54 protein-coding genes (2 of these 54 cut by a window edge) are annotated in these 55,610 nt (G+C 68.2%); 31 read left to right on the forward strand and 23 right to left on the reverse strand.

The genetic code is table 11. The annotated features are described in order from the left end of the window. Both Q9R13_RS16135 and Q9R13_RS16140 read left to right on the forward strand, forming a co-directional pair. Positions 1-1,092, forward strand: partial view of a glycosyltransferase gene (locus tag Q9R13_RS16135; protein ID WP_310962195.1) — the 3' portion only. Its footprint begins 6 nt before the window's first position; the window shows 1,092 of its 1,098 coding nt (coding positions 7-1,098); the start codon falls outside the window, past its left edge; its stop codon occupies positions 1,090-1,092. Continuing rightward, the gene (locus tag Q9R13_RS16140; protein WP_310962196.1) at positions 1,089-1,985 is read left to right on the forward strand and encodes an FkbM family methyltransferase; all 897 of its coding nucleotides are present in this window, start codon (positions 1,089-1,091) and stop codon (positions 1,983-1,985) included. Before Q9R13_RS16135 ends, Q9R13_RS16140 begins: the two co-directional genes overlap by 4 nt. A gap of 5 nt (positions 1,986-1,990) precedes the next feature. Here Q9R13_RS16140 and Q9R13_RS16145 read toward each other — a convergent pair whose 3' ends face one another. Together Q9R13_RS16145 and gmd are read right to left on the reverse strand one after the other, a co-directional pair. Further along, positions 1,991-2,986, reverse strand: coding sequence for a GDP-mannose 4,6-dehydratase (locus Q9R13_RS16145; RefSeq protein WP_310962197.1), 996 nt, complete (start codon positions 2,984-2,986; stop codon positions 1,991-1,993). After that, positions 2,983-3,984 carry a GDP-mannose 4,6-dehydratase gene (gene gmd, locus Q9R13_RS16150; RefSeq protein WP_310962198.1) on the reverse strand — a complete coding sequence of 334 codons (1,002 nt, stop codon included), beginning with the start codon at positions 3,982-3,984 and terminating at the stop codon, positions 2,983-2,985. The genes Q9R13_RS16145 and gmd overlap by 4 nt, the downstream gene beginning before the upstream one ends. Before the next feature lie 168 nt (positions 3,985-4,152). On the opposite strand from gmd, the gene Q9R13_RS16155 reads away from it, so the two are divergent. The 3 genes from Q9R13_RS16155 to Q9R13_RS16165 are packed head-to-tail and all read left to right on the forward strand — an operon-like array spanning position 4,153 to position 7,417. Further along, on the forward strand, positions 4,153-5,130 hold the full coding sequence (locus Q9R13_RS16155; protein WP_310962199.1) for an NAD-dependent epimerase/dehydratase family protein: 978 nt from the start codon (positions 4,153-4,155) through the stop codon (positions 5,128-5,130). A gap of 11 nt (positions 5,131-5,141) precedes the next feature. Beyond that, positions 5,142-6,341 carry a glycosyltransferase family 4 protein gene (locus Q9R13_RS16160; RefSeq protein ID WP_310962200.1) on the forward strand — a complete coding sequence of 400 codons (1,200 nt, stop codon included), beginning with the start codon at positions 5,142-5,144 and terminating at the stop codon, positions 6,339-6,341. Continuing rightward, positions 6,338-7,417, forward strand: coding sequence for a sulfotransferase family protein (locus Q9R13_RS16165; RefSeq protein WP_310962201.1), 1,080 nt, complete (start codon positions 6,338-6,340; stop codon positions 7,415-7,417). Before Q9R13_RS16160 ends, Q9R13_RS16165 begins: the two co-directional genes overlap by 4 nt. 5 nt (positions 7,418-7,422) lie before the next feature. Here Q9R13_RS16165 and Q9R13_RS16170 read toward each other — a convergent pair whose 3' ends face one another. Both Q9R13_RS16170 and Q9R13_RS16175 read right to left on the reverse strand, forming a co-directional pair. Beyond that, entirely contained in the window at positions 7,423-8,454 is a 1,032-nt protein-coding gene (locus Q9R13_RS16170; RefSeq protein WP_310962202.1) for a putative sugar O-methyltransferase, read from the reverse strand. A gap of 63 nt (positions 8,455-8,517) precedes the next feature. Beyond that, positions 8,518-9,084 (reverse strand): hypothetical protein, encoded by a 567-nt coding sequence (locus tag Q9R13_RS16175; RefSeq protein ID WP_310962203.1) that lies wholly within the window; start codon positions 9,082-9,084, stop codon positions 8,518-8,520. 369 nt (positions 9,085-9,453) lie between these two features. On the opposite strand from Q9R13_RS16175, the gene Q9R13_RS16180 reads away from it, so the two are divergent. From Q9R13_RS16180 to Q9R13_RS16205, 6 genes are all read left to right on the forward strand, one after another. Then, entirely contained in the window at positions 9,454-9,942 is a 489-nt protein-coding gene (locus Q9R13_RS16180; protein ID WP_310962204.1) for a DUF4395 domain-containing protein, read from the forward strand. Continuing rightward, the gene (locus tag Q9R13_RS16185) at positions 9,939-10,787 is read left to right on the forward strand and encodes a sulfurtransferase (protein WP_310962205.1); all 849 of its coding nucleotides are present in this window, start codon (positions 9,939-9,941) and stop codon (positions 10,785-10,787) included. Before Q9R13_RS16180 ends, Q9R13_RS16185 begins: the two co-directional genes overlap by 4 nt. Next, positions 10,787-11,098 carry a DUF1416 domain-containing protein gene (locus Q9R13_RS16190; protein WP_310962206.1) on the forward strand — a complete coding sequence of 104 codons (312 nt, stop codon included), beginning with the start codon at positions 10,787-10,789 and terminating at the stop codon, positions 11,096-11,098. The genes Q9R13_RS16185 and Q9R13_RS16190 overlap by 1 nt, the downstream gene beginning before the upstream one ends. 72 nt (positions 11,099-11,170) lie before the next feature. Next, entirely contained in the window at positions 11,171-12,043 is an 873-nt protein-coding gene (locus Q9R13_RS16195; protein WP_310962207.1) for an NADase-type glycan-binding domain-containing protein, read from the forward strand. 21 nt (positions 12,044-12,064) lie between these two features. After that, the gene (locus tag Q9R13_RS16200; RefSeq protein WP_310962208.1) at positions 12,065-13,003 is read left to right on the forward strand and encodes a UDP-glucuronic acid decarboxylase family protein; all 939 of its coding nucleotides are present in this window, start codon (positions 12,065-12,067) and stop codon (positions 13,001-13,003) included. A gap of 47 nt (positions 13,004-13,050) precedes the next feature. Continuing rightward, positions 13,051-14,031, forward strand: a complete 981-nt coding sequence (locus Q9R13_RS16205) for a hypothetical protein (RefSeq protein WP_310962209.1) — start codon at positions 13,051-13,053, stop codon at positions 14,029-14,031. A 14-nt stretch (positions 14,032-14,045) separates the two neighbouring features. Here the strand turns inward: Q9R13_RS16205 and Q9R13_RS16210 are convergent, their stop codons facing one another. The 6 genes from Q9R13_RS16210 to dtd form a co-directional block, all read right to left on the reverse strand. Next, the gene (locus Q9R13_RS16210) at positions 14,046-15,248 is read right to left on the reverse strand and encodes a glycosyltransferase family 61 protein (protein ID WP_310962210.1); all 1,203 of its coding nucleotides are present in this window, start codon (positions 15,246-15,248) and stop codon (positions 14,046-14,048) included. Between the two features lie 4 nt (positions 15,249-15,252). Continuing rightward, positions 15,253-16,059, reverse strand: a complete 807-nt coding sequence (locus Q9R13_RS16215) for an FkbM family methyltransferase (protein WP_310962211.1) — start codon at positions 16,057-16,059, stop codon at positions 15,253-15,255. After that, the gene (locus Q9R13_RS16220) at positions 16,035-17,381 is read right to left on the reverse strand and encodes an O-antigen ligase family protein (RefSeq protein ID WP_310962212.1); all 1,347 of its coding nucleotides are present in this window, start codon (positions 17,379-17,381) and stop codon (positions 16,035-16,037) included. Before Q9R13_RS16220 ends, Q9R13_RS16215 begins: the two co-directional genes overlap by 25 nt. A gap of 4 nt (positions 17,382-17,385) precedes the next feature. Continuing rightward, on the reverse strand, positions 17,386-18,738 hold the full coding sequence (locus Q9R13_RS16225; protein WP_310962213.1) for a UDP-glucose dehydrogenase family protein: 1,353 nt from the start codon (positions 18,736-18,738) through the stop codon (positions 17,386-17,388). A 2-nt stretch (positions 18,739-18,740) separates the two neighbouring features. Further along, entirely contained in the window at positions 18,741-20,144 is a 1,404-nt protein-coding gene (locus tag Q9R13_RS16230) for a tyrosine-protein kinase domain-containing protein (RefSeq protein WP_310962214.1), read from the reverse strand. 63 nt (positions 20,145-20,207) lie between these two features. Continuing rightward, entirely contained in the window at positions 20,208-20,672 is a 465-nt protein-coding gene (gene dtd, locus Q9R13_RS16235; RefSeq protein ID WP_310962215.1) for a D-aminoacyl-tRNA deacylase, read from the reverse strand. A gap of 19 nt (positions 20,673-20,691) precedes the next feature. Between dtd and Q9R13_RS16240 the strand changes: the two genes are divergently transcribed. After that, positions 20,692-21,513 carry a beta-keto acid cleavage family enzyme gene (locus Q9R13_RS16240; RefSeq protein ID WP_310962216.1) on the forward strand — a complete coding sequence of 274 codons (822 nt, stop codon included), beginning with the start codon at positions 20,692-20,694 and terminating at the stop codon, positions 21,511-21,513. Between the two features lie 61 nt (positions 21,514-21,574). Continuing rightward, the gene (locus tag Q9R13_RS16245; RefSeq protein WP_310962217.1) at positions 21,575-22,429 is read left to right on the forward strand and encodes an FkbM family methyltransferase; all 855 of its coding nucleotides are present in this window, start codon (positions 21,575-21,577) and stop codon (positions 22,427-22,429) included. Between the two features lie 9 nt (positions 22,430-22,438). Here Q9R13_RS16245 and Q9R13_RS16250 read toward each other — a convergent pair whose 3' ends face one another. Further along, on the reverse strand, positions 22,439-22,798 hold the full coding sequence (locus tag Q9R13_RS16250; RefSeq protein WP_310962218.1) for a DsrE family protein: 360 nt from the start codon (positions 22,796-22,798) through the stop codon (positions 22,439-22,441). A gap of 23 nt (positions 22,799-22,821) precedes the next feature. Here Q9R13_RS16250 and Q9R13_RS16255 point away from each other — a divergent pair, with 23 nt between their 5' ends. The 3 genes from Q9R13_RS16255 (at position 22,822) to Q9R13_RS16265 (ending at position 24,029) form a co-directional block, all read left to right on the forward strand. After that, positions 22,822-22,947, forward strand: a complete 126-nt coding sequence (locus tag Q9R13_RS16255; protein WP_310962219.1) for a hypothetical protein — start codon at positions 22,822-22,824, stop codon at positions 22,945-22,947. 3 nt (positions 22,948-22,950) lie between these two features. Beyond that, positions 22,951-23,451 (forward strand): heme-binding beta-barrel domain-containing protein, encoded by a 501-nt coding sequence (locus Q9R13_RS16260; RefSeq protein WP_310962220.1) that lies wholly within the window; start codon positions 22,951-22,953, stop codon positions 23,449-23,451. A gap of 185 nt (positions 23,452-23,636) precedes the next feature. Then, complete coding sequence (locus tag Q9R13_RS16265) at positions 23,637-24,029, forward strand: transcriptional repressor (protein WP_310965107.1); 393 nt, start codon at positions 23,637-23,639, stop codon at positions 24,027-24,029. Positions 24,030-24,106: 77 nt separating this feature from the next. Here the strand turns inward: Q9R13_RS16265 and Q9R13_RS16270 are convergent, their stop codons facing one another. Next, positions 24,107-25,054 carry a type IV toxin-antitoxin system AbiEi family antitoxin domain-containing protein gene (locus tag Q9R13_RS16270; RefSeq protein WP_310962221.1) on the reverse strand — a complete coding sequence of 316 codons (948 nt, stop codon included), beginning with the start codon at positions 25,052-25,054 and terminating at the stop codon, positions 24,107-24,109. 541 nt (positions 25,055-25,595) lie between these two features. Between Q9R13_RS16270 and Q9R13_RS16275 the strand changes: the two genes are divergently transcribed. From Q9R13_RS16275 to Q9R13_RS16285, 3 genes are all read left to right on the forward strand, one after another. Next, positions 25,596-25,898, forward strand: a complete 303-nt coding sequence (locus tag Q9R13_RS16275; RefSeq protein WP_310962222.1) for a hypothetical protein — start codon at positions 25,596-25,598, stop codon at positions 25,896-25,898. A 270-nt stretch (positions 25,899-26,168) separates the two neighbouring features. Continuing rightward, a complete protein-coding gene (gene ygfZ, locus Q9R13_RS16280; RefSeq protein ID WP_310962223.1) occupies positions 26,169-27,167 on the forward strand; it encodes a CAF17-like 4Fe-4S cluster assembly/insertion protein YgfZ in 999 nt (332 codons plus the stop codon). Between the two features lie 26 nt (positions 27,168-27,193). Continuing rightward, a complete protein-coding gene (locus Q9R13_RS16285) occupies positions 27,194-27,568 on the forward strand; it encodes a phosphomannose isomerase type II C-terminal cupin domain (RefSeq protein WP_310962224.1) in 375 nt (124 codons plus the stop codon). 64 nt (positions 27,569-27,632) lie between these two features. Here Q9R13_RS16285 and Q9R13_RS16290 read toward each other — a convergent pair whose 3' ends face one another. Further along, entirely contained in the window at positions 27,633-29,108 is a 1,476-nt protein-coding gene (locus tag Q9R13_RS16290) for a tyrosine-protein kinase domain-containing protein (protein WP_310962225.1), read from the reverse strand. Positions 29,109-29,320: 212 nt separating this feature from the next. Between Q9R13_RS16290 and Q9R13_RS16295 the strand changes: the two genes are divergently transcribed. Both Q9R13_RS16295 and Q9R13_RS16300 read left to right on the forward strand, forming a co-directional pair. Next, positions 29,321-29,770, forward strand: coding sequence for a hypothetical protein (locus tag Q9R13_RS16295; protein ID WP_310962226.1), 450 nt, complete (start codon positions 29,321-29,323; stop codon positions 29,768-29,770). A gap of 44 nt (positions 29,771-29,814) precedes the next feature. Beyond that, positions 29,815-31,566 carry a DUF4012 domain-containing protein gene (locus Q9R13_RS16300; protein ID WP_310962227.1) on the forward strand — a complete coding sequence of 584 codons (1,752 nt, stop codon included), beginning with the start codon at positions 29,815-29,817 and terminating at the stop codon, positions 31,564-31,566. Positions 31,567-31,583: 17 nt separating this feature from the next. Here Q9R13_RS16300 and Q9R13_RS16305 read toward each other — a convergent pair whose 3' ends face one another. The 3 genes from Q9R13_RS16305 to Q9R13_RS16315 form a co-directional block, all read right to left on the reverse strand. Beyond that, on the reverse strand, positions 31,584-33,605 hold the full coding sequence (locus tag Q9R13_RS16305) for a polysaccharide biosynthesis tyrosine autokinase (RefSeq protein ID WP_310962228.1): 2,022 nt from the start codon (positions 33,603-33,605) through the stop codon (positions 31,584-31,586). A 94-nt stretch (positions 33,606-33,699) separates the two neighbouring features. Beyond that, complete coding sequence (locus tag Q9R13_RS16310) at positions 33,700-35,493, reverse strand: DUF4012 domain-containing protein (RefSeq protein WP_310962229.1); 1,794 nt, start codon at positions 35,491-35,493, stop codon at positions 33,700-33,702. Between the two features lie 12 nt (positions 35,494-35,505). Beyond that, complete coding sequence (locus Q9R13_RS16315) at positions 35,506-36,054, reverse strand: LPXTG cell wall anchor domain-containing protein (protein WP_310962230.1); 549 nt, start codon at positions 36,052-36,054, stop codon at positions 35,506-35,508. 286 nt (positions 36,055-36,340) lie between these two features. Between Q9R13_RS16315 and Q9R13_RS16320 the strand changes: the two genes are divergently transcribed. From Q9R13_RS16320 to Q9R13_RS16340, 6 genes are all read left to right on the forward strand, one after another. Then, positions 36,341-37,846 (forward strand): sugar transferase, encoded by a 1,506-nt coding sequence (locus tag Q9R13_RS16320; protein ID WP_310962231.1) that lies wholly within the window; start codon positions 36,341-36,343, stop codon positions 37,844-37,846. A gap of 73 nt (positions 37,847-37,919) precedes the next feature. Next, the gene (locus tag Q9R13_RS16325) at positions 37,920-38,837 is read left to right on the forward strand and encodes a glycosyltransferase family 2 protein (RefSeq protein ID WP_310962232.1); all 918 of its coding nucleotides are present in this window, start codon (positions 37,920-37,922) and stop codon (positions 38,835-38,837) included. Continuing rightward, on the forward strand, positions 38,830-39,729 hold the full coding sequence (locus tag Q9R13_RS20305; RefSeq protein ID WP_397218403.1) for a sulfotransferase domain-containing protein: 900 nt from the start codon (positions 38,830-38,832) through the stop codon (positions 39,727-39,729). The genes Q9R13_RS16325 and Q9R13_RS20305 overlap by 8 nt, the downstream gene beginning before the upstream one ends. Positions 39,730-39,860: 131 nt before the next feature. Then, entirely contained in the window at positions 39,861-41,078 is a 1,218-nt protein-coding gene (locus tag Q9R13_RS16330) for a hypothetical protein (protein WP_310962233.1), read from the forward strand. Between the two features lie 68 nt (positions 41,079-41,146). Next, positions 41,147-41,755 carry a CatB-related O-acetyltransferase gene (locus tag Q9R13_RS20360; protein WP_310962234.1) on the forward strand — a complete coding sequence of 203 codons (609 nt, stop codon included), beginning with the start codon at positions 41,147-41,149 and terminating at the stop codon, positions 41,753-41,755. Positions 41,756-41,967: 212 nt separating this feature from the next. Continuing rightward, positions 41,968-43,071, forward strand: a complete 1,104-nt coding sequence (locus tag Q9R13_RS16340; protein ID WP_310962235.1) for a lipopolysaccharide biosynthesis protein — start codon at positions 41,968-41,970, stop codon at positions 43,069-43,071. A 505-nt stretch (positions 43,072-43,576) separates the two neighbouring features. Here Q9R13_RS16340 and Q9R13_RS16345 read toward each other — a convergent pair. The 4 genes from Q9R13_RS16345 to rfbB form a co-directional block, all read right to left on the reverse strand. Beyond that, complete coding sequence (locus tag Q9R13_RS16345) at positions 43,577-44,842, reverse strand: sulfate adenylyltransferase subunit 1 (protein WP_310962236.1); 1,266 nt, start codon at positions 44,840-44,842, stop codon at positions 43,577-43,579. Then, complete coding sequence (cysD, locus tag Q9R13_RS16350) at positions 44,842-45,756, reverse strand: sulfate adenylyltransferase subunit CysD (protein WP_310962237.1); 915 nt, start codon at positions 45,754-45,756, stop codon at positions 44,842-44,844. Before cysD ends, Q9R13_RS16345 begins: the two co-directional genes overlap by 1 nt. Before the next feature lie 86 nt (positions 45,757-45,842). After that, the gene (locus tag Q9R13_RS16355; protein ID WP_310962238.1) at positions 45,843-47,300 is read right to left on the reverse strand and encodes a bifunctional dTDP-4-dehydrorhamnose 3,5-epimerase family protein/NAD(P)-dependent oxidoreductase; all 1,458 of its coding nucleotides are present in this window, start codon (positions 47,298-47,300) and stop codon (positions 45,843-45,845) included. A gap of 10 nt (positions 47,301-47,310) precedes the next feature. Further along, the gene (rfbB, locus tag Q9R13_RS16360) at positions 47,311-48,309 is read right to left on the reverse strand and encodes a dTDP-glucose 4,6-dehydratase (RefSeq protein WP_310962239.1); all 999 of its coding nucleotides are present in this window, start codon (positions 48,307-48,309) and stop codon (positions 47,311-47,313) included. Positions 48,310-48,377: 68 nt separating this feature from the next. Between rfbB and rfbA the strand changes: the two genes are divergently transcribed. From rfbA to Q9R13_RS16380, 4 genes are all read left to right on the forward strand, one after another. Further along, positions 48,378-49,241 (forward strand): glucose-1-phosphate thymidylyltransferase RfbA, encoded by an 864-nt coding sequence (gene rfbA, locus Q9R13_RS16365; RefSeq protein WP_310962240.1) that lies wholly within the window; start codon positions 48,378-48,380, stop codon positions 49,239-49,241. A gap of 318 nt (positions 49,242-49,559) precedes the next feature. Next, positions 49,560-50,567, forward strand: coding sequence for a UDP-glucose 4-epimerase GalE (gene galE / locus Q9R13_RS16370; protein WP_310962241.1), 1,008 nt, complete (start codon positions 49,560-49,562; stop codon positions 50,565-50,567). A 280-nt stretch (positions 50,568-50,847) separates the two neighbouring features. Continuing rightward, positions 50,848-51,843, forward strand: coding sequence for an endonuclease domain-containing protein (locus Q9R13_RS16375; protein WP_310962242.1), 996 nt, complete (start codon positions 50,848-50,850; stop codon positions 51,841-51,843). 175 nt (positions 51,844-52,018) lie between these two features. After that, entirely contained in the window at positions 52,019-52,708 is a 690-nt protein-coding gene (locus Q9R13_RS16380; protein WP_310962243.1) for a dihydrofolate reductase family protein, read from the forward strand. A gap of 70 nt (positions 52,709-52,778) precedes the next feature. Here Q9R13_RS16380 and Q9R13_RS16385 read toward each other — a convergent pair whose 3' ends face one another. The 3 genes in view from Q9R13_RS16385 to cysC are tightly spaced (each overlapping or abutting the next) and all read right to left on the reverse strand, a layout consistent with a single transcriptional unit that may run on beyond the window. Then, complete coding sequence (locus Q9R13_RS16385; RefSeq protein WP_310962244.1) at positions 52,779-53,447, reverse strand: histidine phosphatase family protein; 669 nt, start codon at positions 53,445-53,447, stop codon at positions 52,779-52,781. Continuing rightward, a complete protein-coding gene (locus Q9R13_RS16390; protein ID WP_310962245.1) occupies positions 53,444-54,448 on the reverse strand; it encodes a sulfite exporter TauE/SafE family protein in 1,005 nt (334 codons plus the stop codon). Before Q9R13_RS16390 ends, Q9R13_RS16385 begins: the two co-directional genes overlap by 4 nt. Further along, positions 54,448-55,610: the 3' portion of an adenylyl-sulfate kinase gene (gene cysC, locus Q9R13_RS16395; RefSeq protein ID WP_310962246.1), read on the reverse strand. 19 nt of this gene lie beyond the right edge of the window; the window shows 1,163 of its 1,182 coding nt (coding positions 20-1,182); its start codon lies off the right edge, out of view; it ends in the stop codon at positions 54,448-54,450. Before cysC ends, Q9R13_RS16390 begins: the two co-directional genes overlap by 1 nt.

The following is a 55,610-nucleotide window of genomic DNA, read 5'->3' on the forward strand; positions in this document are numbered from 1 at the left end:
ATCGTGGTCGACGCCTTCGCGGTCCGCTCGGGCAGCGCCGCCATCACCTTGGAGAACCTCCTGGCAGGGTGGTCCGAGCTCGGTGCGGGCGACCAGATCACCGTCGTCGCCGGCGAGGAACCGAGCTTCCGGCTGCCGGCCGGGGCGCGTGTCGAGGTGGTGCCCCCGCCGTTGGGCGGCGCCGTCGGCACGCTGTGGGCTCGGAGCCTGGGTGTACGCCGGGCCGCGCGGCGCCTCGGGGCGGACGGGGTCGTGTCGGGCGTGACGGCCAGCGGGTTGCTCGGTACGCCGTGTCCACGCGGCGTGATCCTCTACGACCTGCGCCACGAGCTGCGTCCCCACCAGTTCGGGCTTGGCCGGAGGCTGGCCAGACGGGCGGCGTACGCGTGGAGCTTCCGGTCCGCCGGTGCGGTCTACTGCATCTCGCGTCGCACGCTCGGCGACCTCGTCGATCGGCACCCCGCGGCTCGGGCACGCGCAGTGGAGGCCCGCTACGGTGCCGACCACGTGGATCGCTGGCCGCCGGCCGCACCGTCCGAGGGGGCTGCGCCCTACGCGCTCGCCTTCGGCCAGTTCGCGAACAAGAACGTCGATGCCGTGCTCGACGCCTGGGCAGAGTTCTGTTGCACCGAGGCCACTTGGCGGCTGCGTCTGGTGGGCATGGGCCGTGCCGACCGCCAGGCCGCCACAGAACGGGTAGCCCGGCTCGGCATCGAAGATCGGGTCGAGCTGATGTCGTGGCTGGACGACGAGCAGTTCGTGGCCTGCTTCGCAGGCGCAGGCCTCGTGGTCTTCCCCTCCGACTTCGAGGGGTTCGGGCTGCCCGCAGTGGAGGCGCTCAGGCTGCGCATCCCCCTCGTCGTCTCCGACGATCCCGCCCTCGCCGAGGTGACGGGCGGCCACGCGGAGACGGCTCGCCGCATCACGCCGCCGGATCTCGCTGAATCGATGCGCCGTGCGATAAAGCGCACGCCGGCGGAGCTTGACGCCGGCCGTGCCTACACCGAGCAGTTCACCTGGCGCAGCATGGCCTCAGCGATCAGGAGTTCGCTGGTGTCGGCCGGCGCGGGCAGTGGAGCGCAAGGCCGATGAGCCGCAGTCTCGCCGACGTCGCGGGTCTGGTCCGCCGGCACGCCATCTGGATGGTCCGGGACCGATTCCCGCACCGCAAGGTGACCCGCGAGGTGCACGGGGTGCGGATGGTGCTTCCCTGGTCACACCGGCTGCCGGATTACAGCGGACCCGGCTCGGTCTACGGCCAGAACCTCGTCGAGCTCGCCGCCGCCCTCGGTGGGGGTGAAGCACCTCTCACGGTCCTCGACGTGGGCGCGAACGTCGGTGACTCGGCCCTGCAGGTACTCCATGCCGTCGACGCCCGGATCCTCTGCGTCGAGGGCGATCCGGACTACCTGGAATTCCTGCACCTCAACACCGACGCGGATCCACGGGTCAGCATCGTGGAGGCCCTGCTGGCGACCGACGACCGTGGCGGCTCGCTCTCGGCGGTCCGAGGAGGAGGCACCACCCGCTTCGAGGCGAGCGCCGGCGGGGACGGTTTCACCACGGTGACCGTCGACCGACTGCGGGCCGAGCACCCGGATTTCCAACGGCTCCGACTAGCCAAGTCTGATACCGACGGCTACGACGTGGCGCTGGTTCCGCTGATCGCCGAGGCCTGGCGGGAGCAGCCCCCGGTGCTGTTCTTCGAGTACGACCACCAGCTCTCTCGGCTGGCCGGGCACGATCCGCTGGCGGTGTGGGACAAGCTGGCCACATTGGGCTATCTGGACGTTGCTGTCTGGGACGGCGGGGGCCGTGCCCTCGGCCGGACAACGATCGATGCGGCACCCGCGCAGGCCGGGTCGCTCGAAGGACGGGGCGGTGGCCGGGCCCGCAAGTACTGGGATGTCGCGGTGGCCCACGCCGATGATGCGCAGGGCCGTGAGGTGCTCCGACAGCTGGTTCCCGGGAGCCTGGCGCTGTAGTCCATTCAGCGCAGGAGGTATGCCGGGTCGTCCTCGACTCCGCGGCGCAGCCGCTCCTGGTCGACGTGCACCATCTGCGCGACGAGCTCCACGAAGCTGGTGGTGGCGGTCCATCCGATCGCCTGGCGAGCCGGCTCCGGATCCGCGACGATCAGTGCTGCGTCGCGGGGCCGCATCAGCGACTCGTCGTGCTGAACGTGGGCCCAGGGCTCCTCGACCCCAGCGGCGTCGAAGGCCACGTCGACGAGTTCGGTTACCGAGTGCGCGACCCCGGTGCCGATGGGCAGGTCGATGGGAGCGTCGGTCCGCAGCATCGCGCGCATCGCCACCACGTAGTCGCGTGCATGTCCCCAGTCGCGCCTCACCGCAAGGTTGCCCAGGGTGAGCGGATCGGGCCTGCCGGCAGCGATCCGTGCTGCCGCCCGTGTGACCTTGCGGGTGAGGAAGCGTCCGTCGCGCAGCGGACTCTCATGGTTGTGCAGCGTCGCAAAGCAGGCGTGCAGGTCGTGCCGCTCCCGATACTCGACGACAGAGACCTCGGCCAGCGCCTTCGCTTGAGCGTACGGGCTCTCCGAGGCGGAGCCGTGAACTTCCGCGGACGAGGCCTGGAAGAAGCGGATGTCGGCGCCGGTGCGGTCCCGCAGCGCGAGCACGTCGTCGAGGAGACCTGCTACGGCGGTGGCGTTGACATCCAGGGTGAGCGCCGGCTCGGCCCAGCTCAGTGCCACCGAGCTGAGCGCGGCGAGGTTGTAGACCTCGTCGGGCCGGTGCGCCTCGAGGAGTCGGCGCATGCCGGTCCGGTCGCGGACGTCGCAGGAGACCACCGCGACACGGGGGAGGTACGCCGTCACTCGGCGGCCCGCTGGTCCTCGAATTGCTGGTGACGACGCGGTGCCCACGACCGTGCAGCCCTCATCCTGCAGCAGCCGGGTGAGATAGATGCCGTCCTGCCCGGTGATGCCCGTGATCAGTGCGGTGCGGTGGCTCCCGGGCGATCTCACAGGGGCAGGTTCGGCGAGACGCCCCGGTCGCGGACCAGCCGGCCGACCGCCTCCAGGTCGGCGTCCACCATCAACCGCGCCAGCTCGTCGGTGGTGGTGCGCGCAGTCCAACCGAGACGTTCGTGAGCTCGGGACGGATCTCCGATCAGCGCGTCCACCTCGGTGGGTCGCTCGTACTGCTTGTCGTGGCGGACGTGATCCTCCCAGTTCAGACCGGCATGGGCGAAGGCTGTTTCGCAGAACTGTCGGATGGTCGTGCCCGTCCCGGTTGCGAGCACGAAGTCCTCGGGCTCGTCACGCTGCAGCATCTGCCACATCCCCTCGACGTACTCCTTGGCGTAACCCCAGTCGCGGACCGCCGCGAGATTGCCGAGGTGGAGGTGATCGGTGACCCCGTGCTTGATCGCGGCCACTCCGAGACTGATCTTGCGGGTCACGAAGCTCTCGCCGCGTCGTGGCGACTCGTGGTTGAAGAGGATCCCAGAGACGGCGAACAGGTCGTAGGCCTCCCGGTAGTTGACGGTGACCCAGTGCGAGTAGAGCTTCGCGGCGCCGTACGGCGAGCGGGGGCGGAACGCCGAGATCTCGGACTGGGGTGGTGGGGTCGACCCGAACATCTCCGAGGTCGACGCCTGGTAGAAGCGGCAGCCCAAGCCCGAGGCCCGGATCGCCTCGAGCAGCCGGAGGGTGCCGACCGCATCGGCTGATGCGGTGTACTCCGGCATCTCGAAGGAGACCTTCACGTGGCTCTGCGCTCCGAGGTTGTAGACCTCGTGCGGTGCGATGCTGTGGATCAGGTTGACCAAGCTGACGCCGTCGGTGAGGTCGCCGTAGTGCAGGTGCAACCGGTCCTCGGCGTGCAGGTGGTCGATCCGGCTACGGTTCAGGGTCGAGGCTCGACGGACCAGGCCGTGGACCTCGTAGCCCTTGCCCAGCAGCAGCTCGGCCAGGTAGGAACCGTCCTGGCCGGTGATGCCGGTGATGAAGGCGCGTCTCATGGCGCCGGAGCGTAGCTCACGGGTGGCGAGACCGAGCGGGGCGGAATCGAGCTGAAATGTCCGATACTGGCGCGTAACTAAATTCGGGCCGATGTCGTTTGTGGGGAAGGCAGCAAGGAAATGTCGGCGCGGGGGACGATCGCGGGCGGGTTTAGGGGAAGATGAGTCATGGGCAGCGTTGACGTCCTCGTCGCCGGAGGCGGCGGGTTCATCGGGGGGCATCTGGTCGGCGACCTGCTTGGGCAGGGGCTGAGCGTGCGTTCGGTGGACGTGAAGCCGACCTCGGAGTGGTATCAGGTTCATGCGGGCGCGGAGAACGTGGTCGCGGATCTGTCGCTGCTGGACAACGCGGTGGCCCAGACCGATGGTGCGCGGCAGGTCTACATGTTGGCTGCCGACATGGGTGGCATGGGCTTCATCGAGAACAACAAGGCGCTGTGCATGTTGACGGTGCTGACCAGCACCCACATGCTGCAGGCCGCGCGGTTGGCCGGTGTGGAGCGGTACTTCTACTCGTCCTCGGCGTGCGTGTACGCCGCGGACAAGCAGACCGACACCGACATCACCGCGCTGAAGGAGGCCGACGCGTACCCGGCGATGCCGGAGGATGGGTACGGCTGGGAGAAGCTGTTCACCGAGCGGATGTGTCGGCACTTCGAGGAGGACTTCGGGCTGACCACCCGGGTGGCGCGCTACCACAACGTCTACGGGCCGCACGGCACCTGGGAGGGCGGTCGGGAGAAGGCGCCGGCTGCGGTGTGCCGCAAGATCGCGACTGCGGAGATCACCGGTGAGCACCACCTCGACATCTGGGGCGATGGCGAGCAGACCCGCAGCTTCATGTACATCGACGACTGCCTGAAGGGATCGCAGATGATCCTCCATGGCGAGAGCAGTGCTCCGGTCAATCTCGGCTCTGATGAGTTGGTTTCGATCAACCAGCTCTACTCCATCGTCGAGGAGATCGCCGGGATCAAGTGCACCCGCAGCTACCAGTTGGATGCGCCCCAGGGGGTGCGGGGCCGCAACAGCGACAACACCCAGATCCTGGAGACCTACGGCTGGGCTCCGCCGATCACCTTGGCCGACGGCCTGGCCAAGACCTACGCCTGGGTCTACGACCAGGTGAAGCGATCACTCGGCTGAGGTGCGGCGTCATGAAGGTGTTGGTCCACGACTTCTCGGGGCACCCGTTCCAGGCCCAGCTGAGCCGGGAGCTGGCCCGTCGCGGGCACGACGTCGTGCACTCCTACTGCGCTGCCTACGTCGGAGGCAAGGGCAAGCTCGAGGCGCGGCCTGACGAGCGGGTTGTCTTCGAGCCCATCTCGGTCGGGCGCAGGATCCGCAAGACGAGCTTCGCGCGACGCCTCGTCACCGAGATCCAGATCGGGTTCGATCTGGCCCGGCAGGCCCGGCGTGTGAAGCCGGACGTGGTGATGGTGTCGACGACGCCGGTGCCCAGCATGGTGGTGCTGGCCGCAGTGCTGTGGCTCCGCCGCACCCCCTGGGTGTTGTGGCACCAGGACATCCAGGCAGTCGCGATCAAGAGCTTCGCCGGGGCGGCCCTGTCCCGCATGTTCCTCGTGGCCGGCCAGCTGATCGGGTACGGCGAGCGCTGGGGGTCCCGTCGCGCGGCAGCGATCGTGGTGATCGTCGAGTCGTTCCTCGAGGTTCATCGAGCGTGGGGCACTGCCGAGAAGGCTACGGTGATTCCCAACTGGGCGCCGCTCGACGAGATCTACCCTGTCGAGCGCAAGAACGACTGGGCGGTCGAGCACGGGCTCGACGAGACGAAGACGTTGACCTACTCAGGCACGCTGGGGCTGAAGCACAACCCGGCGTTGTTGGTGCAGTTGGCCCGACACGTGATCGACCAGGGCACGCCGGTCCGCCTGGTCGTGGTCAACGAAGGCCCTGCCGTCGAGGTCGTGCGGGCCGAGGCTGACCGACTCGACGTGCCATTGACCCTGCTGCCGTTCCAGCCGTACGGACGGTTGCCGGAAGTACTCGGCAGCGGTGACGTGCTCGTGGTGCTGCTGGAGCGCACCGCCGGTGAGTTCTCGGTGCCCTCAAAGACACTGTCCTACCTCTGCGCCGGCCGTCCGGTGCTGGGTCTGATGCCCCCGGAGAACCTCGCCTCGGTCCTCGTTGACCGCGCCGGCGGATGCGTGCTGCCACCGGCTGAGGAGTCGCTGCCCGCAGCGGCCCGCTGGGTCACGGCGGTGCTCGCAGACGACCAGGAGCGGGCGCTGCTCGGTGAGCAGGCGCGCCAGCTCGCCGAGCAGGAGTTCCGGCTGGCGTCCTGCGCCGACCGGTTCGAGAGCATTCTCCGCGAAGCAGCCTCGGGCGGCGCGTGACCACCCTCTCCGGCGGCGCCGGCGCGTCGACGACCGGCGACCTGGTCACCCTGCAGTGCGACGTCTGCTGTCCGCCGCGGTTGGCCACCTCCACGCTGGCCGGTCACCATGAGTCCGGGTGGACCCTGCGCGCCGACGGCTCCGCCCTCGATGTCTGCCCGATGTGCGTGCGCAGGCTGGCGCCGCAGAAGTGGACGCCGCGAGCCTCCCAGCCGAAGCTGGCACACGATGCTGGCGGCGCAAGGCCCAACTTCTTTGTCATCGGAGCCGCGAAGGCCGCCACCACGACGCTGCACGGGCTGGTCGGCCGACACCCCGACGTCGCCATGGCGACCGGCAAGGAGCTGTTGTTCTTCCAGGATCCCGACCGGGCGAGTTGGCGCGGGCACTACCGCGCCATGTTCGACCCCACGGCGCTGGTGCGGGGGGAGTCCTCGACGGCGTACACGCGGGCGCCGTTCGTGCCGGATGTGGCGGCGAACATCGCTGAGAGCGTCCCCGAAGCGCGTCTTGTCTACCTGGTCCGCGACCCGATCGACCGCGCGGTCTCCTCCTACGTCGAGGAGCGGATGCACTCCAACGACCTCCGCGGATTCGACGAGGCTTTCGCCGACGTCGACCCCGCCCACAACCCCTACGTCGCAGGCAGTTGCTACGCGCACCAGCTGGCTGCCTACCTCGAGCACTTCTCCCGAGATCAGATGCTGGTCCTCGACATGGCCGAGCTGGCGACCAGGCCCGAGCAGACCCTGCGGCGCGTGTGGGCGTTCGCCGGAGTCGACCCCGATGTCGAGGTGGTCGGTCTCGACGAGCGGCTCAACACGCGCGAGGAGAAGCGGGAGTACTCCGCCGCGGGCACGACGCTGCGGCGTTCGCCGCTCGTCCGGCTTCTGTACGCGCTCCCCGACGGGCCCCGCGAGCGACTTCTTGCACCGGTGCGGCGGCGGTTGTCGCAGCCGATCCCGCGTCCGGAGGTCCTCCCGGAGTTGCGAGCCCGGCTCGAGGCGGTCTTCGCGCCCGATGTCGCCGAGCTGCGCCGGATCAGCGACCTGGAGCTGGCTGGCTGGAGCGTGTGAATCGTTCAGCCGCGCTGGAACAAGAAGAAGTGGTGGTCGGTTCCGATCAGCCGTCGCAGCTCCGGTTCCTCGTGGACCGGCCGGAAGTCGACGAGCTGGTAGCCCGCGGCCTCGATGCTCGGCCGGAAGTCGCGGCGCACGCCGTCGGCCTCGGTGGTGAGCAGCTCCGTCGGGTGGTTCGGCACCACCAGCAGCCACTCCACGGACTTCTTGGCGACCAGCTCGAGCCACCACTCAACTGCCTCGAGCGGGCACTCGGTGAAGCTGTGCACGTTCACGGCGATGTCGTAGCTGTCGTGCATGTCCTCGAGTCGGTCGAGCCGCACTGCACGCGCGTCGTGCAGATCCCGGAACCGTAGGTAGTAGTCGGAGAGGAACGTCGAGTGCGGCACGCCGTCCATGCAGTCGTAGGTGACCGTTCCCGGGAACGCCTCCGCCATCCGATGCGCGAGCCGGCCGTAGCCCGCGCCGATGTCGAGGACCGAGAAGTGACCGCGCTCGGACAGCCCGAGCCGACTGTCGAGATAGTTGATCTCGTCGATGCTGTCGAGAAGGTCGCGGCTGACCCGCTGGCCGCCCAGGTCGAAGGTCCACACCCCGAAGAGCCCGTCCTCCGTGAGGCGGTCGAGCAGGCCGAGGTGGTCGGCGCGACGGGTCTGCAGCAGGTTGATGTACATCCGCGCCTCGGTGCCGCCGCGCAAGGCGCGGTACTGCCAGACGTAGGCGTTGTCGCCGCGGAACCAGGGCAGCGAGACCTGGTCGTCGACGAAGGAGTCCTCCCACAGCGTAGGCGCTGCTGCCGCCGCCTCGAGACCGGCGTACGCCGAGCGCAGCTCCCGGAGCAGTGGGTTGTCGGGGCGGAGGTATTCCGCGGCTCCCGGGGGCAACGGGACGGTGTCGTCGTAGCTGGTCAGTGTGTGCCGGCGACTCTCCTCGTCGAGGCGCTGGACATCCCAGCCGTGCTCGTTGAGGAACCGGCGCGCCCGCATCGCCTGCTGGTGAGCGAGGTTGCGCGCACGGGTCATCCGGTGGGACATCGGGACTCTCCTCCGTCGGAGTTTGTCGAGCAGAGTGCGCCGCAGCGAAAGCGCTGAGACGGGCTAAGCCTCGCAGACCACCATCCGGTAGGCACCGTGGACGGTGCGACGCACCGCCGTCTTGCCGTCCACGGTGATCGTGCAGGTGACCGAGCCTCCCTTGGGGGCGACCACGCCGCCGACGATCACGTGCACCCCGGGAGCCTGGATGCGGGCGCTCTTGACATACGGGTCGGGCGGGAACTGCTTGGCGTATCTGGTGCCGTTGAGATCCTTGTAGCCCACCCAGCCCAGTGACCCGTTCCCGGACACGGTGCTGAGGTAGGTGTGCATGCCCGGCCCGTACTGGAACGACGTGCCCTGCGGGGCCGCTGCCTCCAGTGCCTTCAAGGTGGCGGCCCTTCCGGTGGCCACCGCTGAGTCCGCCGTCGCGGGGTCGCCACTGCGGTGGTGACGGCGGTGGTGCCGAGTGTGATGAGGCGTGCTGGCGGACTGTGTGCTGGTGGACGGATCGGTCTGCGGCTGGTCGGCCCGGTGGTGCAGCCGGACCACCACGAAGGCGATCAGGACCGCGGCCGCGCACAGTCCGATGATCCACCTACGCAGCTTTCGTCGTGTCGATCGGCGCATGCTCCGCCCTATCCTCGCTACCCCGGCGCGGCGGATTGCCGCTCGAACCCCATAACGACCCAGGCTGCCGGCCCGTTACGACTGGGAGGATGGATCGAGTGATCTCGTATTATGGACACGCGGACCACATGGCGAGATAGGGAGTGGGTATGCGGCCGCTCTCGACCTACTCTTGCTCCATGTCCTCGACCATGCTGACCAAGCGCCGCGCAGTGGACCACTGCCGCGTGCGCTCGGCGCTGTGTCGAATGTCCTGACCGGACGCCAGGAGCCGCACTGCGCGGCACCCGTTACGCACGTGTGTTGAACGCGGTGCGCACTGGCGTCCGACGCCGATGCCCGATCCGTTTTCCGACGTCAGGACAACCCGTGAGCCGATTCGACGCGCCTGCACCACTCGATGCCCGAGGGCCGCAGTTCAACGCGACGCTGACCAGCGCGGTGCTGGCAGTGGCGCTGCTGACGGCGACCACGCCGGTCGGGGTGGTGCTGCTTGCCATCCAGGCCGCACTGTTCGCCACCGGGGTCGTCCTCGGCGTCCAGCGGACCCCGGCGGCGTACCTGTTCCGCACGATCGTGCGGCCGCGCCTGGGACCACCGACCCGCTTGGAGGACCCGCGCCCGCCGCGGTTCGCCCAGGGCATCGGCTTGGTGTTCGCACTCGTCGGGCTGGTCGGATTTCTCGCCGGACCGACGTGGCTCGGGTACGCCGCCACTGGGATGGCACTCGTCGCCGCCGTGCTCAACGCCAGCGTCCAGGTCTGCCTGGGCTGCAAGGTCTACGGCGTATGCCACCTGCCCCAGAACAACTACGACAACAAACAGACCCTCAACAACAAGAAGGAAGCACTCGTATGAGCCGCGAAAACTCTCTGGTCACCGCCGAGTGGGTGCAGGAGCACCTCTCCGACCCGAAGGTGGTGCTCGTCGAGGTCGACGAGGACACGACCGCCTACGACAAGGGCCACATCCAGGGCGCCATCAAGCTCGACTGGACCACCGACCTGCAGGACCAGGTCCGTCGTGACTTCGTCAACCGCGAGCAGTTCTCGGCGCTGCTCTCCGAGCGCGGCGTCAGCAACGACGACACCGTGGTGCTGTACGGCGGCAACAACAACTGGTTCGCCGCCTACGCCTACTGGTACTTCAAGCTCTACGGTCACGACGACGTGAAGCTGCTCGACGGCGGCCGCAAGAAGTGGGAGCTCGACAGCCGTGAGCTGACCGACGAGGTGCCCACTCGCGAGAAGACCAGCTACACCGCCAAGGAGCAGGACCGCTCGATCCGGGCGTTCCGCGACGAGGTCGTCGACGCGATCGGCACCAAGAACCTGGTCGACGTGCGCAGCCCTGACGAGTACGCCGGCCGGCTGCTCGCCCCGGCCCACCTGCCCCAGGAGCAGGCCCAGCGCGGTGGCCACATCCCGACCGCGGCCAACGTGCCGTGGAGCAAGGCCGCCAACGACGACGGCACCTTCCGCTCCGATGACGAGCTGAAGCAGATCTACACCGAGGCCGGTGTGGACTGGGACAAGGACACCATCGCCTACTGCCGGATCGGCGAGCGCTCCAGCCACACCTGGTTCGTGCTCAAGGAGATCCTCGGCGGCGAGAACGTCAAGAACTACGACGGCTCGTGGACCGAGTGGGGTTCGCTGGTCGGCGTGCCGGTCGTTCTGGGTGACGAGGCTGGTGAGGCCTGATGTGCGGCGCGACTGAGGGCGGGCTGTCGCTGGACGGCGTCAACGTCGCCAAGGAGGCCATCATCCAGGGGCAGGTGACCCGCGCCGGTCAGCCCGAGGGCTCGGCGTACGTCCGGCTGCTGGACCGCACCGGCGAGTTCACCGCCGAGGTGCCGACCTCGGCGACTGGTCACTTCCGGTTCTTCGCCGGCCCCGGTGACTGGACGCTGCGCACCCTGGCTCCCAAGGCCGAGCCGGTGGACCGCACGGTGACTGCGGCGACCGGCGTGGTTGCCGAGGTGGCCGTCGCGATCGGATCGAAGCGGACCTGAGTTCCGCCCCGTGGCGCCCCGGTGCCACGGGGCGGGGTCGTCTCCCGGCCGATCTGGGTAGGCTCGCTGATCATGTCCGGAACAGGTGACCCGGGCGCACCGCCTCCGGAGGTGCCCGAGGAGTTCGCAGACGCCTACCGTGCTGCGTACGAGCAGGCGATGGGCCCGGAGCGCACGCCACCGGCGGGCAGCCACCGCGCCGACGTCGAGGACGTTCCCGCGCCGGCTATGCGGGTCCGCGCGGACGTGTTGCGAGAGCGGTTCCTGGCGCTGCGCGAGCATCGCTGGCTCCGTCCGCTGCTGGCGGTCCTGGTCGCCGTGCTGCTGGTGCTGGTCGCGTACGTCGTCGGCCGGGCGCTGTCCGGCGGCCACTCCGCCGCCGGTCCCACCGGCAAGCAGGGCCACTCGAAGACCCACACCAAGGGGCACACCTCCGGGGCGACGTCATCCACGTCGGCGAAGGCCTGGCACGGCGCCGTGCGCCCGGTCACAGCGAAGGCCGCTCAGGCCACCTGTACGGCGAAGCCCGGCGTCGACTCGGGTGGGCACCAGGTCCGCTACGCCGTCGCCAACGTCCTGGACAGTGACCCGGCGACGGCCTGGCGGTGCGACGGGCCGGCTACGGGCCAGGTGCTCACCTTCACCTTGCCGTCGCCGACGGCCGTCGGTGAGGTGGGCCTGATCCCCGGCTACGCCAAGACCGACCCGGTCAGCCACGCCGACCGCTACGCCCAGAACAATCGGATCACCGAGGTGCGTTGGACCATCGGCGACACCACTGTCGTGCAGAGGATGGCCGGTGGCGCCCATGACCGGTCCCTGCGCACCATCCGGGTGCCACGCACGAGCACCTCGTCGATCAGCCTTGAGATCCTGCGCGTGCACAAGGGTCCGCGGGACACCACCGCGATCAGCACCGTGCAGATCGCCGCCGCGGGCTCCTGAGGCGTCGGCTAGGGTCTGCCCGTGAGGATCGTGGTCACCGGCGGCGCCGGGTTCCTGGGCTCGCACCTGTGCACCCGGTTGGTCGACGTGGGTCACGAGGTGCTGGCGCTGGACAACTTCCTGACCGGTGTCCCCGGCAACGTCGAGCATCTCCGGGGCAAGGAGTCCTTCGGCCTGCTGGAGGTCGACGTCATCGACGGCATCGACGTTCCTGGGCCGGTGGACGTGGTGCTGCACTTCGCCTCGCCCGCCTCGCCCGTGGACTACCTCGAGCACCCGATCGAGACGATGAAGGTCGGCTCGCTCGGCACCCTGCACGCCCTCGACCTGGCGCGTGACCGTGACGCCAGGTTCGTGGTCGCGTCCACCTCGGAGACCTATGGCGACCCGCAGGTCCACCCACAGCCCGAGAGCTACTGGGGTCACGTGAACCCGGTCGGCCCGCGCAGTGTCTACGACGAGGCGAAGCGGTTCGGCGAGGCGCTGACCATGGCCTACCGGACCACCTACGGAGCCAACACCGGCATCGTCCGGATCTTCAACACCTTCGGTCCCCGGATGCGCCCCAACGACGGCCGGGCGATCCCGAACTTCGTCCGACAGGCGCTGGCCGGGGAGCCGATCACGGTCGCCGGGGACGGACTCCAGACCCGGTCGATCTGCTACGTCGATGACCTGGTCGAGGGCATCTGGCGCTTCGCCCGCTCCGACCATTCCGGCCCGATGAACATCGGCAATCCGAGCGAGATCTCCATGCTCGACCTGGCCGAGTGGATCCGCGATCTGGCTGGCTCTTCGTCCCAGATCGTGTTCATCGACCGCCCGGTCGACGATCCCGGCGTACGTCGTCCCGACATCGCTCTGGCCGGTCGTGAACTGGGCTGGGAACCGGTCGTCCCCGTCGAGCAGGGACTGCTGCGGACCATCGAGTGGTTCCGCAGCCGCCCCGAGCTCCTCTGAGCGTCACCGGACCGGTCGATTCCGTGGCGTCGTACTCCTGCCCGCCCGTGGCCCTGATCTGCTACAACCGCCCTGACCTGGTCCGGCGGGTCGTCAGTGCCGTCCGCGAGGCGGCACCTGAGGAGCTGTTCGTTGTGGCCGATGGGCCGCGCGTCGGTGACGCCGAGGACGCGCGCCGGTGCGCGCAGGTGCGGGCCGCGCTCGAGGATGAGATCGACTGGCCTTGCACGGTTCGGCGCCGCTATGCCGAGAAGAACAGCGGCGTCGAGCAGACGGTGGAGCTCGGCCTCGACTGGGTCTTCGAGCAGGTCGACCGGGCGGTCGTGCTCGAGGACGACTGCGTGCCCGACCCGACCTTCTTCCGGTTCTGCGCCGAGCTGCTCGACCGTCATGCCGACGACGAGCGGGTGATGATGGTCTCGGGTCAGATGTTCGTCATCGACCCATCCCGCTTCGCGGGGGCCAGCTATGCGTTCACGACCTTCTCGATCACCTGGGGCTGGGCGACGTGGAGCCGGGCGTGGCAGCGTCACCGCGGGCTCTTCCCCCGCGACTACGAGACTGTCTTCCCAGGTGCGGACAGTGTCGACGCGGCGTGGCGAGTCGAGCCGGCCCGCCCCACCGGCAACAGCCTGGTCACCCGTGCCGGCGGGCGCTACTTCGCCGAGGTCGCCGCGGCCAAGGAGCACGAGTTCGGCTGGGACAGCCAGTGGTTCCTCACCCAGGTCGCCTTGGACGCGCTCGCGATCACGCCGGCGATCAACCTGGTGCACAACGCAGGCTTCGGGGAGGACGCGACCCACACGGTCTCCACCCGGACGTTGCCACCGGCTGAGAAGATGCGCTTCCCCCTGCGCCATCCGGTCGAGGGCGCCCGCAATGTCGACGCCCAGCATGATCTGGAGGTCGGCATCGTCCGCAGCAATGGGCGCCTTGCGCGGAGGCTGCGCCGGCTCACGCCGCAGGGCCGGCTGCGCACGGTCGGCCGGGTGCTGGCCGACCGGCTGGTGCGGTCGCGCCGGGCCTGAGGCTCGCTGCTCGATCAGGCGAGGAGGTCGTCCACGGCGGCTTCGAAGTCACGTGGATCGAGCCGGATATCCGCGAGCACTCCGTTCATCGGTGACCGCGGGCGAGGCGCCCTCCCGGAACCCACGAGGTAGCGGTAGCGGACATCGGGGATGTTGTCGGCCATCGTCCAGTAGCACGGGTTGACGTAGTTGGGCGCGAACAGCTCCAGCAGCCGTAGGCCCGGGTTGGCGAAGGCCAGGTTGGTCAACGCTGCGCCGTGCGGCGCGACGATCGCCTCGGCAGCGGCGAACACGTCGATCTGCTCCTGGACCGACAGGGTGCCGGGGTCGATGGTCGTGAAGCCGTGGTGCTCGAGCACCTTCATGTGGCGGTCCTCGTCGACGAGTCGTCGGGTGTTCCGCTTCGTCCCGCGGGAGAGGTAGAGGCGTCGTGGCAGGTCCGGGCCACCCCGGTCGGGCAGTCGGCGCTTGAGCCAGGACTGCGTCCATGACGGCGCCATCAGATCAGGGTTGGACAGCGAGGGGACCAGCAGCCGTCGGGCCCGGACCGCGCGGTGCTTGCCCGGCTCGACGACCGGCAGCGTGTCGATGCCGAGCATGCCGAGTAGTTCGCGTTGATAGCGGCTGCCGGTGCTGACGTAGCAGGCGTCGGGACGCACGTCGGGCAAGCACTCCTCGAGCACGCCCCAGCGGGGGAGCGTGTCGGTCACGAAGTGGAAGTAGTTCGCCGACGTCCCGCTGGTCGTCAGGCTCAGGAGGGTCCCGTCGAAGTCCTCCGGCTCGGGAAGCCGGGGTCGCAGGTAGAGCGGATGCTCCCTCCATCCGTCGATCCCGAAGTAGGCGCTGGTCTCGAAGTCGAGCACGCCGCCGGGAGTCAGGGTCGCAGCGTAGAGCCCGACGACCGTGCCTTGGCCGATGTCGAGGGTGAACCGGCGTGGCACGTCGTACGACGAGCGCCACCGGAAGATCCAGTGGTCGGCCGGCTGTCCCACAGGGATCGGCCGGCGCAGCGCCTCTCCGGGGCCACCGAGATGCAGCCGGACGACGTCTGGCTCGCGCGCGGCGGTGTCCTCCGCACGCTCGGTGGCCAGCCGGGGCAGCGAACGGGCCCCATCGGGGATGTGGCGGGTCGCGGCGCCGACGCCGCGGGTGGCGAGCCGGTGGCCGCGCTTGACCAGCGGCCAGGCAGGCTGCAGGGCCGGGGGCAGTCGTGACATCGGCTCAGGCTCCTCGGGCGACGAGCCAGGCCGTTCCCTGACGGGGCGAGGCCGCATCGCGTCGTACCAGGTCGAAGCCGGCCCGGTCGAAGTGTCCGGCGAGCTCGTCCCAGTCGTGACCGGGGACGTCGTGGTACTCCAGCACGATCCGGCGTACGCCGGCCCACAGGCCCGGGTCACTGCCCAGGACCATGTCGTACTCCGCGCCCTCGGTGTCGATCTTGACCAGGTCCGGCGTGCGTCCGCAGGCAGTGAACGCGTCAGCCAGACTGACGCAGCGGACCGCCACAGTCGTCGCGGTCGCGGCGGTCTCTGCCGTCACCCGGTTGAGGCTGCTGCCGGCACTGTTGTCCTCGAGGTGGATCGTGCCGGCGACGCTGCCCACCGCCTCGGCGTGAGCGGTCACCCGGCCGTCGAGGCCGTTGGCGGCCACGTTTCGCGCCAGCCAGGATGCCGTCGTCGGCGAGGCCTCGTAGGCGTGCACCACGGCATGCGGCAGCCGCGAGGCGACCGCGACGCTGAAGCAGCCGATGTGCCCGCCGATGTCGAGAATGGTCGCATCGGCAGGGAGCCCCGCCAGCAGCTCGTCGAGCCGGTAGGCGTCGTCCGCGAACAACTCGAAGACCGGCACCCGCGCCCCGGGCCGATTGGGGCAGTCGATCGTGGGGCCGTTCGGGACCCGGAAGCGGACCTCGGGGCGTGAGCGCGGGCGGAGCAGCTCGCCGAGAAGCCGTGGGCCGTCATCGAAGCAGCGCAGCGCTTGGACGGCCCTGCGCGTGTTGTGGGTCAGACGGTCGAGTGGGTGGTCCAACTCTGGGCCTTTCGTGGTGTGGTCCCGAGTGTGGCGGGCCGTGGGGCCCCGGATGTCTCCCGCGAGGACTGGCCGTTCGCCGCAACGAGCAGGGGCAGGGCGAGCACCGCCCAGATCCACCGCTCCGAGATCGTGGGGCTGAACATGCTGACGACCAGGTAGCCGAGCGCGCAGTAGCCGAGCCGGCGCAGTGGTCCGGTTCCGAACAGGGGCGCGAGGGTGGTGCCGATGACGAGCAGGTAGCCGAGCAGGCCGATCAGCCCGGCCGCGGCCATGAACTCCAAGAACACGTTGTGGTAGAAGAACGTGTAGGTGCCCCCGAAGCCGTTGCCGACGATCGGGTGTTGCAAGAAGGCGTGCCAGCCTTGGGAGAGCAGGGCACTGCGCTGATCGATGGAGCCGGCGGCTCCGGACGTGCTCTGGTCGGGGTGCAGGAGGCGGTTCGGCGCCGAGTTGGGGCCCAGCGCGCTCAACAGGGCCGAGGCAGCCACCAGCATGACCGCCGCGCCGACGGCGTACAGGTAGACGACCTTCGCGGACTTCTCGATGATCGGCACCGCGAGCATCACGATCACCAGCGCGAGCAGAGCGGCGCGGCTGCCGCTGAGCACGACGCCGGCTCCGTTGAGCGCGAGCCCCGCCCAGATCACCCAGCGACGCTCCTGGCGCACCTCGGCGTGCAAGAACAACAACAGCGTGACCGCGAAGACGGCCAGCATGCCGAATGCATTGGGGTGGGTCGTCAGGCCTTCGAGCCGGTTGGTGGCCGCTTCGCCGAGGGCGATCCCGGCGATCATGCTGATGCCCTGCCCGATGACGTACGCCGTGACGAGCCGGACCAGGATCCGCTTGGGCGGATTCCACCACATCATCATCACCGGCAGTCCGGCGATGGTGACGACCATCGAGAGCATCCGGAGCATCCCCGTGGTCGGGTAGTCCGAGGCAGGTGTCGAGGCCAGTCCCGCACAGATCAGGATGGTCAGGCCGAGGGCCCAGATGCCGGGGATCCGCAGTCGGCAGCGCAACAGCCTCGGCAGCAGCAGCGCGAAGCCTGCCGCGAAGAGTACGTCGGAGACGGTGATGATCGTCGGCTTGAAGATCCCGCTGAACATCGGGTTGGTGAGCATCGCGACGGTGATCACCCCGGTGCCCAGGTCATCGGTGTCGAACCGCGCGGCGAGCACCGCACCCGCGATCAGCACCACGGCCGCACCGACGGCCAGGCCGCTCTCAAGAGGGCCCAGGCTGGCCAGCGCGACCAGCGCCACCAGCACGAGCACGAGCACAGCCGACAGGCTGCCGGCGGCCAGTCGGCTCATCGGGTCAGCCTTCCACCGCTCGACCGAGGCAGCGGTACTCCCAGCCTGCCTTGCGCCAAGCCGCGCCGTCGAGACAGTTGCGCGCGTCAAGGATCCGGCGCGAGGCAACGAACTCGCCGAAGCGGCTCGGCTCGAGCTCACGGAACTCGGCCCACTCGGTCAGCAGCAGGACGGCCTCGGCATCCTCGGCCGCCTCCTGCGGGCTGGCCACGTAGCTCAGCGCAGGACTCTGCTTGCGGGCGCTCTCGATCGCGCGCGGATCGGTGACCCGCACGTCGGCCCCGAGCAGGTGGAGCGACTCCGCGACCGCCAGTGCGGGAGAGTCCCGGATGTCGTCGCTGTCCGGCTTGAAGGCTGCGCCCAGGACCGCGATCCGCCGGCCCACCAGTGCGTCGCCGAGCCACTCACGGACCATCCGGACAACTTTGTCCCGGCGCCGCAGGTTGATCGCGTCGACTTCCCGGAGAAACAGCAGCGGCTGGTCGGCGCCGAGCTCCATCGCGCGGTGCATGAAGGCGCGGATGTCCTTGGGCAGGCAGCCACCGCCGAAGCCGAGCCCGGCGTTGAGGAACTTGCGTCCGATGCGGTCGTCGTGTCCCAGCGCGTCGGCAAGCTTGACCACGTCGGCACCTGCGACCTCGCACAGGTCGGCCATCGCGTTGATGAAGGAGATCTTGGTGGCCAGGAACGCGTTCGCGGCGACCTTGACAAGCTCCGCGGTGGCGAAGTCGACCTCGATCAGCGGGCAGTCGGCGGTGATCGGCGCGTAGAGCTCACGCAGCACGGCGAGCGCTCGATCGGCCGCGGCTCCGGGCGCCGATCCGACCACGACCCGGTCGGGGCGCATGGTGTCGTCGATCGCGTGGCCCTCACGGAGGAACTCCGGGTTCCACAGCAAGGTGGCCTCGGGGCACGCGGCAGTGAGGCGCTCGGCGAGCTCGGGGGCGGTGCCGACGGGGACGGTGGACTTGCCGGCGACGACGTCACCCGGCTTGATGACGGTCAGCAGCCGCTCGAAGGCCGCCTCGAGATAGGTCAGGTCCGCCGCGGGATGTCCCGCGGTCTGGGGGGTGCCCACGCAGATGAAGTGGATGGTCGCGTCGGCCGCGGCGGCGATGTCGGCGGTGAAGCTCAGCCGCCCGGAGGCAAGTGTCTCGGCCAGCATCTCATCGAGGCCAGGTTCGAAGAACGGCGCCTTCCCGTTCGCCAGCCCCATCAGGCGCTCGGGGTCGGTCTCGACCCCGATCACCAGGTTACCGAGCTTGGCCAGCGCCGCCGCGTGGACCGCCCCGAGGTAGCCGCACCCGATGACCGAGACGACGGCTTGCTCGGCCGGAGGCGCTGCGGGGCCGGTCACGGTCAGGACCTCGTCTCTACGGTCTTGGCGAGCTTCTCTGCGGCGACGTCGTACCCATACCCGTAGCCGTAGCCGTAGCCGCCGTAGTAATCCGCGCCACGGCGTCGCGGCGACATGTTGACGACGACGCCGAACAGCTTCGCGCCGACCTGGTCGAGCCGACCGGTCGCGTGTCGGAGTTGATCGCGGGTGGTCTTGCCATGCCGGACCAGCATGATCGCGCCGTCGGCGCCGGTGGCCAGGATCGCGGCGTCCGCGACCGGCAGCAGCGGCGGCGCGTCGATGACGACAGTGTCGAACTCGGCCTTCAGCCGGGCGAGCAGATCGCTGGTCGCCCGCGACTGGAGGATCTCGGTCGGGTTCGGCGGGATCGGGCCGCTGGCCAGGAAGTAGAGCCCGCTGGGCTGGTGCCGCTGGATGCTGGAGTGCAGGTCACTGCGGCCCACCAGGACGGTGGTGACGCCGACCGCGGACTCCAGGCCGAGCATGCCGGCAACCCGGGGGCGGCGCAGGTCGGCGTCGACGAGCAAGACCTTGCTCCCCGCCTGGGCGAGCGCGATCGCCAGGTTGACAGCAGTCGACGTCTTGCCCTCGCTGGGTACCGAGCTGGTGATCACGAACGAGCGCGGGTTGGCGTCGGGATCGAGGAACTGCAGGTTGGTGCGCAGAAGCCGGAAGGTCTCCGCGCGCGGCGCGTGGGTTGCGGTCTCGGTGAGCAGGGGGGACTTGGGCACCGACGGGTCGTAGGCGATGTGCGCCATCACCGGGGCATCGGTGACCGCGGCGAGGTCCTCGGGGGTGCCGATCGTATTGTCCAGGAAGTCACGAAGCACCGCGAGCGCGCAGCCCAACAGCAGGCCGATCAGGAAGGCGACACCGAGGTTGAGCCCGGTCTTGGGCGAGATCGGCGTCCCGTCGAACTGGGCCTTGTCAGTGATCGTCGCCTTCACCGGGGTGGTGGTCTTGCCGGCAGGGGTCTCGATGTCGGCGAGGTACTGGGTCAGCTCCTCGGCCTCGGCCTGTGCGATCTGCTGAGCGGTTCGCGCGTTGGGGTCCTTGACCTCGAGGGTGATGATCACCGTGTTGGTGGTGACGCTTGCGCTGATCTTCTGTGCCAGCTCGGCCGGGGTCATATTGAGGTTGAGCCGGTCAATGACCTTCTGCATCACCTCGCCGCTCGTGGCCAGGTCGGCGTAGGACTGAACTCGCTGGGTGGAGAAGACACTGGCGAAGTAGGCCTCCGACGAGTTGCTCACGTCGGTCGAGATGAAGACCTTGGCGGTCGAGTGGTAGATCGGCGTCGCCGTGAACGAGATCGCCGCGGCCGTGATGAGCGCCAATGCGACCATCGAGACCACGGTCTTCCACCGACGACGAGCCAGCCTGAGTATTTCCTTGAAGTCCACGCCGAGCCTTTGGGGTTGGAGATCCAGATGTGACTGTCGTCAGATCCTCGGTGAGTCTAGATTCTAACGACCGGTGTGGCCATGCGTTCCGAGTCCCGGGCGTGGGGTTTCCAGGATGACGGTCACCGGCCCGTCGTTGATCAGAGACAGGGCCATCTCGGCACCGAACCGGCCACGCTGGACCCGCGTGCCGAGGGCCGCCAGCTCGGCGCAGAACTCCTCGTAGACCGGCTCCGCGACCGGTCCCGGCGCCGCGGCATGCCAGGTGGGCCGTCGGCCCTTGCGGGCGTCGCCGTACAACGTGAACTGGCTGACTACCAGCACCGGTGCGCCGAGATCGGCCACCGAACCCTCGTCACGCATGATCCGCAGCTCACGCACCTTCCGCGCCATCCAGCGGACCTCCTCGGCCCCGTCGTCGTGCGTCACCCCCAGGAGTACGACGAGCCCCGGCTCATCGATCGACCCGACGACCGAGCCATCGACCGTCACCGACGCGGAGGTGACCCGCTGGAGCACTGCACGCATGGGCGTAGGTTCTCACCCCATGGGAGACCTGCTCATCACCGTCGCCCCGACCGGGGCGGAGACCACCAAGGCGGACTGCCCGCAGCTGCCCACCACCCCCGAGGAGCTGGTGGAGACCGCCAGGCGCTGCGAGGCCGCCGGCGCGGCGATGATCCACGTGCACATCCGCGACGCCGAGCACCGGCCCACCCTGGACCCGGCCAGGTTGAAGGACACGGTGGCTGCGCTGCGCGAGAGCACCGGCCTGGTCCTTCAGCTCTCCACCGGCGGCTCGGTACACGACCCGCTCGACCAGCGACTCAAGGTGCTCGACGCCGCCCCCGACTCCTGCAGCCTGACGATGGGCACCACCAACTTCGGCGACGACGTGTTCTCCAACCCGTGGCCGTTCATCTGCGAGCTCTACCAGCTCAGCCAGGAGCGCGAGGTGGTCCCGGAGTTCGAGCTCTTCGACCTCGGCCACGTGGCCGCGCTGCACCGGCTGCTGGACAAGTACGGCGCCCCGTACGGCGGCAAGGTGCACTGTGACCTGGTGATGGGTGTGCCCGGCGGGATGCCCGGCACCGCCGACGCGCTGGTGGCTGCCGTCGCGGCGCTGCCCTCGTCAGTCACCTCCTGGTCGGCCACCGGCATCGGCCGCTCGACGCTGCCGGTCGGGCTGGCGTCATTGAGCAAGGGCGGGCACCTGCGGGTGGGCATGGAGGACGTGCTCACCCTGAGCAGGGGGGTCCCCGTCGAGCACAACGAGCAACTGGTCTCCCGAGCGGTGGAGCTCGGGCGGCTGGCCCAGCGGGAGCCGATGACCCCCGTCGAGGCCCGCGGCCTGCTCGGTCTGGCCTGATCCGCTGATCCTGCTCGGGTGCTCTGTTACCTTTCAGCAGCCCACGGAGGAGAATGCCGCCATGTCCGCTAGCCCTGCCCTGGCCTCTGCGAGGCGCACCGCCAAGGACGTGCTCCGGCCGTTGCGCAACCGAGTGGCCGGGCTGCTCTACGACCGCTCCACCCGCTACACGCTGCGGCTCGACGGTCGCCGCACCGTCTTCTCGACCGAGGATCCCGCCGCGCACCGCTGGTTCTATCCGCGCTACGCCTTCAACCGGCTGCACGAGAAGCCGGTCACCCGGCTGCTGGTCGACGACCTCCGGACGGCCTCCTGCTTCGCGGACGTGGGCGCCAACCTCGGCTACTACTCCTGTCTGGCCACTCAGTTCATGGCTGCCGGCGAGATCCACGCCTTCGAGATGGACCGCGACAACTTCGCGCTGCTGGAGGGAAATCTCGCCCTCAACCACGCGGTCGCGACGCCGTACGCGAACAACGTCGCGGTCAGCGACCACGCGGGCTCGGTGCGCTACTCACGCCGTCCGGACCTCAACCACCCAGCGCTGAGTCTCTACAACCCGTGGCCCGGCGAGGGGGAGGTCGAGGTGGAGGTCCCCGCGATCACGCTGGACGACTACTTCGCTGACCGGCCGAAGCCGGACGTGCTCAAGATGGACATCGAGGGCGCCGAGGTCGACGCGCTGCGCGGGATGACCACGCTGCTGCCCGACCTGCGCCGGCTCTACCTGGAGGTGCACCCGGAGAACCTCGCCCTGGCCGGCCAGTCGCCGTCCGACGCGCTCGCTCTGCTGGCGCCGCACTTCCGGATCTTCGTGATCTCGGGCCACCGCGCTCAGGGTGCCGGCCATCTCACCGAGATCGACCCGACAGCGCCCCTGGGCGGCAACTCGATGCTGCTGGCCACCCGCGACTGAGCCGCGGCCTCAGTAGACCAGCGCCTGGGCGTCGTCGGCGAGCACCTCCTCGGCGAACACCGCCGCTCCGGCGATCCGCACCCCGGGCAGTACGTCGGCCTCGCCGATCTCCCGTCGGGCCGCGCACTGGCCGCAGACGGTCAGCCGCCCGTGCTCGATCACCACGTCGCGCAACTGGTCCAGCGGGGTGGCCAGTCGCAGGTCGAACTCCTCGGCGCGGCCGGGCACGCCGTACCAAGCGGCTTCGCCGGTCAGCCACAAAGACACCTCGGCGCCGGCGGCCGCTGCTGACGCGGCGACGGTGAAGGCCTGGTTGCACCGCTCGGCGTCCTCGGCCCCGCAGGTGCACTTGATCACCAGATTGCGCATGCCCGGAGCCTATGCTGAACGGCATGGAAGCGTTCTTCGTCCTCGCCCTCGCCGCCGTGCTGCTCGGGGTCGCCGCGCTGGCGGTGGCCGGCCTGGTGCTGGTGCTCAGCCTGCGCGGCCGCAGCGGCCGTGACGGCCAGGAAGCCTGACCCGTGCCGTTCGAGATCCCGGAGAACATCCACCCGAACTGCGCCCGGTTGGCCTGGCTGATCGGGACCTGGGCCGGCAACGGCCACGGCGAGTACGACGGCATCGAGCCCTTCCAGTTCGGCCAGGAGCTGATCTTCCAGCAGGACGGTCGACCGTTCATCCACTACCTCGCGCGGGCCTGGATCGTCGACGCGGAGGGCAACCACGTCCGCGAGGCGGCCCAGGAGACCGGGTTCATCAGGCCCCAGGAGGACGGCCACCTCGAGGTGGTGCTGGCCCACAACACCGGCATCGTCGAGGTGTGGGACGGCGAGATCCACCCCGACCAGCCCCGCTTCGAGATCGTCACCGACGCCGTCGTACGCACCGCCACCGCTCGGGAGTACGTCGGTGGCAAGCGGCTCTACGGCTACGTCGACGGCGACCTGCTCTACGCCTTCGACATGGCTGCGGAGGGCAAGGAGCTGCAGCCGCACACCCACGCCCAGCTCAAGCGCCAATGACCCCCCACCCGGCCCCTGAGCCCCCGCCCCCTGGTCAGTCGACCCCTGAGCCTGTCGAAGGGCCCCCGACCCCTGAGCCTGTCGAAGGGCCCCCGACCCCTGAGCCACCGGTCCCTGAGCCCCCGACCCCTGAGCCTGTCGAAGGGCCCCCGACCCCTGAGCCTGTCGAAGGGTGGCAGCAGCGGCTGCGCGATTCCGGCCACCGCCTCACCCCCCAGCGCGAGCTGGTCCTGGCCGCGGTGGAGAAGCTGCGGCACGCCACCCCCGACCAGGTGTACGCCGAGGTCCGCGAGCACTCCGAGTCGATCAACCTGTCCACCGTCTACCGCACCCTGGAGCTGCTCGACGAGCTCGGGCTGATCCGGCACGCCCACCTGTCCGACCGCGCCCCGACCTACCACTCGGCGACCGGTCACGAGCATGCCCACCTGATCTGCCGGAACTGCCGCACCGTGGTCAGCGTCTCCCGGGAGCGCGCCGCCGAGGCCCTGGACCCGTTGGCGCGCGAGCACGGCTTCACTCCCGACTACGGCCATCTGACCGTGTTCGGCCTGTGCTCGAAGTGTCGCGAGGCCTGAGCCTGTCGACCCCTGAGCCTGTCGAAGGGTGCCGCGCTGTGGTGCCATCCGGTGACACCAGAGAGCGGCACTAGCGTTCAGCCGAGGGGGCAGCCCGGGCCGCAAGGGCGGGCGTCGACCGGGATGCCTGCACGACGCATCACCGCCACGAGCCGGGCCGCGGTGCGGCAGGGCCGACCGAACACCTGGCCCCAGGTGAGCCGGATGGTGACCCGCCCGTCGGCAGCACCGTCGAGATCGCGGTCGAAGTCCCGGTCGCGCGCGGTGGCGCTGTCGTGGAAGAACCGGCCGTCGAGCTCGACGATCACCCGGTGGTACTCGACGTCGCGGTAGATCACGCCGAGGCGCCCACGGTCAGGTCGCTGCCGCCGCCCGCAGGGCAACCCGTGGGGGCGCTCGACCCCGGTGAGATAGCTGTGCTCGAGCGCGGAGCAGGCACCGCCGGCAATGTCGGCGAGGACCGCGGCGATCCAGGCCCGCCGGGGTAGTCGCCGTCGGTCTTCGAGTGCCGCCAGCAGTCGCGCCGCGGAGGTACGACGCGTCTGCACCGCCCCGGCGAGGATCGCGACTGCGTCGAGGTCCGAGCCCGCACCGGCGGCCTCGTCGAGGACCGCCTCCTCATAACGGACGCGCGGTGGGCTCGTGTGCCAGTGGGCCTTGGTGGCGAGGTCGGTCAGGTGATGCACGCGTACGCCGGGAGGCGCGACCAGGCCCGTCCGGTGTCGATCGACGCCGACATGGATCACCCGCTCGGTGTCGTCACCGAAGTGGATCGCCGATACCCCGCACAGCGCGGCCGGCCACGCCCAGAGCACCGCTGCCCAGGCTCGTTGCAGCCAGGTCAACGGGCCGGTGTGCTCGACGTACACGCCCCGGTGCACCCGCACCCACTCGCGCCGCCGCAGCAGGCGCCGTATGTCGTGGGCAGCCAGTCCCGCAGCCCGGGCCTGGGCGCGCGAGATGACGCCGGACTGGGCGTCGAGATGTGCTCTGACCACGCGGGCGGGCTCGGAGCTGGGATGCATCGGGTCAGGCTGCTCCCTGCACGGGCCTGAGCGCGACCGACCGCCGTGACCCTGTGGAGCGCGCCGTGAGAGGGCCGGTTGTGGATACAACGGTCGACCCCTGAGCCTGTCGACCCCTGAGCCTGTCGACCCCTGAGCCGGGTCGACCCCTGAGCCTGTCGAAGGGTGCCGCGCTGTGGTGCCATCCGGTGACACCACAGAGCGGCAAAGCGGCAAAGATGAGCGAGAAATCTTCCGGCGCGGCGAGGATTAGACGCTTTGCGGCGGGGGAACACTGGATGGCATGTGGATCCTCGCTGTGGCCCTCCTCGCGTGGCTGGCGTTCTCGCCGGCGCTCGCGGTGGCGGTGGGTCGCTGCATCGCCAAGGGCGAAGAGCTTGAGCCGAGGCACACTGCCCAACGAGCTGTCCGGGCGCGGGCGGGCGCGGGCCAGGTTCACGCCGCAGGCTGAGCTCTCAAGAGATTCGTCACCACGCCCACCGGACTTGGTGCGGCTGGCGATACTTGCGGTCATGGACGCACACCGCCCCGGCGGCTCGGCATGATCGCCGGGCTCACGTTGGTCGCCCTGGTCCTGCTCGCCGCGACGCCGGCCAGAGCCGGGCGGCGCGGGGCCCTTTGGCTGGCGGCGGTCTCGGTCCTCTGGCTGCTCGTCAACGGACCCATGGAGGGCGCTGTGCTGTGGGCACCGTTCGCCACTCACGGCCTCACCGCCGGGGACCTCGCCGGTCTCGCCGGCCTGGCCCTCGCCGCCGCCCGCTGGCGGCGCTCCGTCCCCGAGAACCCGGCCTCCGACACGTCGGCCCCTGAGACGAAGGTCCCTGAGCCTGTCGAAGGGCCCTGAGACGAAGGTCCCTGAGCCTGTCGAAGGGCCCTGAGCCGCGGTCCCTGAGGCTGTCGGCCCCTGAGCTTGTCGAAGGGCCCTGAGCCGCGGTCCCTGAGGCTGTCGGCCCCTGAGCTTGTCGAAGGGCCCTGAGCCGCGGTCCCTGAGCCTGTCGAAGGGCCGCGGCCCCACCGATGACGCGTTGCCCGCTCCCCGTCCCCACCAGCCCCCTCGGCAGCAGCGAGTGACCCGACGTCCCACGGGTTGGCCCAGCGCGGCACACTGGGCGGCATGGACAGCCTGTCGCCCCTTCTCGCGCTGCCCGACGCGGTGTCCGGCAACGGCATCGACGCACCCGTCGCCGCGCATTACGGCTCGTTCAATGGCGAGCAGCGGATCCTGGAGTCCGGTGACGGCTTCGTCGACCTCTCCCATCGCGGGGTCATCCGGGTCAGTGGGCCGGACAGGCTGACCTGGCTGCACAGCCTGACCACGCAGCAGTTCGAAGGTCTTCGGCCGGGCGTGCCGGTGCAGGCCCTGGTGCTCTCCCCGCAGGGACACGTGGAGCACGAGATGCGCGGCGTCGACGACGGCGAGGCGTTCACCGCGCACGTCGAGCCGGGCCGGGCCGCCGCGCTGGTGGCGTTCCTGGACTCGATGCGCTTCATGATGCGGGTCGAGGTCGCCGACGTGACCGAGGAGATCGCGGTCGGCTGGCGGCCCACCGCCCCTCCGGTGGCCGAGGGGCGCGCGCCGGGGAACCGGCCGGGCAAGTACGACTTCGTGCCCCGCGACCAGCTTCGCGAGTACGCCGAGGCAGCGGCCCCGGCCTGTGGCCTGTGGGCGTTCGAGGCGCTGCGGATCGCCCGGGGGGAGCCACGGTTCGGCATCGACACAGACGAGCGCACGATCCCCAACGAGGTGGGCTGGGTCGCGGCCGACGCAAGCAGCGCGGTCCATCTGGATAAGGGCTGCTATCGCGGCCAGGAGACCGTTGCCCGAGTGCACAACCTGGGCCGGCCGCCGCGGCGGCTGACCCTGCTGCAGTTGGACGGCTCGGAGAACAGGCTGCCCGCCCAGGGCGCGCCGGTGGAGCTGCCCGAGGGGGGCAAGGTGGTCGGGGTCGTGGGCTCCTCCGCCCGTCACCACGAGCTCGGCCCGATCGCGCTGGCCCTGGTCAAGCGCAGCGTGCCGACCGACACCGATCTGCAGACCGACGGGCTGGTCGCCGCTCAGGAGGTCGTGGTCGACCCCGAGGTCGGTCTGCACGTGAGACCGCTGCGCGGCTGACGACCGGTCGACTACCGTTGACTCCCATGACCGCCGCCGATGCCGACGCGTTCGCCGAGAGCCTGGAGTCCGAGACTCGGCCATGGGGGTCGTGGCACGTCGTCGACGTCGATGAGGGCTACAAGATCAAGCGCATCCATGTCACACCTGGAGCGCGGCTGTCGCTGCAGACCCACGAGCACCGCTCCGAGCACTGGGTGGTGGTCCGAGGCGCCGCGACCTGCACCGTGGACGGTGTGGTGCGGACGGCCCGGGCCGGTGAGTCGATCGACGTCCCGCAGGGCGCCCAGCACAGGCTGGCGAACGACGGTGACGAGGAGCTCGTGATCGTCGAGGTGCAGCTGGGCAGCTATACCGGCGAGGACGACATCTGCCGCATCGAGGACGACTACGGCCGATAGGCCTCGGGCACGGCCGGGTCGGTGTTGTGCATGACCTCGCCGAGTTGGCCGGCTCCCTCAGCGGTCAGCTGTGTGCGGACTTCTTGGCGCGCTTGGCGCGCTTGGCCTCCTGCTTGGCCAGTTCCTTGGCCTCGCGCTTCTGCTTGCGGGTCGGCTTGATGTCCGCGGCGTCCGGTGCGTAGCCGTATCCGTATCCATAGCCGTATCCGTAGCCGTACTTCCCGCGGATACCGCGCTTGCGCGGGACCATGTTCATGATCACGCCCAGCGGAGCGGCGTCGACGCCGTGCAGCCGCTCGACGGCGCCGGTGACCTGGTCCTTGGTGGTCTTGCCGTGCCGGACCAGCAGCAGCGCGCCGTCGGCCTCGGCGGAGAGCAATGCGGCGTCGGTCACCGGCAGCAGCGGCGGAGCGTCGATGATGACGATGTCGTAGCGGCGGCGCAGGTCGATGAGCAGGTCGCGCATCGCGTTGCTCTGCAGCAGCTCGGCCGGGTTGGGCGGCACCGCGCCGGCGGTGATGACCTTGAGCCCGGAGGGCTGGTGCTCTTGCAGTGCCTCATAGATCTTGATCTCGCCGACGAGCAGGGTGGTCAGGCCGACCGCGCTCTCCAGGCCGAGGAGCTGGCCGACCTGGGGACGCCGCAGATCGGCGTCGAGCAGCAGCACGCTCTTCTTCGCCTCGGCCAGCGCGATCGCGATGTTCACCGCCGTGGTCGACTTGCCCTCGTTGGGCACCGAGCTGGTCACCACCAGCGCCTTGCTGTCGGAGTCGACATCGAGGAACTGCAGGTTGGTGCGCAGCACGCGGAACGACTCGGCGCGTGGCGCATGCGAGGCGAGCGAGCTGATCAGCGGCTGCTTGTGCACCTCGGGGTCGTGCGGCAACGACGCGAGCAGGGGGACGTCGTTGAACCCGTGCACCTCGTGGATGTTCTTGACCGAGGTGTCCAGGATCTCCCGAAGCACGGCCAGGCCGAAGCCGAGCAGCAGGCCGAGCACCAGACCGAGTCCGACATTGCGGGTCGGCTTGGGCGAGACCGGAGAGGTCGACAGCGAAGGGGGATCGACGACGGAGACCTTCAGCAGCGGGTGCTTGCCGCCGGGCGGGGTCTCGAGGTCGCCCACCATGGACTTCAGCTGGGTGACCACGGCACCGTTGATGCGCTGAGCCTGGGTCGCGCTCGGGTCGGTCACGGTGATGTTCAGCAGCACGGTGTTGGGCACTGCGCTGGCGCTGATCATCCCGGACAGTTCGCCGGCGCTCAGATGCAGACCGAGCTGGTCGACCACGCGCTGGGCCAGCTCGAGGCCGTTCATCATGTCGGCGTAGGACGCCACCCGCTGCTGGGAGAAGAGGCCGCCCTGATAGGCCTCCGCGGAGGTGTCCGGCGAGGTGGACACGAAGACCCGCGCGGTCGAGGCGTACTGCGGCGTCGTCGTCACGGTGAGCGCGACGGCCGCACCGACCGCGATGATCGCGGTCAGCGCGATCAGCAGCCACCGCCTCCGAGCGATGCGGAGGTAGTCACGAAGTTCCACGGAGGAGTCCCCTGCCGAGATCGGAGTCAGGCGGCCCGGGCGGGCCTCGGAAAGCCTAAGACATCAGACCCCGCCCATGGGCCCGATGCTGGAAACTGATCGGAGACCACCAGTTCCCCAGTCTTGTCAGTGTCGTGCCCGTCGGTGCAGTACGCTGACGTCGCTCGGTCCAGAACATCCGGATTGTCCAAGTTTGATTTTTGCCTGTTGGGGTGAGTTGCTTGATCAAGAAGTTTGCGCTGCTGCCGGTTGCCGCACTGATCCTCGCCGGCCTGGTGGCCGCGGGTCCGGCACAGGCCGCGACCGTCTCGCCCTACCCAGGCACCGTGCGCACCCACGTCAAGGTGCACGTCAATCATCACAAGAAGGTACGTCGCCACCACACTTCGGCAAAGCTGCGTCCCCGCGTCCACATCGCCGTGTCCGGGAACGCCGAGCCTCGCGGCCACGTGGTGGTCAAGGTCTTCCGCTACCGCGCGCACCGCACGCCGCACTGGAAGAACGTGCGGACCCAGGTCGCGCCCTACCGAGGCAGCACCCGACACGTGAGCCTCGGTCGGTTCCGCCCAGGCAAGTTCCGAGTCGTGGTGAAGTACCTCCCGAGGAACGGGTCGGTCTACAAGCACTCCAAGCACACGACGCGCGTGACGATCAGCAAGTAGTCCGCACGGACCGCTGCCTTCACCGATCCACGAAACTGACCTGAATGAGCCGCCTCCTGCCTGCGCGTCGACGCAGGCTGGGGGCGGCTCTGGTCGTCGTGGTGCTGGCTGGACTTGGCTACTACGCCTGGCTCGGGCTGAGCGTCCGCGCCGAACTGCACAGTGCCGAGCATCAGGCCGGCACCCTGAAGTCGGCGCTGGCCGCCGGTGACCAGGCCCGGGCCAGCCGGAGCCTGGCCGACTTCAGCCGGTCAGTGAGCGCGTCGCGCGGGCACACCTCCTCGCTGGGCTGGCGACTGCTGGACCACCTGCCCTTCGTCGGTGATGACACCAGGGCTGTGGCGACCGTGTCCGCAGTGGGGGCGGAGGTGGCCGATCAGGCGCTGGCGCCGATCGTGCACCGCGTGGACGGGGGCCTTGCTCAGCAGCTCGCGCCGCACCACGGCAGGCTCGACCTCACCGCGATGACCCGACTGCGACCCGTGCTCGACGAGGCGTCGAGGTCACTGGATCACGCCACCGCTCAGCTGGGTCGAGTGAACGTTGCGGGTCTCACTGGATGGGTGCGGGGACCCTTCGAGCAGCTCACCGGGCAACTGCGCACCGCCGACACCGGCGTCGGCGCCGCGGCCCGTGCCACCCGGATCGCTCCGGCGATGCTCGGCGCCGAGGGTCCGCGCAGCTACCTGATGCTCTTCGACAACAACGCCGAGATCCGGTCCACCGGCGGCATCCCCGGCGCCTGGGCGGTGCTGCATGCCGATCATGGGCGGCTGACCATGGGGCGACAAGGTTCAGCCGGGGAGTTCGGCGAGTTCACGCGCCCGGTGCTCCCACAGAGCAAGGCCGAACGTCGGCTCTACGGCGTGCAGGCGGCGACGTACTTCCAGGACGTCAACTTCACCCCGGACTTCCCGCGCACGGCCGCGCTTGCCCGGGCGATGTATGCGAAGAGGTACGGCGGTCACGTCGACGGCGTGCTCAGCATGGACGCGGTGACGCTCGGCTATCTGCTTCGCGCGACCGGACCCGTGACCGTCCACGGCACCACCCTGACCTCGGGCAACGCCACCGGCCTGCTGCTCAACGGGGTCTACCGGCGGTTCCCGACGAACGCGGGCCAGGACGCGTTCTTCCGGGCAGTGGCCAAGGCGGTCTTCGGCAAGGTCTCCGCCGGCGGCGCCGCGCCGGCCAAGCTGATCCCAGCGCTCGCTCAATCGGTCGCCGAGGGCCGCACCTACCTGCACTCCTTCGCGCCGAGCGTGCAGGCCGTGCTCGACCCGACCAGGATCGCCGGTCGGGTGGACGCCGCGTCCGATGTGCACCCGCGGGTGGGCATCTATCTGAGCGACGCGACCGGGTCGAAGATGTCCTACTTCCTTCGCACGCACACGTCGGTGCGCGCCACCTCCTGTCGGGGTGAGCAGCAGGTGATGGCCGGCCGAGCCGACTTCCACATGCTCACCCCCGCCCCGGGCAGCCTCACGAGGTACATCACCGGAGGTGGGCACTACGGCACGCCGTCTGGCCAGCAGCTGGTCCTCGCCCGTATCTACGGTCCGGCGGGCGGTGCGCTCAGCGACTTCCGGATCGGCGGGAAACGGATCGCCGCGGAGCAGACTGTCGATCAGGGGCGTCCGGTGGCCACCCTGGTGGTGCAGCTGCACGGTGGTCAGACGGTGCGCGCAGACTGGACGATGCGCAGTGGTCCCGGCCAGCACCGGGCCGTCATCGTGACCCAGTCGCCGGGCATCGTCGCCGCCGCCGCGGTCCGGGAGTTCCCTCCCGCCTGTTGACCATCAGCAGCGCGACCTCAGCCGCCGGCCCTCCACCAGTAGCCCACGGTGTCCTCGCCCTCGGCCTCCTCGTCCTCCGACCCCTGAGCGTCCGGCCCCTGAGCATCCGACCCCTGAGCTTGTCGAAGGGCCTCGGACTCCGGTCCCTGAGCTTGTCGAAGGGTCTGAGCACGCCGAGCCTGACGCCGCCCCTTGCGGTCCCGCTTGCGTCGGCGGGCTGAGCCCGGATCGGTCGAACTCGTCGGCGCAGAGTCCTCGGATGTTGCCGGCGCTTCCGGACTTTCCTGGGTCTCGGCCGTTTCCTCGTCCGGCTCGGACCCATCGTCCGCAGCGTCCTCGTGCTCGAGCACGTCGAAGGAAGCACGCGCGTGCCGACGCGAAACCCTCGGACTATTGGCAGGCGAGGGGCTGTCCTCGCTCGCGGAGGCCCCTGAATCCTCGTCGGAGTCGGGCTCCTCCGAGCCCTCGTCGCGAACGTCGTCGCCGGCCGAGATATCGGCGTTGCTCTCCTCGTCGATCACGGAAGGCGGGAGACCAGACGCACCCTCTTCGGAGAGCGGGGCCCCGGTCAGCGAGTCCACCTCAGTGTGCTCACCCAGGTCGCCATCGGCGGTGGACTCCTCGACCGGTGTCGCTGCGGCCCGCCGTGCATGTCGACGTCGCGCCTTCGGCACCTCCTCCGGCGCGTAGCCGTAGCCATAGCCGTATCCGTAGCCCTCACCTCCGAGCCCACGTTTGCGCGGCACCATGTTGAGGATCAGACCGAGCACGGCGGCGTCCACCTGTCCAAGCCGATCGATCGCGCCGGTGAGCTGTTCCTTGGTGGTCCGGCTGTGCCGCACCACGACCAGGGCGCCGTCAGCGAGCGACGACAGCAGCGCCGCATCGGTCACCGGCAGCAATGGCGTCGCGTCCATGATGACGATGTCGAAGCGGGCCCGCAGATTGGCGAGCAGGTCGTGCATCGCCTGGGTCTGCAGCAGTTCGGCGGGGTTGGGCGGGACTGCGCCGGAGGTGAGCACTCGCAGACCCGACTGGGAGTGCACCTGGAGCGCGTCGTCGAGATCGACGTCGCCGACGAGCAGGGTGGTCAGGCCGACCGCGTTCTCCAGACCGAGCATCGTCGCCACCTGCGGCCGGCGCAGGTCGCCGTCCACGAGCAGGACGCTCTTGCCGGCATTCGCGAGCGCGATGGCGATGTTGGTCGCGGTGGTCGACTTGCCCTCGCCAGGCACCGAGCTGGTGACCACGAAGACCTTGCTGGTCGAGTCGACGTCGAGGAACTGCAGGTTGGTGCGCAGCACCCGGAACGCCTCGGACCGGGCCGCGTGGGGGGGCAGTCCGCTGATCAGCGGGTGCTTGTGCACGTCGCTGTCCAGGGCGAGGCCGGCCAGCAGCGGCACGTCCTCCAGGCCGTGCAGCGCCCGCGGGTCCTTGACCGTGGTGTCGAGAACCTCCCGCAGTACGGCGATGCCGAAGCCGATCAGCAGCCCGAGCACCAGCGCCAGGCCGATGTTGCGGACTGGCTTGGGTGAGACCGGCGAGCTGGGCAGTCGCGGTGAGTCGACCACGGTGGCCTTGAGCAGGGGCGTCCTCTTGCCTGGGGGAGTCTCGATCTGGGCGACCATCTTCTGCAACTGATTGACGACGGCCTGGTTGATCAGCTGAGCCTGGGTCGGGCTCGGGTCCGTCACGGTGATGTCGAGCAGCACAGTGTTGGGCACCGCGTTCGCGCTGATCTTCGATGACAGCTGCGCCGGCGTCAGGTCGAGGTGAAGATCCTTGACCACCCGGCCTGCGAGCTTGAGCCCGTTCATCAGGTCGGCATACGACGTCACCCGCTGCTGGGAGAACAAGTCACCCTGGTAAGCCTCGGCTGAAGTGCCCGGAGTCGTGGAGACGAACACGGTCGAGTCGGAGGCATACTGCGGCACCACCTGCGCCGTGTAGGCCGAGGCGAGGATCGCGAACACCGCGACGGTGCCGACGATCAGCGCCCAGCGGCGCCGGGCGATGCGCAGGTAGTCCCGAAGCTCCATGCAGTCCTCTACTCCCCGTGCCGGCTAGTGTCGACGGCACCCAGCGTAGAGGGGCAGGAGTGCGGGCGACCCCTGAAGTCGTCAGATCGCGCCTTCATGAGCAGAGGCCGTCTATCGAGACTGGATCCTTGCCGGAGGTCAGACCCGGCGTCGTGGTCAGCTGCACCTGGTTGCTGGCTCCTGGGCCGAAGGAGACGCGTGCACGCAATCGCAGGGTCTGACCGGGGCGCAGCCGCACCGGCACCACCGCGACCTGGCGGTCACCGGCCGTACCGCCCGCGACGGTCTGCTGCTTGCCGTCCACGGTGATGCTCTGGATGATGCCGCTCGACGGGCCGAAGAAGCGGACGTTGAGCAGCATGTCCCGCAGCGGGCCGAACCTGCCGGGGCCGGTGACCGAGACCGGCAGCGGCTTGTGGACAGGAACCCGGGATCGCAGCGTGGTCGCCACGGTCGTGCGGACCTGGTCACCGTCGCAGCTGACGTTGGTCAGGTGGCTGTCGGTGCGCAGGTAGTACTCCAGCTTGGTCGCGGTCGCGTCATCGAGGAAGACGCCGATCTGCGGCGGACCGCTTGGATCGGTCAGCAGGCCGGCCACCGCCGTGCTGTCGATCGCCTTGGCAAGATCCGGGCGAGACGACCACGCGAGCACTCGGCGCTCATCCACGCCTCGGGCGAGCCCGCGCACCACGCCGAGCTGATCGCCCTGGCCGGCGACCACCGCGGTGAAGATCTTCCTCGCCGCCTCCGCGAAGAAGGCGTCCTGGGCCACCGGATCCGCTATGTCGAGATAGGCCTGGTTGAGCAGGATCCGCGGGGCATTGGCGGCGGTCAGGGAGGTGCCGCCATCGACCTGCACCGGACCGGTGGCGCGCAGCAGGTAGGACAGCGTGACCGGGTCGAGGGCGAAGACGCCGTCGAACTTCTGGTGGGTGCGCTGGCCGACGATGCCGGCGGCCATCTGGGCGAAGCGCGGGAAGTTGGGGTTGAAGTTGGCGTCACGCAGCTGCTTGCCCAGGTCGGAGCCGTAGAGCTCAGCCTCCTGAACGGTGGGCGGCACGGGGGCGACGGCGGGCGGATGTCGGTCCAGGTCGGCGGCAGATCCCTGTCGACCTAGGCTGACGCGACCGTGGTCGGCATGCAGCACTGCCCAGGAGCCGGCCATCCCGCCTGTGGACCTGATCTCCGCGTTGTTCTGGAAGAGCAGCAGATAATCGCGCCGCCCGTCGGCGCCTGCCGCTGCGGGCAGGGCGGCGAACGTGCGGGCAACGGTGTCGAGGGTGGCCCGAGCGGTCGTCACCCGGTCACGCACCTGGGCGACGATGGTGCCCAGGGGCGAGGTCAGTGAGCTCGGGTCGAGCCTTTCCAGGCGGGCGGCGGGGCCGTCGACGACGTCGGCGGCGCGCTGGATCGGCGGAGTGAGCTCCCGGATCCGGGCGAGTGGCAGTTGCCCGTGCCGTGGCTTCAGGGTGCCGTCGTCCACCTTGTTGGCGACGTCGATGAGGGTCGGCAGCGCGCGCTGGGCGATGGTGTCGAGGGCGGCTGCGGTGGTTTGCACCGCGGAGACGTCCCGGCCGAAGTACGGCGTCCAGGAGGCAACGTCCCAGAGCCAGCCTGCGGTGTTGCTGTGGGCTCGGGCGGTGTGAAGGCGGAGCCTGTCGGCTGTGCTGCGGGCGGTGGTGAGGTCACCCTGTGTGAGCTGGCTCTGCAACTGGTGGGCCTCGGTGCGGGCGGTCTCAAGATCGGAGCGGGCCCGCAGCGCCTCATAGGCGAAGACGGCGGCGAAGAGGATGAGGACCAGGACGAGCAGGCCCAGGACGCGCCACACCCCCGGGCGGAGGAGCTTCGAGGCAGAGCGCTCGGGCCCCTCGCCCGGGGGTGTGGTCAACGCGATCCTGGGTCAGGCGTGGGTGGTCCGACGGCGGGTGTAGAGCACCGTGCCGGCTCCGGCGACCAGGAGGGCGAGCCCGCCACCGAGGATGCCGAGGTTGGGGCCACCGGTGTTCGGCAGTCCGCCACCGCTGTTCGTGGCCGCGCCCTGACCGGACGGGTGCACCACGATCTTGACCGATCGGGTCACGACATCCTTGGGCACCATCACGGCGTTGCCGGCGTGGCCGGCGATCGCCCGACCGGCCACCGGGGTGCTCCCGGTGTCGCAGCTGATCGTCAGCGTGAAGACCGTGGTCTTGGTGACCGAAGGTGCCTGGAAGCTGCCGGAGAAGGACTTGCCGTTCCCGGTCTGCGTCTCACCGGCGAAGGTGGCGGTCCACTTGCAGCTCACCGCGGAGGTGGCACTGAAGTCGATGGTGGCCCCTGAGGTGACCGAGTGTGAGCTGACCGAGATGTGCAGCTGCAGTTCTGGGTAGGCCTGGGCCGATGGCGCCACCAAAAGCAGCGCGAAGGCCGAGACGAGGGCCGCCAGTAGCGGACCGAAAATTTTCTTCATGCGTACTCCCGATGGGTGGACGTGCGACTTCGGCAGCGTAGCGGGTTAGATCTGTCTTCGCGTCCGGTTTGCGAAAAAATCTCGCTCGCTGGGTTTGTCCGAAGTGTCTGGTGGGCGGAGGCCGGGGATCGCTGGCAGGCTAGCCACTCCGCGTTCTGCCAGCGACTGGGGAAGGAAGTTCCTCGAAACCGCCCCGTGAGGTGCGGCAGATCGCTAACGTTGCCGAGTCCGGCGGCCGCTTTGCCTAGCTCCGGCCCTCGTCTGTCACAGCAAGGGATCCACTCGCATGGCTTCTTTAGAGACCTCTGCAGCCCTGAGGTCTGTTGGGTCGATATCTGCCGACGAACGGCCCATCTGCGCCGGACGTTGGCGAGAGCAGTACTCGACGCGCCTGTTTGCCCAGGACGCTATTGTGCTGGCCGTCGTCATGGTCGCGGCCCTGTACGCGCGATTCGGATTCGACTCGTCGAAGACGACGCACGGGCCATTCTCGGTTTCCTACAGCGCCCTAGGCGTCACACTCGCCCTGGTGTGGATGGCCACACTCCAGGTATTCGGAAGCCGTGATGCCCGGATCGTCGGCGACGGCCCCTTGGAGTACCAGCGGGTTGCACTCTCGACGATGATGGTTTTTGGGTGCTTGGCGATCGTCTCAGTAATCTTCAAGATGGATATGTCGCGTGGATACCTCGCGATTGCCTTTCCAGGGGGCTTGGTCGCGCTGCTACTGGTGCGCAAGGGAAACCGGATCTGGCTTCGGCGCCGCCGTGCGCGGGGTGATGCCCTGACCTCCGTGCTCATCATCGGGGGACCGGGCTCGGCACTGGAGATTGCGAACTGCTTTGCACGAACGCCGGCTGCAGGCATGCGCGCCGCGGGCTTGTGGGTGCCTGTCGGCGACATCGAGCTCGAGCAGGTCCCCTGGGCCACGGAGCGTGGACTCGCTGTGTTCGGTCCAACTGCCACGCTCACCGAAGCGCTCGCTGAGAGCAGTGCGACCATGGTGATCGTCACGGACTCCGAGCATGTCGGCCACCGCGGTTTGAAGGAGTTAGCGTGGACGCTCGCAGCCTCCGACGTCGACCTGATGGTGTCGCCGAACGTGGTCGACGTGACCAATGGCCGGCTCCAACTTACGGCGGTGGCCTCGATGCCGTTTCTCCACATCGATGAGCCGCAATACGAGGCCGCAGCGGCCTGGCCCAAACTGATCTTCGACAAGGTAGGCGCGGCGGTCCTGCTCGTCGCCGTAGCGCCGATCTTATTGGCGACTGCCCTGGCGATAAAGCTGGGTAGCAGGGGCCCAGTGTTCTACATGCAGGAGCGTGTTGGTCGCGACGGAGTCCCTTTCCGCATGATCAAATTCCGGTCTATGAACGTCGGCGCGGATGCCGAGTTGCGATCATTGCTTGCCGCGACGGGCCAGGCCGATCAACCTCTGGGCAAACTGCAGGAGGATCCGCGAGTCACGCGTGTCGGCCGATTTATTCGCCGGTACTCGATTGACGAACTGCCTCAACTCTTCAACGTCGTCAAGGGCGACATGAGCCTGGTGGGCCCGCGTCCGCAGCGCGACTTCGAGGTAGAGATGTATGACGACGTGGCCCATCGGCGCCTGCGCGTGCGGCCGGGCATGACGGGACTGTGGCAGGTGTCTGGGCGCTCTGACCTTTCATGGGACGATGCGATCGGGCTCGACACTCATTATGTAGAGAACTGGTCAATGACCTCCGATGTCGTAATCCTCCTGAAGACGCTCCGTGCCGTCATCGGCACCGATGGCGCCTACTGAGGTTGCCCCCCCCTGGTTCCATTTGTAGCGCGCAAATGACCTGCCACCTTGCTCTTTTCAGAAAGAATCATAAGTGTACGACGTTGATATTTTGATCGTTACCTATCGCGCAGCCGAGGCTGCTGAACGGTGCCTTAAGTCTGTTCTTAATGCGACCCTACAATCCGACCTCAGCTATCGCGTGACGGTGCTCGACAACGCTAGCGGAGACGGCACGGCCGAGCGTCTAAACTCCGCATTCCCGACCGTCGAAGTTGTCGCCCGAAGAACGAATGGCGGCTTCGGTTTGGCGTGCAACGAGGGCGTAAACCGTACAAGTGGCGATTACATTCTCATGCTAAATCCAGACACGGAGATTACGCCTGGAGTTATCGAACACATGGTCGAGGTCTTGAGGATTCACAGCGAGGTGGGTATCGCCGGTCCACGCCTCGTCCGATTGGATGGCTCAATTGACCATGCGGCAAAGCGCAACTCACCGGGACCGCGTGCTGCACTGCGCTATATGGTCGGGAAGCAACTTGGAGCAGATTGGACCTCAGACTATTTGGCGCCCGACGTGGACGAATACGCGTTCGGTTACGTCGACGCAATCAATGGTGCATTCATGATAATGCGCCGCAAGGACCTTACGTCCGTCGGTCTCTTCGACGAGCGCTATTGGATGTATGGGGAAGACCTTGACCTGTGCCGCCGTTTTCGCCGCAACGGTCTGAAAGTCGCATACGACGGCCGCGTTACCGCGGTTCACCTAAAAGGAGCCTCATCCGGTCAGCACCGATCGATGAGGGTCAATTGGCACTTCCATCGGTCCATGTGGATATACTTTCGAGACGAGTCGCCGGCTCCGGGCCGATTCGTATCGGCGCTCGTAGCTGCAGGCATCTTGGCGCACTGGGCGTTTACGTCCTTGCGGGGGATCCTCGCACTCGCGAAATCACAAGCGATGCAGCATAACCTGACGATCAGCTCCGGGACCCACGGTGCGTAGACGCTTCGCTAATTCTAAGAACCCATTCCTGAGGAAGGGTGAGTCTGTTGCCACACGGACCCTTAAGCGAGCCCTCCAAGCCGTTGCGCCGGGCACATTTCAACCCCTCCCCGCGATCCTAGTCAACTCGCTTCCTAAGAGCGGGACGCATCTACTTACCCAGGTCATCGAAGGTCTCCCGAGCGCGGGTGACTGGGGCGAATTCTTTGTGTCGACACCTTCCCTTACGATGCACGAGATTCCGCCGCGCAAAATGGGCCCAAGGTTGCGTCGCATTGCGCCCGGTGAAGTTGCGAAGGGCCATCTGTTCTGGGAACAGGAATATGCAGAATCGCTGGTCGGGATGAATGTCGTCACCTATTTTGTCTATCGGGACCTTAGGGACGTGGTGGCGTCGGAGGCGTACTATCTCGCCGAAATGAACCGGTATCATAGAATGCATCGGGTGTACTCCGCCCTGTCGCTCGAGGATCGTTTAATGCTAAGTATATGCGGAAGCGATGACCTTACTCGCCAAGGTATCTTTTACCCTAGTATCAATGAGCGCTTTCGGCGCTATGCAGGATGGCTTGATTCGCCCAATACACTCGCGGTTCGGTATGAGGACCTTCAGGGTGATCGTTTGGAGACGACCATCGCGCGAGTCGTCGAGCACTACTTGCGAGCCTGCGACTCCACCACAAGGAGACAACTCGAAGGAGACCGACTCCACCGTAAGTGTCTGGATTCAATAGATCCCGCGCGATCGCACACATTTAGGTCAGGGAAGCGCGGAGGTTGGCGATCGGAGTTCAACGAGCGGCACGTTCGGGCCTTCAAAGCCGTGGCGGGCGACCTGCTAGTCGAGTTAGGCTACGAGTCCGACACAGAATGGGTGGTGGCTCCGGGGTGACACTCGCAACCCGCACGGACAGTCGCCGCACTCCGGGCAGCGTTGCGCGCCGGGCGAACGCAACGGAGCCAATCGCCACTGATGCCGCTGCCAGCGGTAGGGGCCGGGCCCAAATCCCATTGCGCCTAGTCATGCTGGTGCTTTCGCTACTTTTTGTCGCAGTCGTATTTCCGCCGGTGAATTGGCCAGATGAGCGTCGGAACCTGGGTCTGCTTCAGGCTGGCGGATATGGGGTGTTCTATGGTCGGTTCCTTGATGCGCTGAGATGGCTCGCAGGTGGGCTTACTGACGTCGGACCGTTCGACGCGAGTACGTCGCATGCATTTGTGTCGGAGAACTGGCAGCGCATCGACGGCGCACTAAGGTACGCGACAGTCCCTGGCGATGCGTCGACGTCCTATTATGTTGCCAAGCTTGGCAACGTGATTCTTGTGGTCTGCGCGGTAGCGATCTTTTGGTACGCGCGGCGCCGCTGGGCTCGAAGCCCATCGTCAGCCCGTGAAGAGACAGCAGTATATGTACTTGCCCTATTGATGCCTTCAGTTTGTTACCAACTCGACCAGATTTCGACCGATATTGGGTTCATATTGATGTCGGCCGCTCTCTATTTTGTTCGATCGCGACGCGGGCGACTGATCTACGCCTTGGCAGCCGCCGCATGCGTTTTCGAAGACCGTTCTTATGTGATTCTCGCTGTAATTGCGTTAGGTTACGCTTTGCTCCCGCTTCTGATGAAGTGGCGACTGATTCGAGATAGACCTGCGGTCCGTTATGGTGCGCTTTGCGGCGCAGCCGTGGCCGGAACGCTCATCGGGACGGCTTTGGCCCACCAGATTCAATTCGGTGCGGGCATTGTGCCCCAGTATCTGGGCGAGGCTCCAGGGTTCACGGACCTGTCAACGCAGATCAGCTATACATGGGGCAAGAGCTTTAGTGCCATTCAAAACCCAGTAGTTCTGTATGCGGGGCTGGTGTATTTGCCGAGCGCTGCGGAGTTCTTTGTACGGACCGTTCCGCTGTACCTACTCGCCCTCCCAGTGTTTGTGCGTCTTATCCGAATCGCTGGACGAGACAAATCGGAAACTGGGCAGCGCTTCTTCTACTTGTTGCTATCTGTGATCGCGACCTTCTTCGCAATTACTAATGCGACTCACGTGTTCCAACATGGGCGATATTATTTTGCTATCGCTCCTCTGCTCGTGATCGCGCTAAGTTCGATTATGCAAAATGTGCGTAGCGGATATGGGGCGGACAGGCGCGCTCTGACCAAGGTTGCCATCATATTTGTATCGCTGAACGTATTGCTCACGTCGTTGATTGCATTGCCTACGCTGTTTAACTCAATGTGAGACGTCGGACCTTCACGCATTGTCTACGGGCGGCGGTCAAAATCAAGTCTTTGGAGATGCTTCCGGAAATGAGACGCTATTCGCGACTTGCAGGTTGGTGCATTGCAGCTACGAAGCTTCGTGCTCGACCGCGTCATCGACGAGTTGCGCTGACAGCCGTCGTTCGCGGTTCAGTCACGATCGGGGACTATACCTATATCGGTGGCTACACTGAGATACGGGGCACCTTGGACGATGTGCTCATCGGCCGATACTGCTCGATAGGACGCGGCGTGAAAATATTCTCGTCCGGGCAAGCGCATCGATTTGACGGGTTGTCGACCTTTCCGTTTTTCACCTTGTTCGAGTCGATCGATCGGCGTCATTACAACGTTCGCTCAGGGCCGACAGTAATCGGGCATGATGTCTGGATTGGTTCTAATGCAATTGTGATGGCAGGGGTGAGGGTCGGTAACGGGGCTGTCGTTGGGGCCGGTGCCGTTGTCACTCGCGATGTTCCGCCCTATGCCATTGTTGCCGGCAGCCCGGCTAGGGTCGTTCGGCTACGGTTTGGGGACGACGTCATTGCCAGAGTGCAGGCAACTGCCTGGTGGGAGCTTCCCCATGGCGTGTTAAGGGCGCGATATTCTAAACTAATTGAGTCCAATACCGCCGTGTCAGATGAGGCGATGTTGTGAAACGGGCAAGGACGCTGTTGGGCTGGGCGCCGATGATTGGAGCCAGGGGTTTTGGCGCTGCGACGACAGTTGGTCTAGCGGTCTTCGTCGCTCGTAGCTGGGGTGTCAGGTACTCGGGGTCCTTCTATTTCCTCCAGTCGTCGATTGCCGTTCTGGGGCTAATGTCGCGTCTTGGCGCTGAGCAGTATTTGACCGCATGGGTGACTCCTCGGGTGAGGTCTGGAACCCGCAAGACGGTGCCTGCGCTGGTATCGACCTACATTGTGGTCGGCTGCATTGGTCTCGTGTTTGGTGCGATTCTGATGTTGGGCGAACTGGTTAGTCCTGTTCTCGTCCATAGGCTCGTGGGCGAACTAGGCAGTCCGTTGTTGCTTGTTCTCGCGGTTTTGGGGTTTAACTCGATTTGGATTTCGAGCGCTTTTAGTCGAGCCGCGGGACGTGGGACTGTGGCTATCTTGCTTGAGAATGCGCTCCTTGCCATCTGGCTGACGATTGTTCTACTTCCTTGGGCGCTCCAGTCGAGAACGCCGCCACTCTGGGTCGTGGCAATTGCGATGTGCGCTATAGCACCGATGCTGGTTGTGCCGGTCCTGCTTCGCTTTAGACGAGAGGCTGGGAGGGGTGCAGCGGTATCTAGTCTGAGACACGCGGCGCGCGGGCTGATTGGTTATGGCGCAGTGACGGTGACGAACAGTATTATTGTTTGGGTTCCTGTACAGGTTTTGGGTTATTTCGGCAAATTGCCCGAGGTTGGTGTTTACAACGCTGCGTTCCGGGTAACGATGTTGATCGGCGCCTTCGGTGTGATCTTGAAAAGTGCGGTTATTGGCCAACGGATCGCCGCTGGCAATGATGATCATCGGGGCGACGATCGGTGGCCGCTTATTCGCCGCTCAGTAGCCTTGACCATACCATTTGTTCTGGTGTCGCTTGTGATCGCTTGGCAGGGCCGGCTGCTTTCCTCTGCTTTCGGCGGAGGCTTCGCGGAAATGAAGACGATTTTGCCTGTCATGCTGATTGCTCAAAGCATTAATGTTGGCGGGTTTCTGATCGAGACGACATTTGTGCTCCGCGGTGACCGACGTGCGCTGAATATGAATGCCGCGGTTACGTTTGCAGTGGCAGTTGTTGCGGCGCCGCTGTTGGTAGGGACATACGGCTTACATGGGGCTGCATGGAGCTTTGCGCTGACGACGGTACTTTCACGTGTTCACCTTGCGTTTCTGTACGTCATCCGGGGGCCGCAGCAAGGACGGGAAGGAATGGGCGAGAGGCGCTCTATCCGCGTAGTCAAGGATGCTGAACTTGGCGGCTAGGGTGACCAGCGCGATTCACTTATGGCTGAATGCGAGATGTGTGAGAGTTGGCCTGGTCTGCGCTTTGATCAGTAGGGTGGGCGTTTGTTCGCTCGTGTTGTCGAGGGGAGAAGTGACCTCGGGATTTGCTTTGTCGTAGTTTGGATTACTGATCCTAGCGAGCCGCACGCCCCTCGGAGGATGTGGCATGCGCTCTGATCTGAACGATCCAGTTCTCGCTTCAAGGCAGCGGTCGACAGCGGGGCGGTTGGGGTTGGGTTGCCTTTGATGGCGCATTGGCGTCCAACGTGGCCATGGGTGCGTGCACCGGCAATCGTCATGACCGTCGACGCCAGCCCACGGCTCGTTGGTCTGCCGTCGAACGACTGCCACATGATGCGCCCTCGCGAGCGCCACGGCGGAGTCGTTGAGTTGGCTTGTTATGTCGACGTCATCCGTCTGCAGTCTCGTGGACACATGGCTCGGCATGGACGTCGCGGCCACCTGCGGCACCGCTTCACGTCGTTCAGTTGATCATGCCGGCGCCAACCGTAACCCCAGTCGCCTCGTCGATGAGGATGAAGGAACCGGTTGTTCGATTCTTGTTGTACGGGTCACACAGCAACGGCACCGTGGTGCGCAGCTGCACCCGGCCGATCTCGTTCAGACCAAGCTCGCCGGCGCCCTGGTCGCGGTGCAGGGTGTTGACGTCCAGGCGATACTGCACGTCCTTGACCAGCGCCCGGCCCATCCGGGTGGTGTGCTTGATCGCCAGCTTCTGGCGCGGGCGCAGCGGCTCGTTGGTCATCCAGCAGACCATCGCGTCGATGTCCTGAGAGGGCTGAGGGGCGTTCTTCACCCGGGCGATCATGTCGCCGCGGGAGACGTCGACGTCGTCCTCAAGGCGCACGGTGACGCTCATCGGCGGATAGGCCTCGTCGAGCTCCTTGTCGAACAGGTCGATGCCGGCGATCTTGGTGGTCATGCCCGAGGGGAGCACGACCACCTCATCGCCCGGCTTGAGCACGCCTCCGGCGATCTGGCCGGCGTAGCCGCGGTAGTCGTGGAAGTCGTCGGACTTGGGACGGATCACGTACTGCACAGGGAAGCGGGTGTCCACCAGGTCGCGATCGGAGGCGACGTGGACGTGCTCGAGGTGGTGCATCAGCGTAGGCCCGGAATACCACGACATGTTCTCCGAGCGAGTCACCACGTTGTCGCCCTGGAGCGCTGAGATCGGAATGATCGTCAGGTCCGGAATGGACAGCTTGGTGGCGAAGTTGGTGAACTCCTTGTAGATCGCGTTGTAGGTGGCCTGGTCGTAGTCGACCAGGTCCATCTTGTTGATCGCCAGGACCAGGTGTGGGACCCGGAGCATGGAGAGCAGCACGGCGTGCCGACGGGACTGTTCGGTCAGGCCCTGCCGGGCGTCGACCAGGACCAGGCCCAGGTCGGCCGTGCTCGCCCCGGTGACCATGTTGCGGGTGTACTGCACATGGCCGGGGGTGTCGGCGATGATGAACTTGCGGGTCGGGGTGGCGAAGTAGCGGTAGGCGACATCGATGGTGATGCCCTGCTCGCGCTCGCTGCGCAGCCCGTCGGTGAGCAGCGCCAGGTCGGTGTAGTCGTAGCCCTTGGACACGCTGGTCGCCTCGACCGCCTCGAGCTGGTCCTCGAAGATCGACTTGGAGTCGAGCAGCAGTCGCCCGATCAGTGTCGACTTGCCGTCATCAACGCTGCCCGCGGTGGCGAACCGCAGCAGGTCCATCTGAGCCAGTTCCTCGGCGCCCATCAGAAGTAGCCTTCCTTCTTGCGGTCTTCCATCGCGGCTTCAGAGAACCGGTCGTCCCCTCGGGTCGCGCCGCGCTCGGTGACCCGGGCGATCGCGATCTCGTCGATGATCTTGTCGACCGTGTCGGCCTCGGACTCCACACACCCGGTCAGCGTCATGTCGCCCACCGTGCGGAACCGCACCGTGCGGGTCTCGATGCTCTCGCCGTCCTTGGGCTGGACTGCGTCGGAGGCCGACAGCAACATCCCATCGCGGGCGATCACCTGACGCTGGTGGGAGTAGTAGATCGCTGGGATGTCGATCTGCTCGCGACCGATGTAGTGCCAGATGTCCAGCTCGGTCCAGTTGCTCAGCGGGAAGATCCGCATGTGCTCCCCGGCGCGGATCTTGCCGTTGTAGAGGCTCCACAGCTCCGGGCGCTGCATCTTCGGGTCCCACTGGCCGAACTCGTCGCGGTGGGAGTAGACCCGCTCCTTGGCGCGCGCCTTCTCCTCGTCGCGTCGACCGCCACCGAAGGCGGCGGTGAATCCCTCGGTCTCGATGGCGTTGAGCAGGGTGCCGATCTGCAGCCGGTTGCGGCTGGTCTTGCCGTCGTCGACCACGATGCCGTCCTTGATCGCGTCGTCGACGCTCGCGATCACCAGGCGGACACCGAGCCGTTCGACCCACCGGTCGCGGGTCGTCAGCACCTCGGGGAAGTCGAAGCCGGTGTCGACCTGGAGAACCGGGAAGGGAATGCGCGCGGGGTAGAAGGCCTTCTCGGCCAACCGCAGCATCACGATGGAGTCCTTGCCGCCGGAGAACATCAGCACCGGCTTCTCGAACTCCGCCGCCACCTCGCGGAATATGTGGATCGACTCCGCCTCCAGCTGGTCGAGCTGACTCAGCTGGTAGTCGGCATGGGTCTCAGACACGCGTCAGCCTTTCGGGGGGAAACAGCCAGCCGACATCGTACCGACAGCAAGGCCATCGGCTGACATCGCCAGCCTGAACGATGGGATTACAGCGACCAGCTCTCCAGAGAGGCCACGTAGGTCTCCAGTCCGGACCAGTGGTCCTCAGACTTGAAGCCGGTGGCCTCGATCTTCGACAGATCCAGTGTGCTGTGCCGCGGACGGGGTGAGACGAGCTTGCCCTCGGCCCAGGCGTCGGTCGTCGTCGTGCTCACATCGTCGGGGGACCGGCCGCACAGCTCGAAGACTCGGCGGGCCAGGTCGGCCCAACTGGCCGGCTCACCCGAGCCGGTCACGTTGTAGGTGCCGAACGGCGCCGCCGAGTCCACCAGGTGCCGGGTGGCCGCAGCGAGGTCGGCGGTGAAGGTCAGCCGACCGATCTGGTCGTCGACCACGCTCGGTGAGACGCCGTCGAGGGCGAGCTGGCGCATCGTCCGCACGAAGTTCTTCCCGTCACCGACCACCCACGAGGTGCGCAGCAGGTAGTGCCGAGGCGCGTTCGCCACAGCGAGGTCGCCGGCCGCCTTGGACTGGCCGTAGACCCCCAGCGGGGACAGCGGCTCGTCCTCGGTGTGCAGCTGGGCGGTGCCGTCGAAGACGTAGTCGCTGGAGTAGTGCACCAGCGTCAGGTGGTGCTCGGTGGCGATCCGGGCCAGGGTCGCCGGTGCGGTCGCATTGGCGGCCCACGCCGTACGCCGGCCCTCGGGGGTCTCCGCGGCGTCCACCGCGGTGAATGCCGCCGCGTTGAGGATCAGCTGGTAGTCCGACCACGGCCAGGCGCCCACCTGCGCCGCATCGGTCACGTCGAGCTCGTCGAGGTCGACGCCCTCGGCGTCGGGGTAGAGCGTGCTGAGCGCCCGGCCGAGCTGGCCGCGGTTGCCGATGATCAGGGTCTTGCGCGGCGGCACCGGCGCGACCTCGGCCAGGAGGGGGTTGTGCTGGTCCTTCTCGGAGATCTCCGCCTCGGCCAGCGGGATCGGCCACGGGATCGCCGCGGTGGGGTCGGCGAGGTTGAGCGCGGGGTAGGAGATGCCCGGACGCCAGTGGTCGTTGACCAGGTAGCTGTAGGCGGTGCCGTCCTCGAGCGCCTGGTAGGAGTTGCCCACCCCGCGGGGGACGAACACGGTCACCGACGGGTCGATCTCCACGTGGAAGGTGGCCCCGAAGGTCTCGCCCGCGCGCATGTCCACCCACGCCGCGAACACCCGGCCGGTGAGCACCGAGACCAGCTTGTCCCACGGCTCGGTGTGGATGCCGCGGGTCGCGCCCCGGTGGGCGTTGAAGGAGACGTTGTTCTGCAGCGGCCCGAAATCGGGCATCCCCAGCGCGGTCATCTTCGCGCGTTGCCAGTTCTCCTTGAACCAGCCGCGGTTGTCCCGGTGCACCGGCACCCGGAGCACCAGCAGCCCCGGGATCGACGTTGTCTCCAGGGTGAGCCCCTCGATCGGCTCCGGGATGGCGGCCGCCCCGGGATCGGGCGTCTGTCCGTGCGGTGCGGGGGTCATCGGTGCTGCCTCACTGGCCCTGGGCCGCGTAGGCCGCCTCGGTCTGCTGCTTCTGCGGGCGCCACCAGGCCTCGTGGGCGCGGTACCAGTCGATGGTGCGGGCCAGGCCCTCCTCGAAGTCGGCGTAGGTCGGCTTCCAGCCCAGCTCGTCGCGCAGCTTGGTCGAGTCGATCGCGTAGCGCAGGTCGTGGCCGGCCCGGTCGGTGACGTGGTCGAAGTCCTCCTCGTCGCGACCGAAGGCGCGCAGGATCATCCGGACCACGTCGAGGTTGTTCCGCTCGCCGTCGGCGCCGATCAGGTAGGTCTCGCCGATCGCGCCCTCGTTGAGGATGGTCCAGACCGCGGCGGAGTGGTCGTCGGCGTGGATCCAGTCCCGCACGTTGAGCCCGGCGCCGTAGAGCTTCGGTCTCCCCCCGTCGATCACGTTGGTGATCTGCCGGGGGATGAACTTCTCCACGTGCTGCCAGGGCCCGTAGTTGTTGGAGCAGTTGCTGATCGTCGCGTGGACGCCGAAGCTGCGCACCCAGGCGCGCACCAGGTGGTCGGATCCCGCCTTGGATGCCGAGTAGGGGCTGCTGGGGGAGTACGCCGTGGCCTCGGTGAACCGCTGCGGATCGTCGAGCTCGAGGTCGCCGTACACCTCGTCGGTGGAGACGTGATGGAAGCGGGTGCCGTGCTTGCGGGCCGCCTCCAGCAGGGTGAAGGTGCCGACCAGGTTGGTCCGGATGAACGGGCTCGGGTCCCGCAGCGAGTTGTCGTTGTGCGACTCCGCTGCGTAGTGCACCACCGCGTCCGCCTCGGCCACCAGCGGGTCGACGCATGCGGGGTCGGCGACGTCGCCCACCACCAGCCGCAGCCGGCCCTCCGGCAGCCCCGCCAGCGCCTCCTGCGAGGCTGCGTAGGTGAGCTTGTCCAGGACGGTCACCTCGACGTCGGTGGTGTCCACGAGGTAGTGGACGAAGTTGGAGCCGATGAAGCCGGCGCCACCGGTCACGAGAAGACGTCGCATGCCCAGCATCCTATGAAGGTTTCGCTTTTCCTGAAGCCGAACAAGCCAAACCCCTAGGCTGATGCACCATGCGCGGAATCATCCTGGCCGGCGGCACCGGCAGCCGACTGCACCCGATCACCCTCGGGGTGAGCAAGCAGTTGGTGCCGGTCTACGACAAGCCGATGATCTACTACCCGCTGTCCACGCTGATGCTGGCCGGGATCCGGGACATCCTGGTGATCACCACCCCGCACGAGGCCGCCCCCTTCGAGCGGCTGCTCGGCGACGGGTCTGCCTTCGGCATCAACCTCTCCTACGCCGTCCAGCCCAGCCCCGACGGCCTCGCCCAGGCGTTCCTGATCGGCGAGGAGCACATCGGGTCGGAGAAGGTGGCGCTGGTGCTCGGCGACAACATCTTCTACGGCTCCGGGCTCGGGTTCACCCTTCGCCGCTTCACCGACGTCGACGGCGCCGCCGTCTTCGGCTACGCCGTCGAGGACCCCACCGCCTACGGCGTCGTCGAGTTCGACGAGCACGGGATCGCGCTCTCACTGGAGGAGAAGCCGGCCCAGCCGAAGAGCAAGTACGCCGTACCCGGGCTGTACTTCTACGACAACGACGTGGTCGGCCACGCTCGCGCGCTGAAGCCGTCCGCGCGAGGCGAGCTGGAGATCACCGACCTCAACCGGGTCTATCTCGACCAGGGCCGACTCCAGGTCGAGGTGCTCGCGCGCGGCACCGCCTGGCTGGACACCGGCACCTTCGACTCCCTCAACGACGCCAGCAACTACGTGCGCACCATCGAGGGCCGCCAGGGGCTCAAGATCGGGGCGCCCGAGGAGGTCGGCTGGCGGATGGGGTTCCTCTCCGATGCGGAGCTGCTCCAGCGGGCCGACAAGCTCGCCAAGAGTGGGTACGGCGACTACCTGCGGCGGCTCGTCGAGGACTGAAGCCCTGGTTGGGGCCCTTCGACAGGCTCAGGGGTCGGGGGGCTCAGGGGTCGGACAGGCTCAGGGATCGACAGGCTCAGCCCTTCGACAGGCTCAGGGATCGGGGGCTCAGGGATCGGGGGGCCTTCGACAGGCTCAGGGACCGACAGGCTCAGCCCTTCGACAGGCTCAGGGACCGTGGGGGCGTGAGACCGCCGCACCCCGACTGCTTGAGGTGCGACGGCACCACGGGGCCGGTGCCCGTGCCCGATGTCCACAAACGGGTGGTGTCCACGTGCTGAACGCCGGCCGTCGGGGGCCTCCGATAGCCTCGCGGCCATGAAGGTCTTGGTCACCGGAGGAGCCGGCTACATCGGGTCGACGACGGCGCTGGCGCTCGAGGAGGCCGGGCACACGCCGGTCATCCTCGACTCCCTGCTCACCGGTCCGCGCCAGTTCGTCGGGGACCGGATCTTCTACGAGGGCGACATCGCCGACCGCGCGCTGCTGAAGCGGATCGTGGCCGAGCACCCCGACCTGGACTGCACGATCCACATGGCCGCGCGGATCGTCGTACCGGAGTCGGTGGCGCAGCCGGCGGAGTACTACCGCGACAACGTCGCCAAGTCCCTCGAGCTCTTCGACGAGCTGGTCGCGCTCGGCAAGCCGCGGGTGCTGTTCAGCTCCTCGGCGTCGATCTACGCGCTTCCCGAGTCCGGCTTCGAGGTCGACGAGCACGCTCGGCTCGACCCCGGCTCGCCGTACGCCCGCACCAAGATGATGATGGAGATGGTGCTCCAGGACATCGCCGCCGCCACCGACCTGCGCGCGATCATCCTTCGCTACTTCAACCCGATCGGCTCCGACCCGGGGCTGCACTCGGGCATCTACGTGCGCGAGCCCTCGCACGTGCTCGGCCAGCTGGTGCTCACCGCGCAGGGGCAGCGCGACACCTTCACCATCACCGGCACCGACCACCCGACCCGCGACGGCACCGGCATCCGCGACTACATCCACGTCTGGGACCTGGCCAAGGCCCACGTCGCGGCGGTGGAGCGGTTCGACGAGGTGCTCGACACGGTGGACGCGCCCAGCGTGGTGATCAACGTCGGCACCGGCTCCGGCGTCACCGTGCGCGAGCTGGTCGCCGCCTTCGAGCGGGTATACGGCGCCGAGGTCCCGCTGTCGGAGGCTCCGCCCCGCCCCGGTGACGCGGTCGGCTCCTACGCGAACGTGGACCTCGCCCACAAGCTGCTCGGCTGGCGCGCCTCGGCGAGCCTCGATGAGGCGATCGACACCGCGCTGGCCTGGGGTCGCAAGCGCAAGGAGATCCTCGGCTACGAGTGAGGGCGCCGCGTCCTGGCAGTCCTCCTGTCCCGCTGTCTCCCTGCGAACCGCAGGAAGTTCCTGCTCAGAACCTGCATATGGCAGGGGCGCCGCGGGTGTCGCTCCTGCGGTGAAGGCGGGCCGCGATCCACCTGCGCACTGGCCGTGCCCGCCGGCCAGCGTCCGCGCCTCAAGCAACTCCTGTGGACAACCGATCCCACCTGTCCGTGGCCGCACCCAACCTGCTGGCATGCACAAGTGGGCCCCGATCTGCCCACCGCCAACAGGCCTCGTATGCCCCGTGCCCGTCGACCCCACCGGCCAGGCCGGGCCGACTCGCGGGCGGGCGGCGGGACCGAAATGGCGGCGCACCTCCCACGGCCACTACGTCCCTGCCGCCACGCCGCGCACCGTGGAGCAGCGCATCCTCGAGGCGTCCGTGCGACTGCCGCCGGGCGGCGCGGTGACCGGGTGGGCAGCCTGCCGGATGCACGGCGTCGGCCTGGTCGACGGGCTCGCTCGCGACGGCGTCACCGAGCTGCCCGTGCTACTGGCCCAGGGTGAGTGCGGCCGGCTCAGCCAGCAGCCCGGCATCAGGCTGGCCAACGAGCCGCTGGACCCGAGCGAGACGGTCCGGCTCCACGGCGTACCGGTCACGACGATCGAGCGCGCGATCTTCGACGCCGCCCGCGAGGCGCCCGACCTGCGGGAGGCGGTGGTGGCACTCGACATGGCGTTCGCGGCGAAACGCAGCTCGCTGCCGCGGATGGCGACGTACGTCGAGGGGCGGTCGGGCTGGCGCCGCGTAGTGGTGGTACGCCGAGCGCTGGTCCTCGCCGACGAGCACAGCCTCTCGCCGCAGGCGACCCGGCTGCGGCTGATCTGGATGCTGGACGCTCGGCTGCCGCGACCGCTCACCAACGTCGGGATCCTCGACCAGCACGGACGGCTGCAAGGCATCGCCGACCTGCTCGATGTCGAGGCGGGGCTGGCGGTGGAGTTCGACGGTGAGGATCACCGCAGCCGGGACCGGCACGCCCGGGACGTCCGGAAGGAGGCTGCGCTGCGGCGGCTCGGTCTGGAGGTCGCCCGGATCACCGGCACCGACCTCAGACGCACCGACGTGGTGATCGCCCGTCTGCACGAGGCCCGTGAGCGCGCGGCGTTCCGGTCGCCGGCGGAGCGTCGCTGGGTGCCCAGACCACCGCGCAGTCTCGAGGAGGAGCTGGCTCGGCGTGACCGACTCGAGGTCGAGCTTGCCGAGCTGCCCAGCATCGCGAAGCTACGGGGATGGTGAGACGGCTTCCCGGCAAGCCTGTCTGGGGCATCGCTGTCTCCCTGCGAACCGCAGGATTCCTTCCATCAGAACCTGCCGTTCGCAGGGAGACGGGCCGTCGGTCGTGGAGCTCCCGACAGATCACCTCACCGGGCCGACCGCCACCGCGCATGACACCTCGTGCAAGGCTCGGGGCATGCGGATCCTCCTCGACGAGACCTCCTCGACCACGGCGGGCGACGACGTCACCGACGACGACCTCGCCCGCCTCTACGCCGCCCCGCGCCGGGAGTGGCTGCGGATCAACTTCGTCTCCACGGTCGACGGCGCGGCCACCGGCAGCGACGGGCTCTCCGGCAGCATCAACAACGCCTCGGACAAGCGGATCTTCGACCTGCTGCGCACCCTCGCCGACGGGCTGGTGGTGGGGGCCGGGACGCTGCGCGCCGAGGGGTACGCCGTGCCGCGGCTGCCGCTGGTCGTGGTCAGCCGGCGGGCCGACGTACCCGAGACGCTGCGCGAAGCGCCACCCGGCCGGATCCTGGTGGCCACCTGGGCCGGCGCCCAGGGCATCGGCGAGGCCCGCGAGCTGCTGGGCGAGGAGCAGGTGCTGGTCACCGGCGACCACGACATGGACCTGACCCGGCTGCGGCCGATGCTGGCCGAGCGCGGCCTCCATCAGCTGCTCAGCGAGGGCGGCCCGCACCTGTTCCACTCCATGCTCGAGGCCGGCATCGTCGACGAGCTCGACCTCACCCTGGCGCCGCTGATGGTCGCCGGCGGCGGACCCCGGATCGTGGTCGGAGCCGGGATGGAGGTCCCCACCGTCCCCCAGGTCCTGCTCGAGGAGCACGGCTCGCTGATCGGCCGTTGGCTCGTCGGCTGAGTGACCGGGGGCGCCCGGTCGCTCGGTCACCACGACGGTGCTCGACCGGCTGGTCGCGCTGCCTGAGAGATCAGTCCAGCGGGGCGCGGCCGGTCGGATCCTGGGCGGTCGGGTCCTCGAGGAGGTCGCCACCGATCGGGTGGTTGTTCCACGCGGTGATCAGCCAGCTGTCGTCGGTGCGCTCCAGCTCGATGCAGCCGGTGTTGCGCATCGGTTCCAGCGCGACGTCGGCCCACTCGCCGGAGCCCTCGTCGGTGGCGCGCAGCCCGACCCAGGTGCGGATCGCGGCGCCATGGCTCACCACCAGCGCGGTCCCGGCGCCGGACCGGGCGATCGAGTCGATGGCGGCGTCGTACCGCGCCAGGAACTCGACCCCGGTCTCGCCGCCCGGCATCCGCTCCTCCGGCTGGCCGAACAGCCAGGTCGCGACGGTGTGCAGGTAGGTGTCGCGGGCGGCGTCGTCGGTGCGCATCTCCTGGTCACCGGCGCGGATCTCCCGCAGCCCGGGGAGTACGACGGGCGACAGGCCTAGCCGGTCGGCCAGCGGGGCTGCGGTCTGGGCCGTCCGCAGCAGGGTGGAGGTGAAGATCGCGTCCACCCCGCGGTCGGCCAGCACGGTCGCCGCGGCGTCGGCCTGGGCATGCCCGAGGTCGGTCAGCGGCGCGCCCGGCTCGTCGGTGTCCAGCGCGCCGGACACGTTCGAGTGGGTCTGGCCGTGGCGGAGCAGCAGTAGTCTCATCGGTCCTCGGCAGCGTGCTCGTCGTGCCCGGGACGTGAGCCCCTCGAAGCGCCTCCCGCGCCACCGTGGCCGTTGCGCTCGGGCAGCCGCCACGCGGCGGCGTCGTTGTCGAACGCCGGGAGCCCACGGGTCTGCCGGATGTAGGCCCACAGCAGCGGCCCGAGCAGCAGCATCGCGCCGCCGGCGATCGCGATCCAGGTGGGGGAGACACCGAGCATGTTCAGCCCGGTCAGGGTCAGCATGATCACGATGCCGCGCCGGATCACCGACTGCGAGACCCAGCCGGCGATCCGCGCACCGAGGTAGGTGCCAGGCGTGCTGCCCACCACCAGTGGGATCAGCACCGCCCACTGCACGCCGTCGACGATCACGTGGCTGATGGCCGCGGAGACGATCAGCGGCACCGCCTGGAGCAGGTCGGTGCCGACCAGCTTCACCGCGCTCAGCGTCGGGTAGAGCAGCAGCAGCGCCACCATGATCAGCGAGCCGGAGCCCACGGAGGTGACCCCGACGAGCAGGCCGCCGACGATGCCGACCAGCAGTGTCGGCAGCGGCTTCACCGCAGGGGTCTGGTCGGGCACCTCGTTGCCGCCGGTGACGTAGCGCAGCTGGATGTACATCCGGATCGAGTAGGTGACCGCGGTCAGCAGCAGCGCGCCGCCGATCGCCAGCTTGACGAAGTTCTCCTGCTCTTTGGTCGCGCCGATCGCCTTGACGATGAACGCGCCGGCGAAGGCGGTCGGCACCGAGCCGATCACCAGCCACATCACCAGCTTGGGGTTGGGCGAGCCACGCCGGAAGTGCACCGCGGCGCCCACCGGCTTGCTGATCGCCGAGGACACCAGGTCGTTGGTGACCGCGGCCATCGGGTTGATGCCGAGCACGATCAGCGCCGGCGTCATCAGCGCGCCGCCGCCCATCCCGGTCAGGCCGACCACGATGCCGATGCCGAAGCTCACGACCAGCACGCTCAGCGCGGCGGTGGTCAACAGATCATGCATCAGGCGCTCCTGAATCGCTTGCCGAGCGGGTCGTCGTCGATGGTGAACGGCAGTGCCTTCACCACGTCGGTGAGCGCGTCGTCGATGCTGCGGCCGGTGGTGTCCACGACCACGGTCGCGTCCTCTGGAGTCTCGTAGGGGCTGGAGATGCCGGTGAACTCCGGGATCTCGCCGGCGCGCGCCTTGGCGTAGAGCCCCTTGCGGTCGCGTCGCTCGCACTCCTCCAGCGGGGTGGCGACGTGCACCAGCACGAACTCGCCGCCGGCGTCGGCCACCATCTGCCGTACCGCCTTGCGGGTCGCGTCGAACGGCGCGATCGGCGAGCAGATCGCGACCCCGCGATGCCGGGCGATCTCGGCCGCCACCCAGCCGATCCGACGGATGTTGGTCTCCCGGTCCTCCTTGGAGAAGGTCAGGCCGGCGCTGAGGTTGCGTCGTACGACGTCGCCGTCGAGGCTGGTGACCGTCCGGTGCCCGGCCTCGAGGAGCTGGTCGTGCAGCGCCCGGGCCAGGGTCGACTTGCCGCTGCCGGACAGCCCGGTGAAGAACACCACCACGCCCGGCTCAGTCGGCTGGTCCTGCTCGATCACCTCGGCGACCCGGGCCGGTCGGGCGCCCTTGCCGTGGACGTAGTCGGAGACCTCGTCGTCGCCGGCGTAGTTCGCGAGCACCGCGGCGCGCAGGTCGGGGTCGGTGTGCGCCAGGGGTACGGCGACCACGTCGGCCTGCTCGCGCAGCTCTGCCGCCGTGGCCAGGCACGCCCGGACCAGCCCGACCGGCGTCAGCCCGACCGGGGCACCGACCCCGCACAGCGCCACCAGCACCACCGGCCGGCCCTCGCGTCGGGCCTCCACGAGCATCAGGTCCTCGGTCGACGGCGCCCGGTCGACGGGCACGAACAGGGCGCCGGCGTACTGCTCGCGGACCTGCGCCGGGGTGAGGTGCAGCCGGCGGAACGGGCCGTAGGCAGGGTGGCTCAGCGCGCTCAGCGCACCGTCGGCCGCGCGGTGCGCCAGCGGCAGCCCCTCGGGGTCGACCAGCTCGACCTCTCCGGCCGGAGCGTCCAGGGCGACGACCCCGCCGGGCTCGTCGAAGCGGTCCCGCGGCGCCAGGGCGCCCGCGAGCAGCAGCTCGAGGTCGTCCAGCTCTCGGGGCGTGGGGC

This window comes from Nocardioides marmorisolisilvae, from assembly GCF_031656915.1.
GTDB classification, from domain to species: domain Bacteria; phylum Actinomycetota; class Actinomycetes; order Propionibacteriales; family Nocardioidaceae; genus Marmoricola; species Marmoricola terrisoli.

Excerpts from the sequence above, each read along its gene's own strand:
- Q9R13_RS16255 (WP_310962219.1), top strand. The coding sequence starts at position 22,822 with ATGGAAGCGTTCTTCGTCCTCGCCCTCGCCGCCGTGCTGCTCGGGGTC.
- Q9R13_RS16300 (WP_310962227.1), top strand. The coding sequence starts at position 29,815 with ATGAGCCGCCTCCTGCCTGCGCGTCGACGCAGGCTGGGGGCGGCTCTG.
- Q9R13_RS16210 (WP_310962210.1), bottom strand. The coding sequence starts at position 15,248 with ATGTCACGACTGCCCCCGGCCCTGCAGCCTGCCTGGCCGCTGGTCAAG.
- Q9R13_RS20360 (WP_310962234.1), top strand. The coding sequence starts at position 41,147 with ATGAGACGCTATTCGCGACTTGCAGGTTGGTGCATTGCAGCTACGAAG.
- rfbB (WP_310962239.1), bottom strand. The coding sequence starts at position 48,309 with ATGCGACGTCTTCTCGTGACCGGTGGCGCCGGCTTCATCGGCTCCAAC.
- Q9R13_RS16240 (WP_310962216.1), top strand. The coding sequence starts at position 20,692 with ATGGGAGACCTGCTCATCACCGTCGCCCCGACCGGGGCGGAGACCACC.
- Q9R13_RS16345 (WP_310962236.1), bottom strand. The coding sequence starts at position 44,842 with ATGGGCGCCGAGGAACTGGCTCAGATGGACCTGCTGCGGTTCGCCACC.
- Q9R13_RS16320 (WP_310962231.1), top strand. The coding sequence starts at position 36,341 with ATGGCTTCTTTAGAGACCTCTGCAGCCCTGAGGTCTGTTGGGTCGATA.
- Q9R13_RS16250 (WP_310962218.1), bottom strand. The coding sequence starts at position 22,798 with ATGCGCAATCTGGTGATCAAGTGCACCTGCGGGGCCGAGGACGCCGAG.
- Q9R13_RS16275 (WP_310962222.1), top strand. The coding sequence starts at position 25,596 with ATGATCGCCGGGCTCACGTTGGTCGCCCTGGTCCTGCTCGCCGCGACG.
- Q9R13_RS16315 (WP_310962230.1), bottom strand. The coding sequence starts at position 36,054 with ATGAAGAAAATTTTCGGTCCGCTACTGGCGGCCCTCGTCTCGGCCTTC.
- galE (WP_310962241.1), top strand. The coding sequence starts at position 49,560 with ATGAAGGTCTTGGTCACCGGAGGAGCCGGCTACATCGGGTCGACGACG.
- Q9R13_RS16155 (WP_310962199.1), top strand. The coding sequence starts at position 4,153 with ATGGGCAGCGTTGACGTCCTCGTCGCCGGAGGCGGCGGGTTCATCGGG.
- Q9R13_RS16195 (WP_310962207.1), top strand. The coding sequence starts at position 11,171 with ATGTCCGGAACAGGTGACCCGGGCGCACCGCCTCCGGAGGTGCCCGAG.
- dtd (WP_310962215.1), bottom strand. The coding sequence starts at position 20,672 with ATGCGTGCAGTGCTCCAGCGGGTCACCTCCGCGTCGGTGACGGTCGAT.
- Q9R13_RS16355 (WP_310962238.1), bottom strand. The coding sequence starts at position 47,300 with ATGACCCCCGCACCGCACGGACAGACGCCCGATCCCGGGGCGGCCGCC.
- Q9R13_RS16220 (WP_310962212.1), bottom strand. The coding sequence starts at position 17,381 with ATGAGCCGACTGGCCGCCGGCAGCCTGTCGGCTGTGCTCGTGCTCGTG.
- Q9R13_RS16380 (WP_310962243.1), top strand. The coding sequence starts at position 52,019 with ATGCGGATCCTCCTCGACGAGACCTCCTCGACCACGGCGGGCGACGAC.
- Q9R13_RS16385 (WP_310962244.1), bottom strand. The coding sequence starts at position 53,447 with ATGAGACTACTGCTGCTCCGCCACGGCCAGACCCACTCGAACGTGTCC.
- Q9R13_RS16270 (WP_310962221.1), bottom strand. The coding sequence starts at position 25,054 with ATGCATCCCAGCTCCGAGCCCGCCCGCGTGGTCAGAGCACATCTCGAC.
- Q9R13_RS16140 (WP_310962196.1), top strand. The coding sequence starts at position 1,089 with ATGAGCCGCAGTCTCGCCGACGTCGCGGGTCTGGTCCGCCGGCACGCC.
- Q9R13_RS16170 (WP_310962202.1), bottom strand. The coding sequence starts at position 8,454 with ATGTCCCACCGGATGACCCGTGCGCGCAACCTCGCTCACCAGCAGGCG.
- Q9R13_RS16160 (WP_310962200.1), top strand. The coding sequence starts at position 5,142 with ATGAAGGTGTTGGTCCACGACTTCTCGGGGCACCCGTTCCAGGCCCAG.
- Q9R13_RS16305 (WP_310962228.1), bottom strand. The coding sequence starts at position 33,605 with ATGGAGCTTCGGGACTACCTGCGCATCGCCCGGCGCCGCTGGGCGCTG.
- Q9R13_RS16190 (WP_310962206.1), top strand. The coding sequence starts at position 10,787 with ATGTGCGGCGCGACTGAGGGCGGGCTGTCGCTGGACGGCGTCAACGTC.
- rfbA (WP_310962240.1), top strand. The coding sequence starts at position 48,378 with ATGCGCGGAATCATCCTGGCCGGCGGCACCGGCAGCCGACTGCACCCG.
- Q9R13_RS16390 (WP_310962245.1), bottom strand. The coding sequence starts at position 54,448 with ATGCATGATCTGTTGACCACCGCCGCGCTGAGCGTGCTGGTCGTGAGC.
- Q9R13_RS16245 (WP_310962217.1), top strand. The coding sequence starts at position 21,575 with ATGTCCGCTAGCCCTGCCCTGGCCTCTGCGAGGCGCACCGCCAAGGAC.
- Q9R13_RS16285 (WP_310962224.1), top strand. The coding sequence starts at position 27,194 with ATGACCGCCGCCGATGCCGACGCGTTCGCCGAGAGCCTGGAGTCCGAG.
- ygfZ (WP_310962223.1), top strand. The coding sequence starts at position 26,169 with ATGGACAGCCTGTCGCCCCTTCTCGCGCTGCCCGACGCGGTGTCCGGC.
- Q9R13_RS16330 (WP_310962233.1), top strand. The coding sequence starts at position 39,861 with ATGCTGGTGCTTTCGCTACTTTTTGTCGCAGTCGTATTTCCGCCGGTG.
- gmd (WP_310962198.1), bottom strand. The coding sequence starts at position 3,984 with ATGAGACGCGCCTTCATCACCGGCATCACCGGCCAGGACGGTTCCTAC.
- Q9R13_RS16175 (WP_310962203.1), bottom strand. The coding sequence starts at position 9,084 with ATGCGCCGATCGACACGACGAAAGCTGCGTAGGTGGATCATCGGACTG.
- Q9R13_RS16185 (WP_310962205.1), top strand. The coding sequence starts at position 9,939 with ATGAGCCGCGAAAACTCTCTGGTCACCGCCGAGTGGGTGCAGGAGCAC.